The 57,671-nt window shown below is 46.6% G+C and carries 49 protein-coding genes and 5 tRNA genes (1 of these 54 running past the window's edge); 25 read left to right on the top strand and 29 right to left on the bottom strand.

The window, feature by feature from the left end; genetic code table 11:
- On the bottom strand, window positions 1-336 hold a 336-nt coding region (locus AAAT87_RS06790; protein WP_349226024.1), incomplete at its 3' end, for a transposase.
- Between the two features lie 196 nt (window positions 337-532).
- On the opposite strand from AAAT87_RS06790, the gene AAAT87_RS06795 reads away from it, so the two are divergent.
- From AAAT87_RS06795 to recD2, 3 genes are all read left to right on the top strand, one after another.
- Window positions 533-2,500: a KUP/HAK/KT family potassium transporter gene (locus tag AAAT87_RS06795; RefSeq protein ID WP_295025109.1), complete on the top strand. Its 1,968-nt coding sequence runs from the start codon at window positions 533-535 to the stop codon at window positions 2,498-2,500.
- A gap of 114 nt (window positions 2,501-2,614) precedes the next feature.
- Window positions 2,615-3,379 carry a tRNA threonylcarbamoyladenosine dehydratase gene (locus tag AAAT87_RS06800; RefSeq protein WP_295025108.1) on the top strand — a complete coding sequence of 255 codons (765 nt, stop codon included), beginning with the start codon at window positions 2,615-2,617 and terminating at the stop codon, window positions 3,377-3,379.
- A 15-nt stretch (window positions 3,380-3,394) separates the two neighbouring features.
- Window positions 3,395-5,629, top strand: coding sequence for an SF1B family DNA helicase RecD2 (recD2, locus tag AAAT87_RS06805; RefSeq protein ID WP_349226025.1), 2,235 nt, complete (start codon window positions 3,395-3,397; stop codon window positions 5,627-5,629).
- On the opposite strand, the gene AAAT87_RS06810 is transcribed toward recD2, so the two are convergent.
- Window positions 5,613-5,831, bottom strand: a complete 219-nt coding sequence (locus AAAT87_RS06810) for a heavy-metal-associated domain-containing protein (RefSeq protein WP_296973876.1) — start codon at window positions 5,829-5,831, stop codon at window positions 5,613-5,615. The two genes, recD2 and AAAT87_RS06810, sit on opposite strands and share 17 nt — an antisense overlap.
- Window positions 5,832-5,902: 71 nt before the next feature.
- Between AAAT87_RS06810 and AAAT87_RS06815 the strand changes: the two genes are divergently transcribed.
- Both AAAT87_RS06815 and AAAT87_RS06820 read left to right on the top strand, forming a co-directional pair.
- A complete protein-coding gene (locus AAAT87_RS06815) occupies window positions 5,903-7,069 on the top strand; it encodes a Gfo/Idh/MocA family protein (protein ID WP_349226026.1) in 1,167 nt (388 codons plus the stop codon).
- A gap of 47 nt (window positions 7,070-7,116) precedes the next feature.
- A complete protein-coding gene (locus AAAT87_RS06820; protein WP_349226027.1) occupies window positions 7,117-8,751 on the top strand; it encodes an ABC-F family ATP-binding cassette domain-containing protein in 1,635 nt (544 codons plus the stop codon).
- A gap of 122 nt (window positions 8,752-8,873) precedes the next feature.
- Here the strand turns inward: AAAT87_RS06820 and AAAT87_RS06825 are convergent, their stop codons facing one another.
- From AAAT87_RS06825 to ftsY, 4 genes are all read right to left on the bottom strand, one after another.
- Window positions 8,874-10,487, bottom strand: coding sequence for an HU family DNA-binding protein (locus AAAT87_RS06825; RefSeq protein WP_349226028.1), 1,614 nt, complete (start codon window positions 10,485-10,487; stop codon window positions 8,874-8,876).
- Window positions 10,480-10,773, bottom strand: a complete 294-nt coding sequence (locus AAAT87_RS06830; RefSeq protein ID WP_089542697.1) for an HU family DNA-binding protein — start codon at window positions 10,771-10,773, stop codon at window positions 10,480-10,482. The genes AAAT87_RS06825 and AAAT87_RS06830 overlap by 8 nt, the downstream gene beginning before the upstream one ends.
- Before the next feature lie 27 nt (window positions 10,774-10,800).
- Window positions 10,801-12,102 (bottom strand): 30S ribosomal protein S12 methylthiotransferase RimO, encoded by a 1,302-nt coding sequence (gene rimO, locus AAAT87_RS06835; RefSeq protein ID WP_349226029.1) that lies wholly within the window; start codon window positions 12,100-12,102, stop codon window positions 10,801-10,803.
- Window positions 12,103-12,207: 105 nt separating this feature from the next.
- Window positions 12,208-13,161, bottom strand: coding sequence for a signal recognition particle-docking protein FtsY (gene ftsY / locus AAAT87_RS06840; protein WP_089542699.1), 954 nt, complete (start codon window positions 13,159-13,161; stop codon window positions 12,208-12,210).
- A gap of 216 nt (window positions 13,162-13,377) precedes the next feature.
- Between ftsY and AAAT87_RS06845 the strand changes: the two genes are divergently transcribed.
- The 11 genes from AAAT87_RS06845 (at window position 13,378) to AAAT87_RS06895 (ending at window position 21,730) form a co-directional block, all read left to right on the top strand.
- Window positions 13,378-14,373 (top strand): DUF4468 domain-containing protein, encoded by a 996-nt coding sequence (locus AAAT87_RS06845; RefSeq protein WP_349226030.1) that lies wholly within the window; start codon window positions 13,378-13,380, stop codon window positions 14,371-14,373.
- A gap of 17 nt (window positions 14,374-14,390) precedes the next feature.
- A complete protein-coding gene (locus AAAT87_RS06850; protein ID WP_295025067.1) occupies window positions 14,391-14,729 on the top strand; it encodes a mechanosensitive ion channel protein MscS in 339 nt (112 codons plus the stop codon).
- Between the two features lie 60 nt (window positions 14,730-14,789).
- A complete protein-coding gene (locus AAAT87_RS06855; protein ID WP_349226031.1) occupies window positions 14,790-17,165 on the top strand; it encodes a putative porin in 2,376 nt (791 codons plus the stop codon).
- A 127-nt stretch (window positions 17,166-17,292) separates the two neighbouring features.
- Window positions 17,293-18,213: a 1,4-dihydroxy-2-naphthoate octaprenyltransferase gene (gene menA, locus AAAT87_RS06860; protein ID WP_349226045.1), complete on the top strand. Its 921-nt coding sequence runs from the start codon at window positions 17,293-17,295 to the stop codon at window positions 18,211-18,213.
- A gap of 122 nt (window positions 18,214-18,335) precedes the next feature.
- On the top strand, window positions 18,336-18,977 hold the full coding sequence (locus AAAT87_RS06865; RefSeq protein WP_298531129.1) for an HD domain-containing protein: 642 nt from the start codon (window positions 18,336-18,338) through the stop codon (window positions 18,975-18,977).
- A gap of 586 nt (window positions 18,978-19,563) precedes the next feature.
- A tRNA-Ser gene (locus AAAT87_RS06870) sits at window positions 19,564-19,651 on the top strand.
- A 26-nt stretch (window positions 19,652-19,677) separates the two neighbouring features.
- Window positions 19,678-19,749, top strand: a tRNA-Glu gene (locus AAAT87_RS06875).
- 58 nt (window positions 19,750-19,807) lie between these two features.
- Window positions 19,808-19,879: transfer RNA gene (locus AAAT87_RS06880), tRNA-Glu, on the top strand.
- 58 nt (window positions 19,880-19,937) lie between these two features.
- Window positions 19,938-20,009: transfer RNA gene (locus tag AAAT87_RS06885), tRNA-Glu, on the top strand.
- Window positions 20,010-20,244: 235 nt separating this feature from the next.
- Window positions 20,245-20,331: transfer RNA gene (locus tag AAAT87_RS06890), tRNA-Ser, on the top strand.
- A gap of 130 nt (window positions 20,332-20,461) precedes the next feature.
- Window positions 20,462-21,730: a type IX secretion system plug protein gene (locus AAAT87_RS06895; RefSeq protein ID WP_349226032.1), complete on the top strand. Its 1,269-nt coding sequence runs from the start codon at window positions 20,462-20,464 to the stop codon at window positions 21,728-21,730.
- Between the two features lie 85 nt (window positions 21,731-21,815).
- Here the strand turns inward: AAAT87_RS06895 and rsxA are convergent, their stop codons facing one another.
- From rsxA to AAAT87_RS06930, 7 genes are all read right to left on the bottom strand, one after another.
- Window positions 21,816-22,418, bottom strand: a complete 603-nt coding sequence (rsxA, locus tag AAAT87_RS06900; RefSeq protein ID WP_089542704.1) for an electron transport complex subunit RsxA — start codon at window positions 22,416-22,418, stop codon at window positions 21,816-21,818.
- 40 nt (window positions 22,419-22,458) lie between these two features.
- Window positions 22,459-23,043: an electron transport complex subunit RsxE gene (gene rsxE / locus AAAT87_RS06905; RefSeq protein WP_089542705.1), complete on the bottom strand. Its 585-nt coding sequence runs from the start codon at window positions 23,041-23,043 to the stop codon at window positions 22,459-22,461.
- Between the two features lie 6 nt (window positions 23,044-23,049).
- Complete coding sequence (locus AAAT87_RS06910; RefSeq protein ID WP_349226033.1) at window positions 23,050-23,694, bottom strand: RnfABCDGE type electron transport complex subunit G; 645 nt, start codon at window positions 23,692-23,694, stop codon at window positions 23,050-23,052.
- Window positions 23,695-23,707: 13 nt separating this feature from the next.
- Window positions 23,708-24,709, bottom strand: a complete 1,002-nt coding sequence (locus AAAT87_RS06915) for an RnfABCDGE type electron transport complex subunit D (protein WP_349226034.1) — start codon at window positions 24,707-24,709, stop codon at window positions 23,708-23,710.
- Between the two features lie 41 nt (window positions 24,710-24,750).
- A complete protein-coding gene (rsxC, locus tag AAAT87_RS06920; RefSeq protein WP_349226035.1) occupies window positions 24,751-26,103 on the bottom strand; it encodes an electron transport complex subunit RsxC in 1,353 nt (450 codons plus the stop codon).
- A gap of 2 nt (window positions 26,104-26,105) precedes the next feature.
- A complete protein-coding gene (locus AAAT87_RS06925; RefSeq protein ID WP_349226036.1) occupies window positions 26,106-26,948 on the bottom strand; it encodes a Fe-S cluster domain-containing protein in 843 nt (280 codons plus the stop codon).
- Window positions 26,949-27,037: 89 nt separating this feature from the next.
- Window positions 27,038-27,457 carry a SoxR reducing system RseC family protein gene (locus tag AAAT87_RS06930; RefSeq protein ID WP_349226037.1) on the bottom strand — a complete coding sequence of 140 codons (420 nt, stop codon included), beginning with the start codon at window positions 27,455-27,457 and terminating at the stop codon, window positions 27,038-27,040.
- Between the two features lie 352 nt (window positions 27,458-27,809).
- On the opposite strand from AAAT87_RS06930, the gene AAAT87_RS06935 reads away from it, so the two are divergent.
- Window positions 27,810-28,262 (top strand): hypothetical protein, encoded by a 453-nt coding sequence (locus AAAT87_RS06935; RefSeq protein WP_089542819.1) that lies wholly within the window; start codon window positions 27,810-27,812, stop codon window positions 28,260-28,262.
- A 447-nt stretch (window positions 28,263-28,709) separates the two neighbouring features.
- Window positions 28,710-28,796 (top strand): DUF4377 domain-containing protein, encoded by an 87-nt coding sequence (locus AAAT87_RS15550; RefSeq protein WP_412458963.1) that lies wholly within the window; start codon window positions 28,710-28,712, stop codon window positions 28,794-28,796.
- Window positions 28,797-28,973: 177 nt separating this feature from the next.
- Here the strand turns inward: AAAT87_RS15550 and AAAT87_RS06940 are convergent, their stop codons facing one another.
- The 3 genes from AAAT87_RS06940 to AAAT87_RS06950 form a co-directional block, all read right to left on the bottom strand.
- Complete coding sequence (locus AAAT87_RS06940; protein WP_349226038.1) at window positions 28,974-30,590, bottom strand: RagB/SusD family nutrient uptake outer membrane protein; 1,617 nt, start codon at window positions 30,588-30,590, stop codon at window positions 28,974-28,976.
- A 12-nt stretch (window positions 30,591-30,602) separates the two neighbouring features.
- Window positions 30,603-33,302, bottom strand: coding sequence for a SusC/RagA family TonB-linked outer membrane protein (locus AAAT87_RS06945; RefSeq protein WP_349226039.1), 2,700 nt, complete (start codon window positions 33,300-33,302; stop codon window positions 30,603-30,605).
- Window positions 33,303-34,201: 899 nt separating this feature from the next.
- On the bottom strand, window positions 34,202-34,555 hold the full coding sequence (locus AAAT87_RS06950; RefSeq protein WP_089542820.1) for a hypothetical protein: 354 nt from the start codon (window positions 34,553-34,555) through the stop codon (window positions 34,202-34,204).
- A gap of 467 nt (window positions 34,556-35,022) precedes the next feature.
- Here AAAT87_RS06950 and AAAT87_RS06955 point away from each other — a divergent pair, with 467 nt between their 5' ends.
- The 3 genes from AAAT87_RS06955 (at window position 35,023) to aroC (ending at window position 37,270) form a co-directional block, all read left to right on the top strand.
- Entirely contained in the window at window positions 35,023-35,307 is a 285-nt protein-coding gene (locus tag AAAT87_RS06955) for a hypothetical protein (RefSeq protein WP_089542711.1), read from the top strand.
- A gap of 146 nt (window positions 35,308-35,453) precedes the next feature.
- Window positions 35,454-36,050: an FKBP-type peptidyl-prolyl cis-trans isomerase gene (locus AAAT87_RS06960; protein ID WP_089542712.1), complete on the top strand. Its 597-nt coding sequence runs from the start codon at window positions 35,454-35,456 to the stop codon at window positions 36,048-36,050.
- Between the two features lie 77 nt (window positions 36,051-36,127).
- A complete protein-coding gene (aroC, locus tag AAAT87_RS06965) occupies window positions 36,128-37,270 on the top strand; it encodes a chorismate synthase (protein ID WP_295024750.1) in 1,143 nt (380 codons plus the stop codon).
- A 94-nt stretch (window positions 37,271-37,364) separates the two neighbouring features.
- Here aroC and nth read toward each other — a convergent pair whose 3' ends face one another.
- From nth to AAAT87_RS06980, 3 genes are read right to left on the bottom strand one after another with little or no spacing between them, the layout of a single operon-like run.
- A complete protein-coding gene (gene nth / locus AAAT87_RS06970) occupies window positions 37,365-38,012 on the bottom strand; it encodes an endonuclease III (protein ID WP_298529735.1) in 648 nt (215 codons plus the stop codon).
- A 29-nt stretch (window positions 38,013-38,041) separates the two neighbouring features.
- Window positions 38,042-38,656, bottom strand: a complete 615-nt coding sequence (locus AAAT87_RS06975; protein WP_117663843.1) for an OmpH/Skp family outer membrane protein — start codon at window positions 38,654-38,656, stop codon at window positions 38,042-38,044.
- 45 nt (window positions 38,657-38,701) lie between these two features.
- Window positions 38,702-38,896: a hypothetical protein gene (locus AAAT87_RS06980; protein ID WP_089542716.1), complete on the bottom strand. Its 195-nt coding sequence runs from the start codon at window positions 38,894-38,896 to the stop codon at window positions 38,702-38,704.
- A 149-nt stretch (window positions 38,897-39,045) separates the two neighbouring features.
- Between AAAT87_RS06980 and AAAT87_RS06985 the strand changes: the two genes are divergently transcribed.
- The gene (locus AAAT87_RS06985) at window positions 39,046-40,503 is read left to right on the top strand and encodes an aminoacyl-histidine dipeptidase (RefSeq protein WP_349226040.1); all 1,458 of its coding nucleotides are present in this window, start codon (window positions 39,046-39,048) and stop codon (window positions 40,501-40,503) included.
- A gap of 38 nt (window positions 40,504-40,541) precedes the next feature.
- Window positions 40,542-40,925 carry a hypothetical protein gene (locus AAAT87_RS06990; protein ID WP_349226041.1) on the top strand — a complete coding sequence of 128 codons (384 nt, stop codon included), beginning with the start codon at window positions 40,542-40,544 and terminating at the stop codon, window positions 40,923-40,925.
- Between the two features lie 184 nt (window positions 40,926-41,109).
- Here AAAT87_RS06990 and AAAT87_RS06995 read toward each other — a convergent pair whose 3' ends face one another.
- From AAAT87_RS06995 to AAAT87_RS07025, 7 genes are all read right to left on the bottom strand, one after another.
- Window positions 41,110-41,655: a sigma-70 family RNA polymerase sigma factor gene (locus AAAT87_RS06995; RefSeq protein ID WP_153129695.1), complete on the bottom strand. Its 546-nt coding sequence runs from the start codon at window positions 41,653-41,655 to the stop codon at window positions 41,110-41,112.
- Window positions 41,656-41,861: 206 nt separating this feature from the next.
- Window positions 41,862-43,919 carry a molecular chaperone HtpG gene (htpG, locus tag AAAT87_RS07000; protein WP_295024743.1) on the bottom strand — a complete coding sequence of 686 codons (2,058 nt, stop codon included), beginning with the start codon at window positions 43,917-43,919 and terminating at the stop codon, window positions 41,862-41,864.
- Window positions 43,920-44,193: 274 nt separating this feature from the next.
- Window positions 44,194-45,057: an N-acetylmuramoyl-L-alanine amidase-like domain-containing protein gene (locus tag AAAT87_RS07005; protein WP_228112810.1), complete on the bottom strand. Its 864-nt coding sequence runs from the start codon at window positions 45,055-45,057 to the stop codon at window positions 44,194-44,196.
- A complete protein-coding gene (locus AAAT87_RS07010) occupies window positions 45,054-46,274 on the bottom strand; it encodes a DUF4421 domain-containing protein (protein ID WP_295024594.1) in 1,221 nt (406 codons plus the stop codon). Before AAAT87_RS07010 ends, AAAT87_RS07005 begins: the two co-directional genes overlap by 4 nt.
- A gap of 19 nt (window positions 46,275-46,293) precedes the next feature.
- Window positions 46,294-47,277, bottom strand: a complete 984-nt coding sequence (locus tag AAAT87_RS07015; protein WP_089542721.1) for a Gfo/Idh/MocA family protein — start codon at window positions 47,275-47,277, stop codon at window positions 46,294-46,296.
- Between the two features lie 110 nt (window positions 47,278-47,387).
- Window positions 47,388-47,993, bottom strand: coding sequence for a ribosome biogenesis GTP-binding protein YihA/YsxC (gene yihA, locus AAAT87_RS07020; RefSeq protein ID WP_089542722.1), 606 nt, complete (start codon window positions 47,991-47,993; stop codon window positions 47,388-47,390).
- Window positions 47,994-48,080: 87 nt separating this feature from the next.
- On the bottom strand, window positions 48,081-49,913 hold the full coding sequence (locus tag AAAT87_RS07025) for an ABC-F family ATP-binding cassette domain-containing protein (protein ID WP_349226042.1): 1,833 nt from the start codon (window positions 49,911-49,913) through the stop codon (window positions 48,081-48,083).
- A gap of 152 nt (window positions 49,914-50,065) precedes the next feature.
- Between AAAT87_RS07025 and rho the strand changes: the two genes are divergently transcribed.
- The gene (gene rho / locus AAAT87_RS07030; protein ID WP_295024590.1) at window positions 50,066-52,138 is read left to right on the top strand and encodes a transcription termination factor Rho; all 2,073 of its coding nucleotides are present in this window, start codon (window positions 50,066-50,068) and stop codon (window positions 52,136-52,138) included.
- Window positions 52,139-52,460: 322 nt separating this feature from the next.
- Window positions 52,461-52,601, top strand: coding sequence for a hypothetical protein (locus tag AAAT87_RS07035; protein ID WP_295024588.1), 141 nt, complete (start codon window positions 52,461-52,463; stop codon window positions 52,599-52,601).
- A gap of 102 nt (window positions 52,602-52,703) precedes the next feature.
- Here the strand turns inward: AAAT87_RS07035 and AAAT87_RS07040 are convergent, their stop codons facing one another.
- The 3 genes from AAAT87_RS07040 to uxaC all read right to left on the bottom strand — a co-directional run.
- A complete protein-coding gene (locus AAAT87_RS07040; RefSeq protein ID WP_349226043.1) occupies window positions 52,704-54,881 on the bottom strand; it encodes a family 20 glycosylhydrolase in 2,178 nt (725 codons plus the stop codon).
- 46 nt (window positions 54,882-54,927) lie between these two features.
- Complete coding sequence (locus tag AAAT87_RS07045; protein WP_295024585.1) at window positions 54,928-56,247, bottom strand: YihY/virulence factor BrkB family protein; 1,320 nt, start codon at window positions 56,245-56,247, stop codon at window positions 54,928-54,930.
- A gap of 104 nt (window positions 56,248-56,351) precedes the next feature.
- Window positions 56,352-57,671, bottom strand: partial view of a glucuronate isomerase gene (gene uxaC, locus AAAT87_RS07050; RefSeq protein ID WP_349226044.1) — the 3' portion only. It continues 84 nt past the right edge of the window; the window shows 1,320 of its 1,404 coding nt (coding positions 85-1,404); its start codon lies off the right edge, out of view; its stop codon occupies window positions 56,352-56,354.

The raw sequence follows: 57,671 nt of genomic DNA on the forward strand, positions 1-57,671 counted from the left end.
ATCAGTCAGAAGTTCCATGCCGAGAGCCTTTCTGGTAAGAAGGTCAAACTCGCACTTCTCAAACAGATCCTCGTCGCTGCAACCGAATCCCTCCTTTAAGACAGACATAGCCACGAGTATGCGGATGGAAGCGTTTGGGCGGCCGCTCTTCTTGCCTTCAGGGAACAAAGGCTTGAATATCTCCTCATCAATCTTGGTTGTCACGAGACTATAGAATTGGTTATGCCATGCGTTGGGGTCTGAATACTTCTTTGAAGCACGACTTCCTAACTGCATTGAGGGAGCTGTGAATATATCTAACTGAGGATTCGGATCTGTCTTTTTAAACATAGTCATTCTGTTTGATTGATGGTGTAAAGATACGAAAAATACTCCAGATAATGGCATAAATCGAAGATTATTATCATGAAATATAAACATTTTAAACAGGCCTTACTTTTTAAAGTGGGCTCAATAAGGATAATACTTTAATTTAAAGGGATAATTCCTTAATTAAAAAAGGATAATATTTTAATTTAATAAGAGAAGTTATATGAGAGAAAATTCGGAAAGTTCAGTAGCCTGCCATCATCGAGTAGGCTTCCTGGGATTGCTCATCACTCTGGGCATTGTGTTTGGAGATATAGGTACATCCCCACTCTACGTGATGAAGGCCATCCTGCACACGGGTGAAGCCATCAACGAGAGCACCATCCTGGGCGCATTGTCGTGCATCATCTGGACACTCACCCTGCAGACCACCATCAAATACGTATGTGTGGCGCTGCGTGCCGATAACAATGGCGAAGGAGGCATTCTCGCCCTCTACGCCCTGTTGCGCAAGATGAAGAGAAAATGGATTTACTTACTGGCCATCATCGGTGCCAGCACCCTGCTGGCAGATGGAATCATCACCCCTGCCATCACGGTTACCACAGCCATCGAAGGACTCGAAAGCATCAGTCCCCACCTGCCAGTCATCCCCATCACACTGGGCATCATCACCATCATCTTCTTTGTGCAACGCTTTGGCACAGAGAGCATAGGCAAGTCGTTCGGAGTATTCATGCTGATATGGTTCCTGCTGCTGGGCGTAACGGGAGCTTTCAGCATCACCTCTTACCCATTGATTCTGAAGGCATTCAACCCCTACTATGCTGCCATGCTGCTGGCAAAATCTCCAGAGTGGTTCCTGATTCTGGGTGCCGTGTTCCTCTGTACCACCGGTGCTGAGGCACTTTACTCCGACCTGGGTCACTGCGGCAGAAAGAACATCACCATCAGCTGGCTTTTCGTAAAGGCCATGCTCATCCTCAACTATTTGGGTCAGGGAGCATGGGTGCTGAACCATATCCAGACTGCCTCCTCCGTGAATCCGTTCTTTTCCATCATGCCCCAGAACATGCTGATTTTTGCCATCATCATGGCCACGGGTGCGGCAATCGTTGCCAGTCAGGCACTTATCAGCGGCACCTTCTCCATATTGAGCGAAGCCATGAACCTGCACTTCTGGCCACGCATGCGAATCAAGCATCCTACCCATGTAAAGGGACAGCTCTATATCCCGGTAATCAACCTCGCCATGTACATCGGCGTGGTTCTCATCATCCTGCTCTTCCGCGACTCCTCGCACATGGAGGCAGCTTATGGTCTCGCCATCACCATCACCATGCTGATGACCACCCTGCTGCTCGGTTTCTACCTGCGCACCAAGGGTGTGGCGCGCATCTTCATCCTGCTCTTTATGGGCGCATATTGCGTTATCGAGGGCATTTTCCTTGCCGCCAACCTGTCAAAATTCCTCGCAGGAGGATGGTGTACGATGCTTATTGGCGGAATCCTGTTCCTGATGATGTATGTATGGGTCCACGCCATCAAGATCCGCCATCATTACATCAGCACCAAACCGCTGAATGAGTATTATCAGATTATCTCCGATATCAAGGCCGACGAGAGCATCCCCAAGTACGCATCCAATCTGGTTTATGTGAACCATGCCGACAAGGAAGGTGCGGTGGATGACAAGCTGCTCTATTCTATCATCAACAAGCAGCCCAAGCGTGCTGACCATTACTGGCTTATCAATCTGGAATTTGCAGATACTCCTGACACGCTGGAGTACAGTTGCGAGACCCTGGTTCCCGACACCCTCTACAGTGTAACCATGCGCATAGGTTTCCGCATTGAGCCTAGGGTGAGCCTCTATCTGCGACAAGTGGTAGAAGACCTGGTGGCAAGCAAGAAGGTAGATCTGAGAAGTACCTATCCTTCGCTCCGCAAAAACGGAATACCTGGCGACTTCCGCTTCATCATCATCCACCGCGTATATTACCCGGAGAGTTCCGACAACCGTCAACAGAACCTGCTGATGACCATCTATGCCCTTATCGGCAAGATAGGCATTGACGAGCCTAAGGCTTTGGGCCTCGACACATCCATGGTGGTGGTAGAACGTGTTCCGCTCATCATCAACCATTGCAACAGAAACATCAGGCGCATCATGCAGATTGTGGAAGAATAGGAAGATTTTTCTAAACAAAAAAACAGTCGGATGATTACTTTTCGAATTATTATTTGTATCTTTGCACCTGAATTGCGCAAAGCAAAGTTGAAAGATAATAAAAAAGATAATTGAATGGGAAATCAAATCACAACTATGGAGCGGGGAATGCAGCGACGCACAGAACTGCTCCTGGGAAAAGATAATCTTGAAAAAATTCAGCAAGCGCGAGTGCTCATCTTCGGAATCGGAGGCGTGGGTTCATGGTGCGCAGAGGGACTGGTGCGCAGCGGCGTGCGCAACATCACCATCGTGGATAGCGACCGCGTATGCGTGACCAACTGCAACCGCCAGCTGATGGCAACAAGCCGCACCATCGGACAGGTAAAGGTAGATGCGCTGCGCGACCGCCTGCTTGAAATCAACCCTGAAGCCAACATCACGGCTTATCAGAAAATCTATCAGGCAGAAACCGCAGAAGAGTTCCACATGGAGGAATACGACTACATCATCGACGCCATAGACTCGCTGAAAGACAAGGCCGACCTGATTCTGCGTGCCACTGCTCTTCCAAAGGAAATCACCTTCGTATCTTCGATGGGAGCAGCCCTCCGCCGCGACCCTTTCATGGTGAGGAAAGCTGAGTTCTGGAAGGTTGATGGCGATCCGCTGGCAAGAGCCCTGCGCAAGAAATTCAAGAAGAACAAGACCTTCCCCCGCCGCAAATTCCAGTGCGTGTTCAGCGAGGAAAAACCGATGCAGAACATGAGCGACCAGCGACTCGTAGAGGACGAATGGACATCTACGAAGCCACAGATCAACGGCTCACTCTGCCACATCACCGCTACATTCGGAATGGCAATAGCAGGAATCGTTATCAATCACATCATCGAAAGATAATATTTTGAAGAAGGTATGATCAAGATACGCTGCGTGGTAGAACGGATTACCTACCAGAATCAGGAAAACGGATATTCCGTGATGAAAGTCAAGGTGAAGGGATATTCCGACCTGGTTACCCTGGTGGGAAACCTGCTGGATGTTCCAGTGGGAGCGGTACTGCTGTGCAATGGCGACTGGAAGATGGACAAGCGATACGGACAGCAGTTTGCCTGCGAAACCTGGGAAGAGGTAATGCCTGCCACCGTATATGGAATCGAGAAATACCTGGGCAGCGGACTGGTGAAAGGCATCGGTCCGAAGTTTGCTCACCTGATAGTGGAGAGGTTCGGAACGGAAACCATCGAGGTAATAGAAGAAGACATCAAACGACTCTACGAGGTTGCCGGAATCGGCAAGAAACGCGTGGAGAAAATCCGCGACAGCTGGGAGAAGCAGAAGGACATCAAGAACGTGATGATCTTCCTGCAGCAGTATGGCGTGAGCACTGCTTACGCCGCCAAGATCTACCGACAGTATGGCAAGGAAAGCATCGACAACGTGAAGGAGAATCCCTACCGTCTTGCCGATGACATCTGGGGCATTGGATTCAAGACCGCCGACGGAATAGCCAGCAAGATGGGTTATGAGAAGAACGATCTGAGAAGATGCAAGAGCGGAATCAGCTACACCCTAAACGAACTCTCCAACGAAGGTCACGTTTATGCTGTAGAAGAACAGCTTATAGAAGCCGCCAAGAAACTGCTCGAAGCTGATGAAGAACCTATCAGACAAGCCATAGCGGAAATGATCATATCAGAAAATCTCATCCGTGAGAACGAAGCCATCTATCTGCCTCCCTTCTATCATTCTGAACGAGGAACGGCAAAGAAACTGCTGGAGTTAATGCACGGTCAGGGACCTACCCTCTTCAATATGCAGGCCGATATCCAGGCAATAGAAAAGGCTTCAGGCATCAGATACGACGAGGTGCAGATTGCCGCCATTGAGCAGGCAGTACGCTCTAAAGTGATGGTGCTGACGGGTGGCCCTGGAACAGGAAAGACCACGACGACGCAAGGTATCATTTCTGCTTACAAAACGGCAGGAATGAGAATTCTGCTGGCGGCTCCTACGGGCAGAGCTTCCAAGCGAATGAGTGAGGCTACGGCAATGGAAGCCAAAACCATCCATCGGCTGCTGGAGTTTAATCCGCAGGACGGATACAAGCGCAACGAGGAGAACCCGCTGGAGGGTGATGCGCTGATCGTGGATGAGTGTTCGATGATAGATATCATCCTGATGTATAATCTGATGAAGGCGATTCCGGAGCACATGCGCCTGGTGCTGGTGGGCGACATTGACCAGCTGCCGAGTGTGGGAGCCGGAAACGTTCTACGCGATATCATCGACTCAGAGAAAATTCCGGTCATCCGACTCACCCGCATCTTCCGACAGGCGCAGTCGAGCCGAATCATCATGAGTGCCCACGCCATCAACCAGGGATATTATCCGGACACGAGCAACGGCAAACAGACCGATTTTTTCTTTATCAAGAATGAAGATCCAGAGCAAGTGGCTACGGAAATCGTGAATCTTGTAAAATACCGTCTGACAAAAGCTTACAATCAGCCACAGAGTAACATCCAGGTGCTTACCCCGATGCAGAGAAGCGTGGTAGGTGCAGCCAATCTGAACATGATGCTGCAGCAGGCACTCAACACATCCAACATGGGAATCAGCCGTGGCGGAACCATCTACAAACTGGGCGACCGCGTAATGCAGATCAGAAATAATTACGACAAGAATGTATTCAATGGAGACATCGGAACCATAGAGAAGGTGAATATGGAAGACCGCACCATCTCCGTGAGTTTCGAGGATCATTCAGCTGAATACGAGGCAGCGGAGCTGGATGAGTTGACGTTGGCCTACGCCACCACCATACACAAGAGTCAGGGTTCGGAATATCCCATCGTGGTCATCCCTATCCTGATGACTCATTTCGTGATGCTTCAGCGCAACCTCATCTACACCGGAATCACGAGAGCCAAGAAAATCTGCGTGCTCATCGGTCAGCCCAAAGCCCTCGCCTATGCTGTAAGAAATCTGACTGTGAGCAGCAGAAACACGAAATTGAAAGAACGGTTGCGTGGCGAGATTGAGGCGGCAACAAATTCTTCTCCACTCCACTTCAGCAAGCCGTATGTTTTGCCTGAAGAGAATCAGCCAATGATGGCTGCTGAACCAGGAATCAAAAGAAAGGAATAGTGGTCTTGTCGGCATTGTACTTTACGGTAACCGTCTGGTTAGGAACTGAAGTCTCGATACTCTTGATTCCTTTCTCAAAACGGAGGTTGCTCTTGATTTTGTTCTCAGAAGCCTCACAGTGCATCTGAGGGGTAGTTGTGAAAACCACAGTCTTGATTTCTCGAAAAACAAGGCTAATTTCGCACAATTCGAGGGAAATCATTGAATTTTTTTATTATACTGGCTTATAATTCAGAAATTTAATCTAAATTTGCAGAAGCAAAGAAAAATCTGATGAAACATATAAAGACTGCATTGATAGGATTCGGATATCGGGGTAAACAATTGCTGCGGCTGTTACGCACGATTGAAAGCTATGAGATTGTCGGTATCGCCGACATCAACGGCTGCGGGGATTCGGAATCTCCGGGCGCTTCCTTCTATAAGGGCGAGGAAGCCTACAAGATGATGCTCGACGAGCAACAGCCCAATCTGGTTTTCATCACCACCCCCTGGCACCTCCACATCACTCACGCCACGGAATGCATACTGCGAAACTGCCATGTGGCTCTCGAAATCAAAGGCGGACTCTGCCAGGATGAATATGCCCCGCTACAGGAAATCGCCCAACAGAAAGGAGTAAAGGTTTTTCCGCTGGAGAACACCCTCTTCATGCGAGAAATCCTTGCTGTAAAAAGAATGGTGGATGAAGGAGCACTTGGAGAAATCATCTATATGAGAGGCGGTTACCGCCACGACCTACGCAAGCTGCTGCTCGATGACAATGGGGTGCTGGGTGGACGAAAAGGTACGGAAAGCGTGTGGAGAAGCCGTTTCTACTCGCACCACAACGCCGACATCTATCCCACCCATGGACTCGGTCCGCTCTGCATGATTCTGGGCATCGGGAAAACAGACCATCTCGCCTGGCTCACTTCCTTCGCCACCAAGGCGGTGGGACTTCGCCAGCACATGTCAGAAGATGATACTACTCCCATCACCCTGGGCGACATCATCTCTACGCAGATTGAAACCCAGGGCGGAACGCTCATCTCACTCACTCATGACACGACCCTGCCTCGCCCAAGAAGTCTCGACTTTGAGGTACAGGGTTCGCTGGGCATCTGGGACGGCGTGAACCGACGCATCTACCTGGAGGAGATGAACTCGGAAACCTGGCAAGACGACCACGCCATCCTGGCTCTATACGAAAGCCGCGAATGGCAGCTCTGGGGCGAGAAAGCCCTGAAGCACGACAGCCATCACCAGGGGATGGACTACATCATGTTGAGATGCGTTGCCGCAGAACTGACAAAAAACGCAAGTGCAGATTCGGCGGGAAGCATCCGCTATCCTGCCACGCTAAGCGATCTGGCCCTCTGGACATCGGTAACCCTCCTGTCTGAAATTTCCATCAGGGAGCATCGCCGTGTGGCATTTGGTTATTCAAGCGATTTGTAATATAAAAAGAACAAGAATTTATAAAACATATAGAATAAGAAACAGATATGATTACAGTTGATGGGTTGACCGTAGAATTCGGCGGCACCACCCTATTCAAAGACATTTCCTTCCAGATCAACGAGAAGGACCGTATAGCCCTGATGGGCAAGAATGGCGCAGGAAAAAGTACCCTGCTCAAGATCATCGCAGGCGTAAGAACAGCCACACGTGGCTCCGTTTCCGCTCCAAAAGACTGCGTCATCGCCTATCTGCCTCAACATCTGATGACCGAAGACGGAAGAACAGTATTCGAGGAAACCTGCCAGGCGTTCGCCCATCTCCACGGGATGCAGACGGAGATTGACCGCATCAACAACGAGCTCACTACCCGCACGGATTATGACAGCGACGACTATATGCAGCTCATCGAAAAGGTATCTTCATTGTCTGAGAAATTCTATGCAATCGACATGACCCACTTCGAGGAGGATGTAGAGAAGACTCTACTCGGTCTGGGCTTCGAACGCTCTGACTTCAACCGCCCTACCAGCGAGTTTTCGGGAGGTTGGCGCATGCGTATCGAGCTTGCCAAACTGCTGCTGAAATCGCCTGACGTGCTGCTCCTGGATGAGCCTACCAACCACCTCGACATAGAATCTATCGGATGGCTCGAAGACTTCATCATCAACAGTTCGAAAGCGGTGGTAGTGATCAGTCACGACCGAAAATTCGTAGACGACATTACAACAAGAACCATCGAGGTTACCATGGGCAGAATCTACGACTACAAGGCTACCTACAGCCAGTATCTGGAACTGCGCAAGGAACGCCGCGAACAGCAGATGAAGAAATATGAGGAACAGCAGAAGATGATTGCCGAGACCAAGGACTTCATCGAGCGATTCAAGGGTACGTATTCGAAGACTTTCCAGGTGCAGAGCCGCGTGAAGATGCTCGAAAAGCTGGAACTGATCGAGGTGGACGAGGAGGATACCAGCCGACTGAGACTGAAGTTTCCTCCGAGTCCAAGAAGCGGAGCCTATCCGGTTCAGATGAGTGACGTGGCGATGTCGTTTGATGACAAGCAGATATTCAGCGGCGTGAATCTTACCGTGGAGCGTGGCGACAAGATTGCCTTCGTGGGAAGAAACGGTGAGGGTAAATCTACGCTCGTAAAATGCATCATGGGGAAGCTTCAGAACGAGGGTAAGCTGGAATTAGGACACAATGTCCAGATTGGCTATTTTGCTCAGAATCAGGCTTCTCTGCTCGATGGCGAGCTTACGGTTTTCCAGACGATAGATGATGTTGCCAAGGGCGAAATCAGAAATAAGATTCGCGATTTGCTGGGTGCATTCATGTTTGGTGGCGAGGATTCTACCAAGAAGGTAAAGGTTTTGTCGGGTGGAGAAAGAACCCGTCTGGCTATCCTGAAGCTGCTGTTGGAGCCGGTGAATCTGCTGATTCTCGATGAGCCTACCAACCATCTGGATCTCAAGACGAAGGATGTACTGAAGCAGGCGCTGCTGGATTTCGACGGCACGCTGATTGTAGTGAGTCACGACCGTGACTTCCTGGATGGTCTGGTCAGCAAGGTGTACGAATTCGGGCATGGTCGCGTCCGCGAGCATCTCTGCGGAATCTACGAGTTCCTGGAAACAAAGAAAATGGAAAGCCTTCAGGAATTGGAGAAGAAATAAAATCTCAAAAGGTATTTTACGAAAGAGGATGCTTCATTATTCATCGAATGAAGAAACGAAAAAGAGGGTGTGTCAGAGACTTATGACACACCTTCTTGTATTTTCAAATAATTTCTTTAAAATTATTTCTTTTTCTTCAATTCCAACTTCGGAATCTTGACTTTCTGACCTGGTTTCAACAGGGAAGTACCATTCAGAGCTTCTACGTAACATTCCATTCCTGGACCTAAGTACTTTTGGCTGAGCGACTTGATAGTTTGTCCTTCTCTTGCCGTAACTACCGCGGAAACACCAATAATACGATAGGCTCCGGTTCGAACACGAGCATCCTGGTCGTATTTGCTGCTTGCCTGGGCAGCATGCTTTTCTGCCTGTTTTCTGGCTTCTTCTTTCTTCTTAGCTTCTGCAAGCTTTTTTGTCTCCTGCTGTTTCTTTGCATCTGCAAGTTTCTTTGCCTCAACCTGTCTTTTCGCATCAGCCAAATTCTTTGCATCAGCGAGTTTCATGGCTTCCAAATTCTTCTTTGCCTCAGCCGATTTTACATCAATTGATTGCTTATCAACCGTCGCATTCATATTCTGCTCGGCATTTTCGACTTTCTTGACAGCTTCACTTGCCTGTGCCATTCTTACACTATCCTCGATAGCCTTTTTGCGAAGAATTTCTTCCTGCGTTGAAGCAGACTTGGTTGGCGTCTTCTTCTCTGTCGCAATCTGCTGGTAATTATCCAACTGTAGAGCGAGATGATCACGCTGGGCAGCCATCTTGCCATAATTAAAAGCAAACCAACCAAAGCCTCCTATCATTGCCAGGAATACTACGCTCGCTGCAATAACCAGATAACGAGGCAAAACAACATGTCGCTTATCGGTTTCCTCATCTGAAGAAGGAGTTTCCTCATCTGAAGAAGCTTCCTCTACAATAGGAATTTCAGTAATAGAATTTTCTCCATCTGAAGGAACTTTCTCTGCAATAGGAGTTTTCTCTGTTAATGTTGATTCATTTTCTTCATCAGAAACAACAGACTCAACTTCATTCTGAGCTGGAACTTCAGATTCCTTTGTTTCCAATTCAGAAGTTGCAGATTCAGATTCTTCCGGTTCAGATACTGCAGGTTTAAATACAGCAGGTTCTGTCGCTGCATGTTCTGATCCTTCCGGTTTCTTTTCTTCCGGTTCAGCAACATTTTCCTGAGACAATCTCTTCTCTCCTATCACAATCATTTCATCGCTAACAGGAGCATCGTTTTCTTCATCCAAAAAATCTATCACACCACTTGTTACAGGAGAATCCTGTTCAACGAAAGATTCTAAGGAAGAATTATCTGAATTAGGAACACACTCTAACGTAGAATCGAATACAGAACCGTCCTCTTCAGCATTTTCAAATTTTCTGTCGATTTCATCGAAATCAACACCATCATTCACCACAACGGTCTCAAACTGGGCGAAAGGCTTGTTCACAATCTCCTTCAGAATATTATCGGGCGTGAAGGAAATCTTGTCACGGCCCTCGATGATGATACGCTCGCCCGTGTTCACATCCACGCTTTCACGATCCTTCACCGCCATTACCTTAAAAGTACCAAGCCACTTCATCTTCACGAGCTTATCAGACTGAAGCCCCTCGTTGGCAACATCAAACATCTTTCTGATAAACAGTTCGGCATCCTGCAGACTGATTCCCGACTTCTCTGCCAGGCGCTGCGCCAAGTCGCTTAAACTAATCTTACTCATAGTCTTCACCTCCATTCTTCAGTTTTTCCTTGACACTGGCCACAGGGCGGAAGCCGAGTACGAGCTTAGGCGGAACAAGCTGGCGCTTCTTGGTAGTAGGATTAACAACCACACGCTCCAAGCGCTTCTTTACCTCAAACGTACCAAAGTTGGGGATAGAGACAGCCTCACCATCCTCAAATTCAGCAATCATGGCATCTATCACCTTGCGCACCATCTTCTGGGTGTCGTCCTGTGAATAGCCAGTCTGCTGAGCAAGTTCTGCAATATACTCCTTGTTATTCATTCTGATGTCAAAATATTACCTCCCATATTACTTTACCACTTCTCCGTAGAGATCAAACTCCTCGCTCTGGGTAATCTTCACATTGTAGAAGCAACCCATGCGCAGACGCTTCTCTCCTGCCTTGATCAGCACCTCAGGATCCACCTCTGGCGAGCAGAATTCGGTTCTTCCGATATAGTAATCGCCCTCCTTGCGGTCGATAATCACCTTCAGTATCTTGCCCACTTTCTCAGCCTCTACCTCTGCGCTGATTTCCTGCTGCAGAATCATCAGTTCGTCAAGACGGCGCTGCTTCACCTCGGCAGGAACATCATCCTCGTAGTTATTGGCACTGTAGGTACCCTCCTCCTCAGAATAAGCAAAGGCACCCATACGCTCAAAGCGCTGAGTACGAACGAATTCGAGCAATTCATGGAAGTCTTCCTGAGTCTCACCAGGGAAACCAACCATCAAAGTGGTGCGGATATGAATGCCCGGCACACGCTCACGGATGGTCTTGAGCAGATCAATGGTTTCCTGCTTGCTCACGTGGCGATGCATTCTGTTGAGCATATTGTCGCTGATATGCTGCAGGGCGATGTCAAGATACTTACATACGTTTGGCTTCTCGCGCATCACATCGAGCAAATCGAGCGGGAACTGGTTAGGATAAGCATAGTGCAGACGGATCCACTTCACACCCGGAATATCCGCCATGCGGCTGATGAGTTCGGTGATGTGATGCTTGCCGTCCAGGTCCACGCCGTAGTAGGTGAGCTCTTGGGCGATAATCTGGAATTCCTTCACACCATCGGCTACCAGTTGGCGCACCTCATCGAGTATTTCATCTATCGGACGGGAAACGTGCTTGCCAGTGATGATAGGTATGGCACAATACGCACAGCGGCGGTTGCAACCTTCAGAAATCTTGATATAGGCATAATGATGAGGAGTAGTGAGATGACGGGTTCCACTGCAAGCAGGCACATCAGCCTTGCCCAGTTCCTTGAGCAACTCCTTATAATTAAACTTACCATAAAACTTATCCACCTCGGGCATCTCTGCCTCCAGTTCCTTCTGGTAGCGCTGTGAGAGACAACCCATCACATAGAGCTTGCGGAGTCGTCCCTCTTCCTTAGCCTGGATGAACTCCAGAATGGTATCGATACTCTCCTGCTTGGCATCCTCGATAAAGCCGCATGTATTGATGACGGCTATTTCACCCTGTGGGCGTTTCGGGTCATGAACGCAGTGGTAGCCATTGTCCTCGAAAAGCTTCATCAAGGTCTCGCTGTCCACCAGATTCTTGGAGCAACCCATGGTTACTATATCTATCTGATTTTTCTTCATTCTTATCCTACTTATCCTATAATAATCTTAATCTAATTCTTTTCTCCACTATTTTACATCGAGCTTCATCTAATTCTTTTCTCAAATTCTATAAGCACCTGTATTCTAGTGTTTAAAGAGGGAGTCAACAAATTCAGATTTATTGAAGAGCTGGAGATCCTCCATGCCCTCACCCAGTCCAATATACTTCACTGGCACCTTGAGCTGGTCGGAGATACCGATTACCACGCCACCCTTAGCCGTACCATCGAGCTTTGTAATGGCGAGCGAAGAGATATTGGTAACGGCAGCAAACTGCTTAGCCTGCTCAAAAGCGTTCTGTCCGGTACTTCCATCCAGAACGAGCATCACCTCATCCGGAGCCTCAGGCATCACCTTCTTCATCACCTCCTTGATCTTCTTCAACTCATTCATCAGGTTCACCTTATTATGAAGGCGTCCGGCAGTATCAATTAGCACCACGTCGGCACCGTTCGCCTTGGCGCTCTGCAGGGTATCGAAGGCCACGCTGGCAGGGTCAGAACCCATCTGCTGCTTCACCACTGGCACCCCTACTCGCTCGCCCCAAATGCAGATCTGTTCCACAGCAGCGGCACGGAAGGTATCGGCAGCACCGAGATACACCTTCTTGCCTGCCTTCTTAAACTGATAGGCGAGTTTTCCTATGGTGGTAGTCTTGCCCACACCATTCACCCCCACTACCAGAATCACGTATGGTTTATGGTCGGAAGGCAAATCCCAGTTTTCATTGTCATCGGTATGATTTTCCTCTAGGAGGCTTGCAATCTCTTCTCTCAGGATTCTGTTGAGTTCTGAGGTAGAAACATACTTATCTCTTGCCACGCGCTCTTCGATACGACGGATGATCTTCACGGTAGTCTCCACACCTACATCGGATGTGATGAGCACCTCCTCCAAATCATCGAGCACGTCATCATCTACGGTTGACTTACCAGCCACCGCACGCGCCAATTTTCCAAACACGCTCTCCTTGGTCTTTTCGAGGCCTTTATCGAGAGTTTCCTTTTTTTTGTTGCTAAATAATCCGAATAATCCCATATTTATAGCTATATTTTTTTGCAAAGATACGAAAATATTTGAAACTAGGAGCGTTTTTCTTAAAAAATATTGTTAACTTAGCAAAAGAATGTATAAATAATCGCTTCCTTATGGAAATATATCAAGTTATTTTTATACCTTTGTATGTTAGAAACACCTCCGAGCTCCTATACTCGGACGAGGAGGACAAGACATTAAACATTTAAACAACAGATCATGAAAAAGATATTTATCTCAATACTCGTGCTGATTTCTGCTCTCACCATGCAGGCACAGAATGTGCTTACCCCTGAGCAGCAGTTAGAAAAGGCGCAAAAAGAGTTAGAAGAAGCCCAAAAGGCACTGGAAGCAGCCAAGGCTCAGGCAGAAGCAGCTAAGGTGAAGGCGGAAGCTGAAAAAATAAAGGCGGAAGCTGAGAAAACGAAAGCGGAAGCTGCGAGATTAAAGGCGGAAGCTGAAAGAATGAAGCAGGAGACAGAAAAGCTGAAGAAGAATGCAGAGAATTCGGTGCCTGCTACCAAGACTTCTGTACCAGCTACAGAAATGGTGCCTTCGATGAAGATCCAGGATAATGCCACCAAGAAGCAGAATACTACCGGAACTTCTGAAGGTGCGGGTTGGATCGTACCAACCGTGACAGAGGAGATAGAAGAGAAAAAGGTGGAAAAGACTGCCGAGGGCGTGGTGCTCAAGGAAGATCCGAAATACCTGGCGGGAGCCATCCAGCTTAATGCCGAGGGAAAAGTGGAATTTGTTCTCGACACCCAGGCAAACGGAAAGAGCGCAGACGAAATCTACAACATCGTTTTCCAGTATATGAGCAAGCTCATCAAGAATGAGCAGAACATCAACAGCCGCATCCCCCTGGTGAACAGAAACAACAAGAACGAGCAGATCATCGCCTGTATCATGGACGAATGGTTTGTCTTCAATCAGTCGTTCATCTCTCTCGACCGCTCTGAGACTAAGTACCAGCTGGTAGCAACCATCAGCGACAACCATCTCCACCTCTCCATGACCCGAATCGTATTCAACTACGAGGAAGGCAGAAGCACCGGTTTCAAGGAGCCTGCAGAGAATGTGATTACCGACAAATATGCCCTGACCAAGAAGAAAAACGACTTGGCCAAGATCTACGGCAAGTTCCGCCGCGGAACCATTGACCGCAAGGACCAGATCTTCAATGATCTGACCAAACTTGTTCGAAAATAAAAATCATCTTATAAAATATGGATCAGACAAAAGATAACAACATAACAAACATCCCACAGAGCGAGGAAACCGCAAAGGCGCAGCCACAGAGCCAGAGCCATGAGGCGTCTCAGACGCAGCCACAGACCAGCTATGCCGTGCGCCCAACCCGTCGCCAACACAGAAGATTGGAGTATGCAGACAAGAGCAACATGCTCGTAGCCAGAAACTGGCTCAACATCGGATTTATGCTCTTCGCCATCGTAGGTGTCATACTCTGGACCCAAATGGATGACCGCACGATTGCCAATGTAATGCTGATCATCGGCGTAGTCTTGAAAATTGCCGAGGTTTGCATCCGACTATTCAAAAAATAAGAAAGGTTTGCATCCGACCATTCAAAATAGGCTTGCATCCGCTTATTCAATAAATAAGAAATGAAGAAAATATTATTCTCTACAATCCTAGCTTGTGCTGCAGCTCTACCAGTTGCGGCACAACGCGATTTTACGGATTTCAACAATAACGAAGACTCACAGTTCCGCCCACAGACCGGCAACCGCATCAACACCGACTCGCTGGGCACTGACAAGGAGATTCCGAAGGGCATCAGGGTATGGACTGTGGATGAGAGATTTGGAGATACCCGGGCTGCCGTGGTGGACACCATGCAGGCAATGTACCAGAACACTACCTTCACCGAAGGACTGCGCGGAGAGTACAACACCCTGGGCAATATGGGTACCGCCCGCATCAACCGCATCTTCATCGACCGACGCAACACGCAGGGCAACTTCATCTTCACCGAGCCATACGACAACATCGTTACCCCGGTGAGTGACTTTCACTTCACCAACACCTACTCGCCTATCACCAACATCACGCTGAATAGCTGCGGTGACAGAACCAACGGTGAGGATGACTTCAAGGCAATCTTTGCGGTAAATGCCAACAAGCAGCTAGGTGGCGGATTCCGATTCGACTACAAATACGGTCGCGGCTACTACGATGCACAGAGCACGGCGCACTTCAAATATACGATGTGGACTTCTTATCTGGGCGACCGCTACCAGGCGCACTTCCTCTTCAGCACCAATCACCAGAAGGTGACGGAGAACGGAGGTATCTCCAATGATGACTACATCAAGCATCCGGAGCTCTTCACCGAGAGTTTCGCCACCAACGAAATTCCTACCGTGCTGCAGCAGAACTGGAATCGCAACGACAACCAACACATCTTCTTCACCCATCGCTACAACGTGGGCTTCAGCCGCAAGGTGAAGATGACAGAGGAAGAAATCAAGGCTAAGAAATTCGCAATGGAGTCTGCTAAGGACAATGCAGCCGAGGAAGCCAAGGAGGAGGCAAGAAAGAAGGCAAAAGAACAAGGCAGGGAGTTTGACGAAAAGGCTTTCGATAAAAATCAGAAGAAGCTGTTCTCAGGTCGTCCTACAGATGCAAAGATTGCCGGCGATGAACCAGCCAAGAACAACAAGGCGATAGCTGCGAACAAGGCTGCCCAGGACTTCAAGGGCGACAGCACTCGAATTGCCGTAAACAGCAAGACAATGGCAGACAGTCTGCTCACCGTAGAGAAGAAGAAAGCGCAGGACTCACTCTTCTTCAAGACTGAATATGTTCCAGTTACAAGCTTCATCCACACCGTGCAGTTTGATAACTACAAGCGTATCTACCAGGCTTACCAGACTCCACAGGACTACTATCTCAAGGAGTACTACAATGCCGGCAAGTTTACAGGCGATTCTATCTACGATCAGACCCGTCACTGGCGCATCAAGAACACCGTGGCAATGGGAACGCTCGAGGGATTTAGCAAGTGGGCAAAGGCTGGTCTGAAAGCTTTCGCCAGCTATGACCTCCGCCACTACGAACTGCCGAATACCGAAGGCGGATTAGAGAAGTTCAACGAGCATGTTCTGAGCGTAGGCGGTCAGCTGAGTAAGACTCAGGGCAAGACCCTTCACTATAATGTCGTGGGCGAGGTAGGACTCACCGGAGTGGATGCCGGCACCTTTGCAATCGACGGAAGCGCAGACATCAACCTGCCATTCCTGGGTGACACCGTACAGGTAAGAGGCGATGCATTCATACATCACGAAACGCCATCGTTCTACTATCGCAAGTATCACGCCCGACATCTCTGGTGGGATGATGATCTGAGCAAGATTATCCATACCCGCATTATGGGAACTCTGAGATTCGGCAAGACTAACACCACGCTGCGTGTGGCTGTGGATGAAATCAAGAACTATACTTATTTCTCACAGCAATATACGATTACAGAAAATGGTCTGCGCACAGGCGTAATAGTGACACCAATGCAGAGCGGCGACGCCATCAATCTGATTACAGCGCAGCTGCAACAGGACTTCAAGTTCGGTATTTTCAACTGGCAGAATATGATCACCTACCAGCATACCAGCAGCAAGAGTACCCTGCCAGTGCCAGACCTCAACGTATATACCAACCTCTTCATCAAGTTCAAGGTGGTAAAAGTACTGAATATCGAGCTGGGTGCCGACGCCAGATACTTCACCAGCTACGAGGCTCCGGATTATTCTCCTTACATCGGTCAATATACCGTACAGGGCAACGGCGAGAAGAACGTGAAGGTGGGCAACTACCCTATCGTCAATGCCTACGCCAATGTTCACATCAAGCACACCCGCTTCTTCGTGATGATGAGCCATTTGAATGCAGGTCAGGGCGACAAGAACTACTTCTTCACCCCTCACTATCCGATGAACCAGCGAGTTTTCAGAATGGGTGTAAGCTGGAACTTCTTCAACTAGGAAGCGAATCTTTTCCACAAGAGATTCTTCTGAAACAAAATAGAAGCGAATCTTTTCTTAATGAATAACAACAAGGAGCGAGGTTCCCCAAAAACCTCGCTCCTTATAATTTAAAAGCAACAATATGATGGTAAAGACAAATTCTATCAAGGCATGGTTTCTCGCCGCCCGCCCCGTCACCCTTTCGGCAGCGGCAGTACCGGTGATGCTGGGAGTAGCCCTGGCATACAAGGATTCAAGTGCCAACTGCCAATGGGTTCCTGCCCTGCTCTGTCTGCTCTTTGCTTGGATAATGCAGATAGACTCCAACTTCGTGAACGACTTCTTCGATTTCAAGCATGGCAACGACGATGAAACCAGATTAGGTCCAAAGAGAGCCTGCGCCGAAGGCTGGATCACCATGAAAGCCATGAAATGGGGCATCATCATCACTACACTTCTGGGCTGTATCATCGGTTTGCCCCTCGCCTTTTACGGCGGAAAGGAGATGATCATCGTGGGTATCTGCTGCGTCCTCTTCTGTTTCCTCTACACCACCAAACTGAGCTATCTGGGATTGGGCGACCTGCTGGTACTTCTCTTTTTCGGCATCGTGCCGGTCTGCTGCACCTACTACCTGGTCATGCCTGAAGGAATGCAGACTGTATCAGCAGAAGCCATACTGACTTCCATCGCCTGCGGACTGGTAGTAGATACGCTGCTCATTCTGAACAACTATCGCGACTACGACAACGACATCAAGGCGGGCAAGAAGACACTGATCGTTCACATCGGCAAGAAAAACGGCGAGCGCCTCTACTGCGCAATGGGCAACATCGGTATCCTCATCATGATTGGAATCAACATCTATGGTGCACTTGCCTACGATGCAGATACTAGGTTTTTGCCTTTCGCCGCCACATATCTCGTGGTGCACAACCGAACATTCGCCAAGATGAGGAAGATAGGAGAAGGCAGAATGCTGAACAAGGTACTGGGCTACACGGCTCTCAACATCTTTACCTTTGGTATGATCTCTACCTTCATCATCCTTGGAATGATGTGGTAATCCCAAAGATACCCGCCCCCTCTGGAATGGCATGAGAAGATTCTAGAATGAGAAGATAACATTCAGAAATAATAATTATATAATGTACGCGCGTACATTATTTATATAAAAGAAGAAAAAGTATGAAGCAACAAGTAAATCTCGAAATCATGCAGTTTGTGGAAACACAGATTCTGCCCAAATATACAGAATTTGGCGAGAGCCACGGATTGCGCCACGTAACCCGTGTCATCAAAAACGCCCTGAAACTCGTACCTGTAACAGGTGCCGACATCGACATGGTTTATATCGTTGCCGCCTATCACGACCTGGGAATGAGCGGTCCGCGCGCCATCCACCACCTCACCAGTGGCAAAATCCTCCAGGCTGATGCCAGACTGAAGCGCTGGTTCACTCCCGAGCAGATTAAAATCATGAAAGAAGCCGTGGAGGATCACCGCGCCTCCTCCAGTCGCCAGCCACGAAGCATCTATGGCAAGATTGTAGCCGAAGCCGACCGCGACATCGATATTCACGAAATTTTTCTTCGTGCCATCGAATATGGAAAGGAGAACTATCCCGGAAAAGGAAAGGAAGAGCAATGGCAGCGGTTCGCCGACCACATGGACGAGAAATATTCCCGCAACGGCTACATCAAGCTCTGGATTCCCAACTCACCCAATGAGAAGGCTCTGAAAGAGCTGCGGAATATCATTGAGGACAAGACAGAACTCAGGAAATATTTCGAAGAAATATACGAAGAGCTCAGGAAAAAGAAGTCTTGACCCTTGAGAGAAACAAGGAAAAGGGAGTTCTGGCTTTTGATAAAGAAGATTTTTCGAAAAAATCAGCAGAAAGATTTGGTAGTTTCAAAAGATTGCATTATCTTTGCAGTATAGAAAACCCAAAGACTTCTATCAATGGATGATAGCCTATGCTATGTCTATTCGACAAAGATATAAGGGTCGTGTCGGTTCGATCGGGATACTCATCAAATTACACTTATGAAACCGAGAAGACTTCTCTTGCCTATGGCGGGCCACATAAACTGACATGTCAACTAAGCTGCAAAGCCGGTGGATTACAAAAGCGGAGAGCTCTCAAATGTTTATGACATTCGGAGTTTCATCACATCATCGAGCGACCCTTTCCTACAGGAGGCAGATTTCCAATAATTGGTAAATCTGCCTCCTTTTTTGTTGACAAAGTCAGCTTATCCCCTATAATTCCTCCCAAAAACAAGAAAAATCAAGAAAATATGCATATTTCTTGAAAAAAGTTGCAGAAAAATTTGGTGGAACAAAAAAAATGTAGTATCTTTGCACCCGCATTTGAGAACGATGCTTGTTGATTTGGCAACAATATCCAATTGGAAGGTTGGGTGAGTGGCTGAAACCACCAGTTTGCTAAACTGACGTGCGGGATTACCGTACCGGGGGTTCGAATCCCCCACCTTCCGCAAGCGGAGTTCAAGATTGCATTGTTGGTCGATTCATCTAATGGTTAGGATACAAGATTCTCAATCTTGGCATAGGGGTTCGATTCCCCTATCGACTACTTAAATTTGTTGTTCAAGTCTGCACAAGTTGTGAAACCAATGCAGGCTAATTAAAATGGTCGATTCATCTAATGGTTAGGATACAAGATTCTCAATCTTGGCATAGGGGTTCGATTCCCCTATCGACTACTTAAATTTGTTGTTCAAGTCTGCACAAGTTGTGAAACCAATGCAGGCTAATTAAAATGGTCGATTCATCTAATGGTTAGGATACAAGATTCTCAATCTTGGCATAGGGGTTCGATTCCCCTATCGACTACTAAGTGTTTTTCATGTATTGGTTATTGTTAGTAAGCTTGCAATTAGTCGAAGAGACTACTGCAAGTTATTTTTTTATCCCTACGCAGGTAACGCTATCGCCGTTGTGGATAAATGACAATTACCCATCATAAAAGCAAAAAAGTAAAGGAAAAATTTGGTGGAACCAAAAAAAAGTTGTACCTTTGCAATCGCATTTGAGAACGATGCTTGATGATTCAGTAATGAATCCAACAGGAAGGTTGGGTGAGTGGCTGAAACCACCAGTTTGCTAAACTGACGTGCGGGTTACCGTACCGGGGGTTCGAATCCCCCACCTTCCGCAAGCATTATTCAAAATTGCACCGTTGGTCGATTCATCTAATGGTTAGGATACAAGATTCTCTATCTTGGCATAAGGGTTCGATTCTCCTATCGACTACATTCCCCCCTTTTTACCGTATCTTTGCAAGTATGAAAAAGATATTGACTCTCCATATACTTCTCGCCCTCGCTGCCCTGCCCTCACGGGCGCAGAGACACGAGATATACAGTCAGCGCATCGCTACCCTACAGGTAGTGGCGGGCACCGACTGGCAAGCCCTTCCCATCACTTTGCTGAACGGGCAACCCATCCACATCGACTTCGATGACATGACCCACGATTATCATCGATACACCTACAGGATAGAACATTGCGATGCCGACTGGAAGGTTTCTCAGGGACTCTTCGAGACCGACTATCTGAAGGGATGGAACCACGAGCAAGCCATCGACAACATCGAACAATCGCTCAACACCAACCATCTCTACACCCACTATCGCCTCACAATCCCCAACGAGAACTTCCACATCACCATGAGCGGAAACTACAAGCTCACCATCTACGATGACACCGCAGAGACGAACAACCAAGAGGATGAAACTACCGATAAGGATGGCAGAAAGATACTCACCGCCTGCTTTATGGTAGTAGAGCCACAGGTGCAGATTGCCATCGGATATTCTTCGAATACGGACATCGACATCAATAAGCAGCATCAGCAGGTAAGCATGAATGTGAACTACGGAAGCCTAAGAGTAACCAATCCCTCACAACAGATTAAAACCGTGGTGCTGCAGAACGGACGTTGGACTCAGGCAGTATGGAATGCCAAACCTGATTATATCAGCGCAGATGGACTGCAATGGCAACACAACCGCCATCTGATATTCGATGCAGGAAATGAATACCGAAAATTCGAACTGCTCGACATGGATCATCCTACGATGGGAATAGACGAGACAGAATGGGATGGAGAAGAATACCAAATCTATGTAATGCCCGATACCCCTCGCCCCAACTACGTACATGATGAGAGCGCCAAAGGCTCCTTCTACGTGCGCAACAGCGATAACGAGGACAATAATTTCACCTGCGAGTATGCGCCGGTACATTTCCGGCTACAGACCAATCGCCAGCCAGGCGACGTATATCTGAATGCAGACTGGACCTACGACCGCTTTTTGCCTACCTATCGGATGGAATACAACGAAGCCGACCACAGCTATCATGCCACCGTGCTGCTCAAGCAAGGTTATTACAGCTACCAGTATCTGGTGCTCAAAAGCGACGGCAGTACGCAACCCGTGAGTACGGAGGGTAACTTCTTCCAGACGACCAACCGCTATGATGCCCTCATCTATTATCGAGGCACGGGAGATAGAACCGACAGACTGGTAGGCTGGAAAAGCAGCCAATAAAAAAAACGTCCTGAAAGCGCAAAAGCATCATCATACATAATGCTTTTGCCCTCTCAGGGCGTTTTAACTAACTAATACTATCTTTTTACTCCAATCCGAACAAAGCCTTCAAGCCTCCATCTACACCAGAGAAGCCCATGAAGGCAAGACTGAGGAGAGCGGCTGTAACCATCACGATGGCTACGCCCTGCATACCCTTAGGAATGCGAACCAAAGCCTGCTGCTCACGAATACCAGCAAAGACGATGAGAGCCAGGGCAAAGCCGAGGGCTGTAGAGAAGGCATAAACCACACTCTCCAAGAGATTGTAGTCCTTCTGGATAACCAGGATGGCTACACCCAGCACAGCACAGTTGGTAGTAATCAAAGGCAGGAAGATACCGAGTGCCTGATAAAGCGCAGGAGAAACCTTCTTGAGAATAATCTCTACCATCTGAACTAAGGCGGCAATCACGAGGATGAACGCCAGGGTCTGGAGATATTGCAATCCGAACGGATCGAGTACATACTTCTGAACACACCAGGTAATGATGGTTGCCAAGGTCAAGACAAAGGCGATGGCACCACCCATACCGATGGCTGTATCAACTTTCTTCGATACGCCCAGGAAAGGACAGATACCGAGAAACTGCGACAAGACGATGTTGTTGACGAATATCGCAGAGATAAATATCAATAAATATTCCATAATTTCTATTCTATTTCATTGACAGAAGCGATGGCTACGTTTACTTCTTTACCTTATTAAATATCGCAATGATGTATCCCAATGTGAGGAATGCTCCTGGCGGCAGGATGAACATCAGAATATTGGTAGTCTCTGGCAACAGAGTGATACCGAATACGCTTCCTGCACCAAGAATCTCACGGGCACTACCCAAGATAGTCAAACCGAGGGTGAAACCCAAACCGCAGCCGAGACCATCAAAGAGACTGGCAATCGGTGAGTTCTTGGCAGCAAAGCTCTCTGCTCTACCCAAAATGATACAGTTAACTACAATCAATGGGATGTAGATACCCAGAGCCTGGTTGATGCTGTCAGGAGCATAGGCACTCATCAGCATCTGAAGGATGGTTACGAAGGCTGCAATCACGACGATGAAAACAGGGATGCGAACCATATCCGGGGTAATCTTCTTGATACATGAAATCACAAAGTTGGTACAAACCAATACTGCCATGGTTGCCAATCCCATGGAAAGACCGTTGATGGCACTGGTTGTTGTAGCCAAGGTAGGACACATACCGAGGAGCAACACGAAGGTTGGGTTCTCCTTGATGAGTCCGTTCATCAAAATTTTCATATTACTCATATCGGCTTATCCTTTCTTTTCGTTATGTTCAACTTTAGATGCACCGCTCTCGCCATCTACACTCTTACCTGCATAGGCAGCGTAAGCCTGATTGATAGCCTTGAGGAAGGCACGGCTGGTAATGGTTGATGCGGTGATGGCATCTACGGCATTGCCACCCTTATCGTCCTTGCTCACGTGGAGGTCGCCATCCTTTGGAGTCATACCAATGATGCTACCCTTTCCGTCTTTCTGGAACCAGCTGGTTGCCTTGGCACCCAGACCTGGAGTCTCTGAAGCCTGAAGTATGGTGTAACCCATAATCTTGCCTTCGGTATCGAAACCTACGAGCACCTTCAAGTCGCCACCGAAACCGCCGGTAGTACTCTCTACGGCTGCACCCAACTCCTTACCGCTCTTGTCAGAGCACTTGTGGAGGATAAAGGTAAGCTCCTTGCCGCCGAACTCCTGCTTCACCTCTTCAGGTTCAGCCACCTGGAGATCTTCAGTGCCCATCACGCTCTTGATACCGGCAGCCAGACTCTGGGCAGCCTTCTCGGCGATAGGACCTGAAGTAAGGTTGTTGATACAAGCCAGCACGGCACCCACAACGAGTGCTACACCTACGAGCACCAAAACCATGTTCTTTAATGATGATTCTAATTTCTGCATGTCTCAGTCCTCCTTATTTCTTAGCAGGCTTCTCACCGAAGCGCTTTGGTTTAACGTATGTATTAATAAGAGGTGTGAACGCATTCATGATAAGAATGGCGAACGACATACCTTCCGGATAACTACCCCAGTTACGGATGATAACGGTGAGAAGACCGATGCAGACACCGTAGATGAGCATACCCTTGTGAGTCATCGGTGATGTTACATAATCGGTTGCCATGAAGATGGCACCGAGCATCAGACCACCACTGAAGATGACTGCCAGAGGATTGGCATAAACAGGATTAGCCAAATGCATCAAACCGCTGAAAACGAATACGGTAGCGATGATGCTGACTGGAATATGCCAGGTGATGACCTTCTTCCAGAGCATGTAAGCCAAACCGAGCAAGAGGGCGAATGCACAAACCTCACCGGTAGTTCCGGCACCGAAGGTATCTCCAGTAGCACCGAAGAGCAGGCTCATGGAATCAGGCAACTGATTCAGGAGAGAAGAATCGCCAGTCTTGATGGCTGTCTTCATGATAGCCAGCGGTGTAGCACCAGTTGTAGCATCGGTATAGCTGAGCATCTGTCCAGCCACAGGCCATGATGTCATCTGTGCAGGGAAACTGACGAGCAGGAAGCAACGGCCTACCAAAGCAGGATTGAAAGGATTGTTACCCAGACCGCCGAAACTCATCTTACCCACACCGATGGCAAACAGGGCACCGATGATGATGATCCAGAGAAGAAGGTTACTTGGCAAGTTCATGCCGAGCAGAAGACCGGTGATGATGGCAGAACCATCGAGCAAGCTGGTCTCCTCCTTCAGGAGATATTTTGTAATTGCCCACTCAAAGAAGACGCAGGCTGCCACAGAGGTGAGCAGTACGACTGCTGAACCCAGACCGAAGAAATAGAAAGATGCGAGGATGGCAGGCACGAGAGCGATGATCACTCCGTACATGTTCTTCTCCACGCTCTCATTTCCATGGGCATGTGGCGATAATGAAACGATTAATTTTCCCATTTTACTTAATCAAGTATTTGGTTTGTTTTTACTTTTATTCTTTACTTCTTGGCACTTCGTGCTCTGATGATGCCCATCACCGCTGCCTTACCTTTGATGATGTTATCGAGGATAGGACGATGAGATGGACAGGTGAACTGGCATGAACCGCAGGCTATGCAGGATGTTACCTCCTCAGCCTCCAGACGTTCATAATCCTTCACTACGCTCAGGGTAGCAAGCAAGTATGGCTCCAGGCCCATTGGGCAGGCATCCACACACTTGGCACAGCGGATACATGGCTGAGCCTTCTTGCGATGAGCATCCGCATCGGTCAATACGGTGATGGAGTTGGTACCCTTGGTTACAGGAACATCGAGACTGATTACAGCCTTACCCATCATCGGACCACCAGCCAACACCTTGTTGTCGCCCTCAGGCAAACCGCCACAATTCTCAATCATCTGAGAAAATGGAGTTCCCATACGCACGAGGAAGTTGCCAGGATTCTTCACCTGCTTTCCGGTAACAGTGGTATAGCGCTCGAAGAGAGGCTTGTTCTTCATAACTGCCTGATAAACAGCGAAGGCAGTACCTACATTCTGAACAATTGCTCCAACGTTAACAGGGATAGCTGGAGGAGCTGGAACCTGACGGCGGATGACGGCATCCACCAGCTGCTTCTCACCACCCTGCGGATACTTCTTAGCCAGAGGAACAATCTCGATACGAGAATCATTGGCAGTCTTTTCCTCGAAGAGCTTGATGGCAGCAGGCTTGTTGTCCTCGATACCAATGTAGCCCTTCTCTACCTTTGCCGCCTTCATCAGAAGGTTCAAGCCAACGAGAATCTCATCGGCATGCTCCATCATCAGGCGATAATCGGCTGTGATATAAGGCTCGCACTCTACACCATTGATGATGACGCACTCAGCCTTGGCACCAGGAGGAGGACAAAGCTTGATGAAGGTTGGGAAACCGGCACCACCCATACCAGTGACACCAGCCACCTTGATACGGTTGACAATCTCTTCTGGAGTCAGCTCAGCATGAGCCTCCAGAGTCTCGAGTTTATCAGAGCGGTCGATACTCTCCTCCCATTCATCGCCTTCTACATTAATGATAATGCAAGGCTTGCGATAACCGGTAGCATCAATAGATGTATCTACCTTGAACACGGTTCCTGATACGGAACTGTAAATAGGAGCACTCACAAAGCCACCAGCCTCAGCGATGAGTGTACCCACCTTCACCTTGTCGCCCTTGGCAACCACAGGCTTGGCAGGAGCACCGATATGCTGACCAAGTGGAAAAATAGCCTGCTTAGGGAGAGGAGCTACCTGAGTAGCCATCTCGGCAGTAATCTTATTCTCTTCTGGGTGAACTCCACCAATTCTAAAAGTTCTCAAATTCATGATTATTCCTCCTTTTTCTTAACTGGGAAATTAACTTTTACGAGAGCACCGGTTGGGCATTCGTCAACACACTTGGTACACATGCGGCACTTGTTGAAATCGATATAAGCCACATTGTTCTCGACGTTGATAGCATCAAACTTGCAGACCTTCTGACACTTACCGCATCCGATGCAAGCAACGCTACAAGCCTTCTTAGCCACAGCACCCTTGTCGTGGTTCACGCACTGCACGTAAACACGGCGACCCTTAGGACCCTTCTTTCGAAGCTCGATGATATGACGTGGACAAGCCTTGGCGCAAGCACCACAACCCGTACACTTCTCCTCATCAACCTCAGGAAGCCCCGTCTCAGGATTGATAGAGATGGCACCAAACTGGCAGGCAGCCACGCAATCGCCACAACCCAGACAGCCGAAACCGCAGCCGGTTTCAACGGCACCACAGGAGTTCATGGCAGCACAAGTGTGCAAACCATCATACTCGGCAATGCGAGGACGATGCTCGCAAGAGCCATTACAACGAACCACTGCCACCTTAGCCTCTGTGTTAGCCACAGCCAAACCAAGGAGATCAGCCACCTTGCCCATCACGTCGGCACCACCCACAGGACACATCTGTCCGTCGATGCTACCGGCATCAGCACCCTTAACCAGCGCAGCAGCCATACCGGAACATCCGGCAAAACCGCAACCACCGCAGTTGGCACCAGGAAGGAGTTCTCCTACCTGTCCCAACCGAGGGTCTTCTTCAACGGCAAACTTCTTGGATACCCCGAAGAGCACCAGCGCTGCTACCAGCGCAATGGCACCGAGTACCAAGACAGCACTCAAAATTAAATCCATAATAGTTTGTATTTGTTTTGTTAATATTTCTAATTATTTCTATATCAGCCAACATCCTGTAATCGAGCCTGAAAAGCTGGATAATCATTCTAGCAGCAGGGTTCAAGACTAAAGCTTAATTTATTTCGTAGTTTGTTTCTCAAGAGATAAAGCCCTATATAATAAGGTATCAATATTCCCAAGGCAGACACAGCGGCATATCCCTCTGATTGCGTGATTTTCAGTACAGTAACCAAAGCCACAACCATCAGGAGCAGAGGCAGCAAATAGCCATACATGCTGGCGCGGAAGCCAACAGCCGTATCTGCCACCACAACAACAGAGTCACCCAGCTGATACTTGACAGCATCAGCAACCTGCACCTCGATAATCTTTTCTTTCGTTTCAGAAGCATTGCAATGCGCAGCCACCTTACAGGCACTGCATGCAGATGACTGAAGGATGCGCACGCGCACACAGCCCTCTTCTACTCCATCCACTACTCCATTATGCTTAATTTTATTACTCATTTCCTAATCTTGTTCATAAGGTTAGCCTTTCCTCTCCTACACAAGAGCACCTATTTTAAGGTGTCTTATTGCAAAGTCGAGTTAGCAATTCCAATTTGTTTGCAAAGATAATATATTATTTATAAATGACAAACAAAATCACCAGATTATTTAATTAAAAGAAACGTAAACGTTTTCTATTTTACATTTTAGACCATAAAAACTGAGAAAAACACAGAAATAAACGGATAAAAATAGTTTTTTTATAATTTTCTCGCCATCTTCTTTGTTTATATCATTTTTTTGTGTACCTTTGCAAAAAACAAGAAAGCCAACAACACCTAGCGTGTCGAGGCACGAAAACACTAAGATTATGGAAATAACAGAGCAGATGACAATTCAGCAAGTTGAGCGCTTTATCAAAAAGATAGCTCAAAAGTTTCCAGCACAACCTTCAAATGAAGAAAACGCCGTGCTGACCGACATCCATGTAAGAGTTTCCCAAGACAGTGGTGAACTCCTTGCCTTTGACGATGACGACACAGAGATTACTCGCTGCGTAGTTGAGCAATGGATAGACAACAAGGATGAGAACTTCTATGATGAGGTGGCAAAGATTTTGCGAGACACCTTGCGCAAGAATTCTGAGATCGTTGATAATCTCGGAATCCTTAAGCCATATAGCTTCGTGCTGGAAGATGACGACAAGGAAAACCTCGGCGAACTCTATCTTGCCGATGATGATACCATTATTCTGGGTGGTGACCTGATGGAAAACCTGGATCACGACCTCGATGAATTCCTTGACGACTTGTTAAAAGAATAAACTATAAAAGTGATGCTATTTTGGTGCTCTCAAGTATCAACAACGTAAGCCATCAGAAAACCCCGTCTTGCATATTCTTTGAAAAACTTGTAGAACCTTTCAAAATTTCCACAAGTTTTTCAGAGATTTTCTGAGATACCTGCGGACAGGCGCGCGGTCACCTTCAACTGCTCGGATATCTCCGTGTCACTAGAGGTATGACTTACATCTGTCCAACACTCCCCATCTTGATATTCTCACTATTTCCCTCACTACGCCAACTGTAATTTACAATCGCCATATAGTTAAGAAACAGAAAAATGTGCCCACTAGTGGGTCCAACTATGCCCGTCGCATGGGCATCCACAGCCCACCAAGCGGGCATCCACAGAACAAGCGCTGGGCAACAAGTGCCCGTAGGGCGGGCAACGAGTGCCCAAATATTGAAACTAATCTTGGGCAACACTGATATATGCTAATCCACCAGCAGATGAATCAAGCTATGACTATACTCTTATAAAAGTGGTGTCAAAAATGGCAAAGGGATATGAGTAGTAGAGAGTTTGGATAGCATCAAATCAAACAATGAAAAATATAGCCAAGACTGCACAAAGGCTTACGCAGTGCTGAAACATCAAAAGTTCCAATTTGCTGTGCAATGATGTGCGCTCACCTTGGCAGTCTTGGCAGGGAAAATGATTTCATGTGAATGAAAAGCTTATGGCAACTATATCAATAACTTGGATTCTGTTTTAATTTCTTGTTTAAATCCAGACATCTTTGTGGTATTGGGAAAACCGTTGTAAAACCGGTAGACTCCTTTTCTAATGGAGTTCTTTGATCATATGCCTTGGTATATTTGCCAAAACGGATGAGATCTTGACGTCTCCAACCTTCCCAAACCAATTCCAGCAGACGCTCCTTTAGAATGTTGTCCAAATTGGCTTCCACATGAGGCATTCCTACTCGGTCTCTTATAGCGTTCAGCTCTATTGAACCATCCTCGCCATTGCGAACTTTCGCCTCGGCTTCCATCAACAGCGCGTCACCATATCTAAAAAGGACGATATCGTTGTCAACCTGCCGTCCGTCCGAATAGGCGGTTCGATCAACCTCGTATTTGCCTACACGAGCGCCTGCCGTCTGTTTATATGGGCTGTCGCTGAGGTTCAGTTTCAGATCAAGCGGCATGTACACCAACGGCTTCCCGTTGTCCAAATATATCTTCTTTCCGTCAACAAGCACGGTATCTGCATAGAAGTTTATCTTGAATCTATTGTCAACATTGTCCGTTCCGTAACCGAAAGCCTTGACGGTTGAAACAGTTGCACATGTGCCGTTTTCAGAAGAACCACCATAAGCTCCGCCATGTTTGTAGTGGCGTGAGCGGAAAAGATAGTGGTATTCGTTCAAATATAAGTTCTTGTCCAATGGGATTGTGAAGATGTTCTCCTTGGAATTTTCATTATGAACCGCAAAGTTCGATGCGTAGTCGCTCTCCAACTCATAGCCTTCTTGCCGCAGTTGCTCGCAATACCAGATGCAGGTTTCCCAAGCGTTCTTTTTCTCGCCATTCACATTGAAGTAAATGCTTTTCCCGTCCTGACGCTTGCCATCGGTCCAGTTATCATCCGTATATATTTCCGCATTCAAGGCAAGCTTTGCAAGCAGGAAGTTTGCGACCGGGCGTGTCACACGTCCGTAATAGTCCCCCTCCTTGTTGGAATGCTCATCGGCGAGCTGTGGGGCAACATCCTGCAACTCGTCAACAATAAACTTGAATACCTCACTTCTTTCGCTTTGCGTTACCTGCTCCAATTTCACATCGTATGATGTTACGATAGGAACACGCCCGAACATATCCATCGCATAATAGTAGAACAAGGCTCGTACAGCTCTTACCTCTGCCGTGAAATCTCTTGTCTGTTCTGCAGAAAGCAGACTCTGATGGCTGTCAATGATAGAAAGCGACTGGTTAGATAAAACAATTACCTTGAAGAGGTATTTCCATACATTATATAAATTAATATCATTGGCATTCCATTTGTGCTGATACATGTTCTCCCACAAACCGCCATCATACCAGTCTCCACCACGGATTGGATTCATTGCCTCGTCAGTGGTCAAGGTATTGTAGTCGTAAATACCCCGGCAAGTTCCTTGAAGCCCTTCCGACTCCTGATTGCTCCCTATGTAGTTGTACAGGGAAGCTACTGCGTTTTTGTATATATTATCAGCATTGTTGTAGATTGCCTCCTGGTCCAGCTGGTCTTTGGGATGCTCATCCAGACAGCTGCTGAAACAAAGCATTAACGGTGCTGCTAATATGTATTTAATAATAGTCTTCATACTCTTTTCGTTTTAAAATTGTACACTCAGTCCCAATGAGTAAGTACGGTATAATGGATAGTTGCGCTTGTCGTCAATACCCATCGTACTGTTGACAACATAGCTATTTATCATTGGTGTCAAACCTTTATATCCGGTGATTGTTCCAATGTTGCTAATGTTGCATGATACACGCAAGGAACGAATAAGCTTGCTCCTCAAAGGCACATTGTAGCCTATTGTCAGATGCTCGAAGTTCAGGTAGTCACCTTTTTCAAGCCAGTAGTCAGAGACTCTCTGGTCTATGATGTTCTTCTTTGGAGCATCCTTCAAGACATTGTAGTCTGGGAAGCAAGCCATGCTTGTGTAAGCCAGTCCTGTTCCGTTGAAAATCTTGTGCCCGAATGCTCCATTCATCTGTATGGAGATATAGTAATTCTTGTATCTGAAACTGATGTTTGAGCCAAGGATCACCTTTGGTGTGGCTTGTCCTGCAATGTATCGGTCGCCTCCATCGCTTAAGTCCACATTGCCATTATGGTCAAGGTCCTCTATGTCGTAAAAATAGCTGCCGTTCTCGTTCTTGACAAGTCCCTTGCAATGGGGTAGGTAGAAAACGCCAAGTGGCTGTCCAACTATCTGATAGACCACGTTGTTGTCGCCGCCGTTTTGACCAGCACCATCCAATGATCCAATAGCGGTGATGTTTGCTGCCGACATGCTCATTCCCTTGTAATCTCCACTTAGCGAGATGAGTTTGTTGCTTTGAAACGACAGATTCATATTGATGTTAAGATCCAGGTCCTTCTTGCTTATTGGCTGCACGGACAACCCCAGTTCAAATCCGCGGTTTGACATAGAGCCAATGTTTGCCAGCAATGTATTGTATGCGAATGGTGGAACCGGAACCTCATAGGCGTAGAGCATGTCGGTGGTCTTGGAATAGTAATACTCTGCTGTAAGCATAAGCCTGTTGGCAAAGAGACCAATGTCCGCACCGAGGTTAAACGTTGTCTTCGTTTCCCACTTCAAATCAGGATTGTTGTTTTTTACCATACCAAGGGTTACTGTTGGAGAACTCTTGACCGGAACAATGCCTGTCTGCCTTACAGTGTTCATGGTTGTGTAGGCTGTGATACCGCCAAGATTGCCGGCCTGTCCCAGACCCGTGCGGAGTTTGAGCATTGACAGCGGTTTTATGTTGGCAAGGAAGCTTTCCTTCTTCATGTCCCAAGTGAATGATACAGATGGGAAGAATCCCCATGTGTTGTTGTCACCTACCATTGACGATCCGTCACCGCGTGCATTTACCGCTAAGGTATATCTGTCAAGCAGATTATAAGTGATGCTTCCCATTACAGAAGCCAGAGACTGGTCTTCGTAAGTGCTTTCTGTTCCACCGTATGGACGGGCTGCCGTAGCACCGAGATTGTCGTAATGAAAATCGTTTGTAGGTATTCCCTTGGCATACACCCAGAAAGCAGTTTTTCTCAGTTTTCTGTATTCACTGCTTACTCCGGCAGAGACCTTATGTATGCCGAACTCTTTGTTGAAATCAAGAGATACATTGCCAAGCCATTCCTCTTTCTTGAACTCTCCACGGTACACGTTGCCTTGTGCCCATACCCATGTCGGACAGAATTGTCCGTTTTCGGTAGAGCCATACAGGTAAGAGCCGAAGGTGGATACACGCCAGTTCTTATTGAAATCGTAGCTCAGCTTTATGTGTGCGTCAAAGTTCAAATCCTTGGAGTCGTTTTTCTCTTCAAGCAATATGCCGGGTGGGTTGACATGCGTTGCCGATTCGTTTTTCAGCCAGTTTCCATGCTCGTCAGTACCTGCAGGGAAAGTTGGATTCTGGCATGCTGCGGAATAGAACAGCATCTGCGTATCAAAGATGTCATGGTTCTTGAATGAAGAGCCGAAAACTCCGAATTCTCCGGTTAGTCTGTCATTGAAGGCTTTCTGGGTTACATCAACTTTGGCAACAAAAACGTTATAGTCCATCTTCTTGATGATGGTGTTGTGGTCCATTACTCCGAAAGATGCACGATAGTTTGACTGTGGCGTACCTCCGCTGAATGCAAGGTAATGATTGTTCACCATACCCGTGCGTGTTATCACCTTGTAGTTATCGGTATTGAAACCTCCGTTGTTGCAATAGATACCCAATGCCTTTGCCGTTGCAACATATTCAGCAGCATTGAGCATCTCCAGGTGTTTGTACATCTGCTCGAACCCCACATTACCCTCATACGAGATCTGGAATCCTCGTCCTGTGCCTTTCTTGGTTTTCACCTCTATAACACCAGACGCTCCACGTGAACCATACATGGCGGTCTCCGCAGCATTCTTTAATATACGAAAACTCTCAATGTCTGCAGGATAGATGGTTGATAGGGTAAGTACATCAGAAGTGACACCATCAATCAGCACTAAAGGGTCATTGCCTCCGATGATGGAGGTTGTACCACGTACTCGCACACTATTGAGCATAGCCATACGATCCAGACCGTTGGATGTCACGTTGACACCAGCAGCCTGACCACTCAACACGTCAAGGGCGTTATTTACCGCCCCCTTGTTGGAATGATTTCCAACTATCTTTATAATATTACTTCCATTGTCAATGGAATCTTTCCGTTCTGTAGGAACTTGCTTTTGTGCATGAGCCAAAGAACTACAAAAGAGCGCAACGAGAAGTAATGTAAAGTCTTTTTTGCTCTTTGCCATTTTCTATTTCTATTACTTTGGTTATGGATGATTTCCGATAAGCAAAGATAAGGTGCAATACATTAAAAATCGTATACAAACCCCAATATTTATGCATTATTAACGATAAAGAAGTAAGTGCGTAGAGTATTACTCCATAACAGTTGCACCTGCCAATGAATGTAACGGTTTACGGAGTTTTTGAGAACGTAAAATATTTGTGATTTTTCATTGTTACATCACAGGCTACTAAAATATTTGGCGTTATCAAATAAATACAATATCTTTGCAACCGTAAGAGTTGTTTGAACCATTATGCAAAGTAAAGCAGGCAGAAGTAGTCTGACTTTCGCTAAATCGTTACCATAAATAAAACAGTCGAAACAACTATGCTGATTATTAGACTGATACAACTTTTTTGATTATCCTCTGCAAAAAGAAGCACTTTTCACTTCATAAAGGAAGGTACGGATGAACCAGTAGCAAACGATACCTGCCAGATAACCTACGAAAGCAATTATACTAACAAGAGCAAAGCCCATCCTCCCGGATGGGCTTTAGCATTTAATACAAAAACATTATGAATTATTTCTATTAGCGAACAAGATTCGTTTTATTAATATATTCTATCTAAAAGTTATATTTCAAACAAACTGATAGTTTCAAACAATTACCGTACTCCTACGATTAATCTATTCTCGTTTACGGGTGCAAAGATACGGCTTTTTTCTTATTCTTGCAATACCTAATAATGGGGGTTTTAGACAATACCTAAAACTGATGAGCCAGACACTTTAGGCTATTGCCATTTTCCCCTCTCCTATAGACACAAAAAAACTGCAAGCCAGACTTATCGTCCAACCTGCAGTCCATTCATATCTCTCTCTTATAATTTCTTTTCTGAATTCAATCGAATTGAATTACTTCAAACCACGATTCATAAGTGTTGCATTCAGAAGCATCACATACTTGCGATACTGAGAATCATTGAGGATGCTGTGCATGTACTTGAGATCCTTAATGACAGCCTTGTCAATCATAGCTGCACGCTCATCCTTTGCTGCAGTTGCAGCATTCATCATATCAGCAGTGAAGTTCTTGTGAACATCAGCTACAGCCTCTGCCTGATCAATATTGAGTGACAATGCATTAGCCAAGCTACCCATCTTTACATTCATGTTGTAAGCTGCTGTTGCGTTTGTTGCCTCGTCTGCTGCGAAAGTAGTTGTTGCCATTGCGAACATTGCTACTGCCAAAATCATAATCTTTTTCATAATCTTTTTACCTTTCTTTACTTTACGAGCCATCTTCTGAACCTACACTATCTCTCTTATAACCTAGGAGGCTCTAGAAGGACTCTTGTTAAACATTATCCTGATGTCTTTTCTTTAAGACACTGCAAAGATACAAACTTTCTGTTGTGTACGCAAACAATTTGCAAGAAAAATGCTCTAAAGGGCCTCTTTTTTGATATATATCAACATCAAAAGGCTTCTTTCTTCTACTTTTCGTTATCTAACACTTGTTTTTGCATTCAAAAGGTAAGCAGTTTTACAATATCAGTAACATTTGCGTTTCAAAAGAGAACTACTATGAGAAAAAGCCTGGCAAGTTGCTATTTTCCAGCCATAGAAAAAGAGCACTCTGAATATTTTTTCCCGAAAACCCCAATATTTCTACTATTTCTTTTCCATATCCCAATTATTTATTGTATCTTTGCAGAAGATTTACAATAGAAACAATGGAAGAACAAAATCATATAGACAAGGCACTCGCCTTCCTCGAAAGCCTCGAAAAGTTGGGAAACCAGCTCAAAGTAGCAGAAGAGAATCAGAAACAGTTCCTCGCCAGAATGCTTGAACTCAAGAAATCCGGCGAAACTGACAGTGAGGAATACGCTGACCTTTCACGCAAGAGCAAAGGATTACAGGACATCATCGACAAATGGCGCCCTATCTATCTGGAGCGAATGGAAATGGTGAAAAGCGTACAGATGAAGAAGCGCAAGCGCACTGGAAAGAAGTAACTACAATAGTGGCTATCAGGCTGGGACAAAGAACCTGCAAGCAAGGTATAAAGAAGCAATATATATAATGTACGCGCGTACATTATATATATCAAATAACCTACAGATAGCACTATCAATAGAAAACAATAAAAAAACAAAATAAAATGGAATCAAACAACAAAAACAAGTTTATTAGAGTATCATACGCATTGTATGACGTAACAAAGGGTGATAACGGCGAAGAAATGCTGATTGAGCGCACAACAGATGAGCGTCCTTTCTTCTTCATCAGCGGTATGGGTGTAACCTTGCCTGCTTTCGAGGAGAAGGTAGTTGATTTGGCTGAGGGCGAAGAGTTCGACTTCGAGTTGGATCCTGAGCAGGCTTATGGTTTGCACTATGACGAGCGCGTAATCGACCTCGACAAGCAGATCTTCACTATCAATGGACAGTTTGACGCTCAGCACGTACAGGTAGGTGCTATCATCCCATTGCAGAACGAGGATGGTAACCGCTTCAATGCTGTAGTCAAGAATATCACAGACGAGAAGGTAACTTGCGACCTCAACCACCCATTGGCAGGTTTGAAGCTTAACTTCTGCGGTCAGGTTCTTGAGAGCCGTGAGGCAACAGCAGAGGAAATCGCCAAGATGGCTCAGATCATCAGCGGTGAGGCTGGTGGTTGCGGCGGCGGTTGCGACAACTGCGGCGGTGACTGCAAGGATGGCAACTGCGAGGGCGGCTGCGATTGCAACAAGTAAAATTTGAGAATAAACGATAGCGGCTATCTCAATACCATTGGGATAGCCGTTTTTCATATCAACTAAAGAATTTGGCAATGAGGAATACATTTGGCAATCTTTTCACTCTCACAACATTTGGCGAGAGTCATGGCATAGCTGTAGGAGGCGTCATCGACGGTTTCCCTGCAGGCATAGACATCGATATGGACTTTATCCAGAGCGAGCTCAACCGTCGTCGCCCTGGACAAAGTCACATCACCACAGCACGAAAGGAAGCAGACCAGGTAGAATTTCTAAGTGGTGTTTTCGAGGGAAAATCTACGGGAACCCCTATCGGCTTTGAGGTACGCAACCAAAACCAGCATTCTCAGGATTATGAGAATATGCGCTGTCTGTTCCGACCATCCCATGCCGACTTCACTTACAATGAGAAGTATGGCATCCGTGATCATCGCGGTGGCGGCCGTTCATCTGCACGCATCACCATCGCCCGCTGCGTAGGTGGCGCCCTGGCCAAGTTGGCACTCCGCCAGCTCGGCGTCAGCATTACGGCATATACATCGCAGGTTGGCAGTATCGCTCTGGAGAAGGATTACCATCTATATGATTTCAACACCATAGAGGGCAATCCTGTTCGTTGTCCAGACCAGGCAAAGGCAAAGGAGATGGAAGAACTCATCGCCCAGGTCAAGGCTGATGGTGATACCATCGGAGGCATCATCACCTGTGTCATCCAGGGATGTCCTGTAGGATTGGGGGAACCGGAATTCGATAAACTCCATTCCCAACTTGGTGCAGCCATGCTCGGCATCAATGCCGTCAAAGGATTTGAATATGGAGAAGGATTCGCCGGAGTTACTGCTCGTGGAAGTGAACAGAATGACGTCTTCGTTCCTAAAGCTAAGAATATGGATGCTACTGATGATGCGGCAAACCATCAGGAAACTACAATCAATCAGGATGTTGCAGCTCGCATCACGACCAAGAGCAACCACAGCGGCGGCATCCAGGGAGGATTGAGCAATGGTCAGGATATCTACTTCCGGGTAGCCTTTAAACCAGTAGCTACCCTCCTGATGGAACAGGATACTGTAGATTTGGAAGGAAATCCTACCAAACTCACAGCTCGCGGACGCCACGATCCATGCGTATTGCCAAGAGCCGTACCTGTAGTAGAGGCAATGGCAGCCATGGTTATCCTGGATAATTATCTTTTGAATAAAACGGTGAGATTATAAAAATAGTTAGGAGTTAAGATTGAGGAGTTGACTACCAACCACAACAACTTCCAATTCTTAACTCCTATCTTTTTAACAAATATCTCCTCACAGGTCAAAGTTTACTGTCCTTCAAGAGTTTTGGACAATATTCATTGAAGAAGCATTTATCACAAAGCGGCTTGGCACTTTTGCAGATATACCTGCCGTGCAACAGAATCCAGTGATGCGCATTCGGAATATCTTCTGCCGGAATGTGCTTCATCAGATAATCCTCCACCTTGCGAGGCGTATCAGCCGTACGAGGCACCAAGCCCATGCGATGGCTCACACGATAAACATGCGTATCCACCGCCATCGTGGCATGCCCAAACCAAACGGCACGGATCACATTCGCTGTCTTTCGCCCCACTCCAGCCAGTTTCACCAGATCATCAGCAGTCTCCGGCACCTCACCTCCAAAGAGTTCAACCAGTTGCCGTGACATCTGTGCCAGATGTTTCGCCTTGGCATTGGGATAGCTTACCGAACTGATCAGCTCATAGATATCCTCCTCACTCGCCTCCGCCATGTGCCGTGCATCTGGATAGCGGGCAAAAAGAGCCGGCGTAACCATATTGATACGCTTGTCGGTACACTGAGCCGAAAGCAAGGTCGCAACCAGAAGCTGAAATGCGCTACCGAATTGCAACTCGGTAGTCACATTCGGCAGCGCATTTCTGAAGTGATTCAATATGAAATCGTATCTTTCGTTACGAAGCATATTTCAATACGTTTATATTTTCCGGAATATTACTTCTTCTTGGCAGGAGTTTCCTCTGCACCCTTCAACTTGCCCTTGTAAGCCTTGTTCAAGCCAGTGATAACCTCACTGGTAATATCGTATGCCTTATCAGCATAAAGCAGATTGTCACCACTCTTAGAGAAGATGATGCTATACTTCTTGTCCTTGTTATATTGAGCCAAATAGTTAGCAATGCTGTCGTGGAGAGCCTTGTTGTACTTGTTCTGCTCAGCAGCAAACTCATTGCTCAAACGCTGCTGCAATCCCTGAAGATCATTGTTCTGCTTCTGCAAACCAGCCTGGATAGCCTCAGCCTGCTCACGGGTGTAAGCATTCTGCTGAATCTTCTGCTGGAAGTTAGCAGCAGCAGCCTGCAACTGCTGACCCTTCTGAGCGATAGTAGCCTGAATATTCTGACCCTTTTTCTCCAGCAAGGCAGCATACTCCTTAGCGAATGTGTATTGAGTCATGATAGAGTCAACCTCTACATAAGCAATCTTCAACTCTGCTGGAGCCTTGCTCTCAGACTTAGCCTCAACCTGAGGCTGTGACTTATTGCATGATGCCAACGACAAGGCAGCTACAGCAGCAATAGCCACTGAACTCAAAATGTTCTTTTTCATTTCTTCTGTATTTTTATTATTATTTATTCCTAAAACTAAAATGATTTAATACGCCTTGTTTGCTTCGCGCGCTTCGCGGTCTTGGTCAACCACACAGTGGATACCCATCTTGCGCAAACCAGGATTGTCGTGAACATGCTGAGAAGAGAACTTACCATTCTTCTTAAAAATCAGCTTCACACTAAATAATGCCATTGCGATAGCAATTATTAACAGACTTAATAACATTAATTTTATCATTTTTATTACCTTTGCAGTGCCTTAGTGCACTTCACGTTGCAAAGGTACGATTTTTCGGGCAAAAAGCAAAAGAAATCTCATAAATAAATGACTTTCTTGATGCAAAAATAACAAAATAAGAGAATAATACATACAAAATAACATTATCAATGGAAAAAAATGAATTAAAACCTGCTCTTGTGTTCGAGCAGTTCGCTAAAATCAACGAGATACCTCGTCCTTCCAAGCACGAGGAGAACATGATTGAGTACTTGAAGGAATTTGGCAAGAGCCATAACCTTGAGACTGTAGTTGATGAGACTGGCAACGTATTGATTCGAAAGGCTGCTACCCCTGGATATGAGAATGCTGATACCATCATCCTTCAGAGTCACATGGATATGGTATGCGACAAACTGGTGGACGTAGAGTTCGACTTCCACAAGGATGCCATCCAGACCTACGTAGATGGTGAATGGTTGAAGGCAAAAGGTACTACCCTAGGTGCTGACGATGGTATCGGATGTGCCATCGAGCTTGCCATCCTCGCAGCCAACGACATCGAGCATGGTCCTATCGAGTGCGTCTTCACCCGTGACGAGGAGACCGGCTTGACAGGTGCAGTAGGTATGAAGGCTGGTTTCATGACCGGCAAGATGCTCATCAACCTTGACTCAGAGGATGAGGGTCAGATTTTCGTATCCTGCGCAGGCGGCCAGACTACCAAGGCTACCTTCCACTTCACCCGCGAAGAGGCTCCAGCAGGCTACTTCTTCATGGAGGCATCCCTGAAAGGTCTCAACGGCGGTCACTCTGGTGATGACATCAACAAGAAGCGCGCCAATGCCATCAAGGTACTAGCCCGCTTCCTCTTCCTGGAGAACGAGAAACTCAATGGTGCCCTTCGTCTGGTAAGCTTCAACAGCGGCAAGATGCATAACGCCATCCCTCGTGATGGCAAGATTGTCTTTGCTGTCAAGAATGAGGCAAAGGAGCTGGTACGTGCAGACTGGAATATCTTCGCATCTGAGGTAGAAGATGAGTTCCACGTAACTGAGCAGTCTATGCTTTTCAACATGGGTTCTGCCGATGCAGCTCCTGTTATCGAGAAGGCTGTAGCCGATAAGTTCATCATGGCTTTACAGGCTGTAGATAATGGTCCACTCACCACCTGTCAGGACGAGGCACTTGCCGAGATGGTAGAGACATCCAGCAATGTTGCCAGCGTGATGACCGACGAGAATAGCATCAACATCGTGGCTTCTCAGCGCAGCAATGTGATGAGCAATCTGGACAACATGACCAACACCGTGAAGGCAGCCTTCCTTCTGGCAGGTGCCGAAGTAAACGTGGGAGGCAAGTATCCTGCATGGAAGATGCGTGCCAACAGCAAGCTGACCGATATTACCGTGAAGAGTTACGAGAAACTCTTCGGCAAGGAGCCTTTGGTAAAGGGTATCCACGCCGGTCTGGAGTGCGGTCTCTTCTCAGAGCGTTATCCAAATCTTGATATGGTAAGCTTCGGTCCTACCCTTCGCAATGTTCACACACCAGAGGAAGCACTTCTGATTCCTACCGTTCAGATGGTATGGGATCACCTGCTGGATATCCTCCGCAGCGTGAAGTAAGAAGAACAGAGTGAATTTATAACAAAGGATATGAAATCATGAAGAAGATACTATTCGTATTGACATTAGGCTTGGTGCTGGTTCTCACTTCCTGTGGCGACCAGCACAAGGCTCAATCACTCGTCAAGGATTTCCTCAATGAAAACCTGGAAAACGAAGATTGTAGCTTTAAACGCTTCAGCCAACTCACTCCTACAGCCATGATCGATTTTAACAGAGTAAAATCTATGCGTCAGGAGATGAACCAGTTGCCATATATGAAAAAGAACATCGACTATAACGATGGCACCTTCCCAGACACCTTAATGTATCTGAGAGCCACCTACCAGTTGACTACTCATGATGGCAAGAAAGAAGAACTCACCCAGACTTTCTATCTTGACAAAGCTTTGACACGAATCATTGCTTTCAAAGAGAACTGATTCTATTTCAAAAAAACTAAAATCAAGAATTTAAGTTTAGATTGTAAAATTAGACAAACATAAAAACAAGGCTGCACTCCTGTCAAAGGGAATGCAGCCTTATTTTCGTGATAAAACCACCACTTATCAGAAACGCTCATACAGAAGATCTGATTCTTATATCAGGCCTCATCTAAACAAGATCTCATCCTGCCAAAGCCTTCTCAACAAAACCACGAACCTTCTTGCGGGCAACACCCAGTTTCTTTTCTGCTTGTTTATATTTCAGATTGAGTACTACCGCAATCTGACGAACCGGCATATCTTCGTAGAGATTCAGACGATATACGGAACGCTGACTCTCTGTAAGCTGAGCAATCCCTCGCTCCAGAATCTCATTCACTTCACGAGCCGAAAAGATAGACTCCACCCCTTCAGAAGAACTGTTTATCCAACAGCCTTTCCTAATAAAATGCTCATACTTCTCATGTTGCTGTCTGCAACGCCAATAATCAATGACCTTGTTCCTTGCCATCGTATAGACCAGACAAGGCAGAGTTACCGGTGATATCATCTGATCCGACTGCAGAAGTCGAACAAAGATATCCTGCACAATATCCTCAGCCTCATCCACAACTTGCAGACGAGAAATCACGAATTCTTTAAGTTCGTCATAATGATTTGCATAATAATCAGCAATGATGCATTTTTTTGATGCAACATCCTGTTCTGATTCAACTTTTTGTTTCATATCAGGTGGTTTTTATCTGTTTATAGTTTATTTGTTTCTTCTATCAAGTAGTGCAAAGGTACAAAAAACAGATAATATCACCAAAGAAAAGAAACAAAAAAAATGTGCTAAATGCCTACATTGAAACATTTAGCACATATCTAGATACGATTTGTAACATTTGATGTTACACTACGTAAAGTAATATACTTTTTATAAAGCAGCAATTACTTGATCATATCCACACTTCTCTTCAGGAAAGCATCGAGAGAAGCCCCCTTCAGCATACCATTCTGCAACAAAGCGAGGTCGATGAGCTGATGAACGATGTTGTTGTTCTTGGCATAACCAGAGATGATATCGTTGCGCTTAGCCTTCTCATCGCTAATAGCCTTCTCTGTGTTGTGAACATCATCCTTCTCCTCCTGGGTAATCTCTTCTGGCTTCTTCTTGCCCTGCTCCTGATGAAGCACAGCGAGACGAGCTTCCTGACCCTTGATTTCTGCAAGGATTGGCTTCAGGCTTTCGGCGGTATTAGCCTCAGCATCCTCCAATACCTTCTTCACCAATGCATGGTCTGAGTTTAATACGATGTTGTAGCTGTCTGGCATCTGACCATAGAAGTTCATACCTGCCTGGAACTGACTCATTGCCTTCATACGGCGCATATACTCGTTCTGAGTAATGAGCACAGGTTGGTTCTGCTCACCCAAAGCCTGAATCTCCACGAAGAACTCTGCCTTGTCGAGCTTAGGCATCTGAGAACGGAACACCTCTGTCAAATTGTCAGACTGATCCTTTGTCAAATCTGTCTTCTTGGCATCTTCCTTCACGATGAGTCGGTCGATGATATCCGCATCCACACGGGTGAAGCGGCTTTTCTCCAACTTTTGCTCCAACATATTTACCATAGGTGTATCGAGCTGACCTTCCATCAGGAGCACAGAGTAACCCTTCTGCTTGGCAGCCTCGATGTAAGAGTACTGCTCCTCCTTATTGTTAGCATAGAGATATACCAGATTGCCATCCTTATCAGTCTGGTTGTCCTTGATCAGAGTCTTGTACTCCTCGTAAGTGAAGTACTTGCCCTCCACATCCTTCAGAAGCGCGAAATCCTTGGCGCGCTCGTAGAAGTCTTCCTGTGAAAGCATACCATAGTTGATGAAGAGCTTGAGGTCATCCCACTTCTCCTCGAATTCCTTGCGGTTTTCCTTGAAGATAGAGTTCAAGCGGTCTGCCACCTTCTTGGTGATGTAGGTAGAAATCTTCTTCACGTTGCTGTCGCTCTGCAAGTAGCTGCGGCTCACGTTCAATGGGATATCCGGTGAGTCGATAACACCATGCAACAAGGTCAGGAACTCAGGAACGATGCCCTCTACCTGGTCTGTTACGAATACCTGGTTGCAATACAGCTGAATCTTGTTGCGCTGCATGTCGATGCTGTTCTTGATGCGTGGGAAGTAGAGAATACCCGTCAGGTTGAATGGGAAATCTACGTTCAGGTGAATCCAGAACAATGGGTCGTCCTGCATTGGATAGAGGGTGTGATAGAACTTCTTGTAGTCCTCATCCTTTAAGGTGCTAGGAGTCTTGGTCCAGAGAGGCTCCACATTATTAATAATGTTATCCTCGTCAGTCTCCACGTTCTTACCATCCTTCCACTCCGTCTTCTTGCCGAAGGCTACAGGCACTGCCATAAACTTGCAGTACTTATTCAGGAGTTCCTCTATCTTGTTCTTCTGGAGGAATTCCTTGCAGTCGTCTGCAATATGGAGAATGATGTCAGAACCACGCTCTGCCTTGTCTGCATCCTCGATTTCAAAAGCCGGTGAACCATCGCAGCTCCACTTTACAGCCTTGCTACCCTCTTTATAGCTCTTGGTGATGATTTCCACCTTGCTGGCTACCATGAAAGAAGAATAGAAACCGAGTCCGAAGTGACCGATAATGGCATTGGCATTCTCCTTATACTTATCAAGGAAGTCGGTTACACCTGAGAATGCAATCTGGTTGATATATTTATCGATTTCCTCCTCAGTCATACCGATACCACGGTCGCTGATGGTCAGGGTACCAGCCTTCTCATCTAGAGAGACACGCACTGTTGTGTCACCAATCTCACCCTTGAAGTCGCCCTGGGCAGCAAGGGTCTTCAACTTCTGTGTAGCATCCACAGCGTTGGAAACCATCTCACGGAGGAAGATGTCATGATCTGAATATAAGAATTTCTTGATGACAGGGAAAATGTTCTCTGTCGTTACACCGATATTACCTTTCTGTGCCATAATTATAATGTTTATTTATATGTTTTACTTTATTTGTTTTTGCTATAGGTTTTACAAATAACGTGCCAAAAAGGGAGAAAAGAACAAAATGGCAGAATAAATCTGACAATATCATCAGAACAAGCAATAAGTCTTAAGGAAAAAAATAAAAAGCCTTAAGGAAAAAAATATTTTCCCTTAAGGGAAAAAACAACTATCCTTAAGGGAAAATATTAAATGTGCAAGACGCCCTATTTACAGGCTTTTCCAACATCAGCATTCATATTCCGAAATTTTATAACACCCTACAAGCTCGGACACCTATCTGAGATGGATGCTTCTGCATATAGGTATAAAGTGTCATCGGTTCATCAATCACTTTTTTGTGGATGCTGCTGGCATTGAGCAGATGTAATCCATCCTTATGCCAGGAAGCAATGCCAATATGCGTGGTGTCCAATCCCTTCTTTCGGGTTATCATCAGAAGGATGTCACCATCCTTGATGGTATTTCTGAAAAGCTGATTGTTACGAATCTCCCCTTTCGGGATATAGCGATAGCGCTTGCCGTTGATGCTCTGCTCCAAAGCACGGATACCCGACTTCCACTGCGGATGAGCCGAAAGCATCTTGTAACTGGATGGATGGGTGGACATCCAGTTTACGTTGATGGTCTGGACTGCAGTGAAGGGAGGATTATTCTGAATATCCTTCACGATACCTTCCTTTACATTATCATCCACCCAGAGGGTGAAATAATGCTGGCGTTTTACATACGCTACCTCTCCGCCGATATAGCGCACATGCTTCAGATGATTACAGAAAGCTGCAAAACTGGTTTCCTGATGCTTGGCACACATTGTCAGTGCGGTCACGATTTCCACGTAGGTAGTACAATCCAGCTCCCTTGTATTCACCACGAGCAGCTCTTCCCGGGTTCTGTCCAAGGTGCCACCCACATAAGGAATACCCACAAACTGCTTTCCAAACCACATCATCCAGTTGGCAGGCTTTTTCTTCATCGCCTTCGCCTGCTGCAGCAAGGATACAATTCGCAAACTATCCTGGCGCTGATAAACCACGCCCGTCTTGGCAAAAGCAGGCATTACCATCAGGAATGCCGCTGCAAAAACTAAAAAACTATGCTTTACTTTCATCATTTTACGTTTTTATATTCTCGTTTCTTTCCAAAGTTCACACCCACATAAATATTGAGCGAACCGAAGGAACTGTTGGTTGAGAAATGATCCTTGTGATAATTATAGGAATGGATGACAGTACTGGCACCTGCATACCAGCGGTCGTTGTTCCATACCACTCCAAAACGGCCGACACCATCAAAGTTGAAATTCTTGAAGTTGAAGTTCTTCAGATCAAACTTATCCTTTTCCGGATCTCCTGATTTAGAGTGATTGTAGGCTAGACCAACAGAAAGGGAGGCATTGAAGAGCCAGTTTTTGGCAAACACCCAGTTATAGCCATATCCCACCGTAGCGGAATAATCGCTATACTTCACCTTCGAGAACATCAGACTGCTATCTATTTTAGCCTCCAACTGTTGCTTGGTTTTCTGATTGAGCCGCTCATCCACTATGGCAGAAAGCTTATCCCAATCCACTTCCAGCTGATGCTGGGTATATCCCAGTCCTACCATCCACGAGCCGGCACTTTTCTTCTGCCTTGTACTTTGAGAGTAAGCTGCTGGATATGAGAACTTACGATGATTAAATATGTAGTAAAGATTCAAGCCTTTAATACTACTCTTAAAACCATCGAAAGATACTTTTCTCAGAGCATCCGTATTGATATGATCACCCAGATTCATTCGCTGAATATGATAATCATTACCCGTCTGGCGCCAGAACAGATCAACACCCAGCAAACTGCTGTACAGACTCAGGTTGAACTCCTTCTTGCTGCTATGATTATCCTTGGTATTGATATGCTTCAGGTCGAGAGTATAACCCAGGAATACCCATCGCCATCCCAGATAAGGTCCCAGGCGCCAGGAAGGATCAGGCGCAAAGGAGATTCGCTGCCCCTCCTTGCCATAGAGGGTATATTCCTCGTAGGTATTGGTATTCTGCAGCATCACCGTATAATTGAAGTGCTGCGGTTCTATATACCTTTCATCTATATTGGAGAACTCTCTAAAGAAGGTGGTGAAGGTCTTACCCAGACGATGAAAGAATGTGCGCTCATGACGGGCACGAATCAAGCTGTCCTGAGTATTACCCTTGAACATCGAAGAATTGAAAAGGGTCTTGATGAGAGATGAATCCTGTCTTACAGGGCATTCCAACGTATCTCGCTCCGCCGCCATCAGTGGCAGCAGAACGAGAAACAGCAGTCCTACTATAATACCAATTTTTCTCATCCCATTTAGGGTATTCTTTCTAATTCTTCCAAAGCACACGATCAAGCACCCAGTTTACCGGGGTAGCAGAAACGCTAGTGCAGGTACAGGTATTGATGCCCTGCAGATGCTCTATCACATTTCTGATGATAGGCAACTGAACATACGGTGGATTGGCAACGGTGATGCTCGATCTGCCCTCGCTAGTTATCAACTCGATAGGCTGATAGGTAAAGACAGAGAAAGAGAGCGAACCCTTGTCGCCAATCACCTCAATACAGTCTTCCTTGGCACTCTCATGGCCCACGAAGCACCAACTGCCGCTCGCCGGAATACCACTTTCGAAGAAGAAACAGGCAGATACCGTATCTTCTGCATCATAAAGATGCGCACGGTTGGCAGGATAACCATGGGCACGGGTGATGACTCCAAAGAGATCCTGCAATAGGTCTATCTGATGAGGAGCCAGGTCGTAAAAATATCCTCCACCGGCAATATCCGGCTGCAATCTCCAAGGCATCTCCTTGCCACTCTTGGTGTCCAGATCACGTGGAGGCACAGAAAAACGAACCTGTACATTGATGACATCACCTATAGCACCACTTTTGATAATCTCCTTTACTTTTTGAAAATAAGGAAGATAACGACGGTAATAGGCAACAAAACATGGCACCCCCGTCTGCTCGCTGATACGGTTGATACGAATACAATCGCTATAGCTTGCCGCCAATGGTTTCTCGATATATACCGGTTTGCCGGCACGCATTGCCATAATGGCGAAGGTGGCATGCGATGATGGTGGCGTAGCGATATATATTGCATTCACATCTGGATCATCGATGAGTTCCTGTGCATCGGTGTACCATTTTCGTATATGATGACGCTCGGCATAACCACGAGCCTTTTTCTCGCTACGGCTCATCACCGCAACGACCTGCGACCCCTCTACCTCATTGAAGGCAGGTCCGCTCTTCTTCTCGGTTACTTCTCCGCAGCCGATAAATCCCCAGTTTATCTGTTTCATCCTATTACTTTTATATTCTGATTTTACCTGAATATTGTTTATCCGGACACGATTATATACCAGAATCCGGCTGAGTATATCTTGACCCAATAGATCCAGACGGCAGGCTTTTACTCTCCTGCCAGTGATTTATTGATTTCGTCAATATAGTCGAGTACTTCATCACGACCCGTCTTCTTCTCACTACTGGTGATGAAGTAAGGAGGAAGTGCCTCCCAACGGTCCTCCAGAGCGTGCATCCATTTCTCGGCATTCATACGAGCCTTTACCGGTCCCAACTTATCCGCCTTGGTAAAGACGATACAGAAAGGCACATTGCTTTCGCCCAGCCAATCCACAAACTCACGGTCAATCTTTTGCTGCTCATGACGCACATCGATCAGAACGAAGACATTTGCCAACTGTGGGCGCTGCAGGATATAACTGCTGATCATCTGCTCCAACTGTTTCTGTACTGTCTTCGAACGCTTGGCGAAACCATAGCCAGGAAGGTCAACCAGATACCATTCATTATTGATGATAAAATGATTGATAAGCAATGTCTTACCCGGTGTAGCAGAAGTTTTAGCCAAACCCTTATGATTGCAAAGCATATTGATGAGGCTCGATTTGCCTACATTACTACGGCCGATAAAAGCATACTCAGCCTTATTATCTTTTGGACACATGCTCACGCGTGGAGCAGATATCGTAAATTCTGATTTCTTGATTTCCATTTTTTCTATTTTCTTTTATAATTATTATTATAGGCAACACACGAACTAATCATAAAGTTCAATATTCAACCGCTCAAAGTTCAATGTCTATAGCATCTCTGACAGTTCCAGCCACCTCATTTCCTTCTCGTCAAGCTCATCCTTGATTTCCGGCAGGCGCTTGCTCTTTTCGGTCAATTCCTCTACCGACAGGGTACCACTGCAAAGGGCTTCTTCCAACTTTTTCTGCTCATCGGTAAGCTTCTCTATTTCCTGGGTCAGCTGTTCATATTCACGCTTCTCCTTATAGCTCATCTTACGCTTGTTCTCAAAGTTGGCATCACGCTTGGCTGTGCCGGCACCATCATTGACAGCCGTATTGTTATTGCCTGCATTTTTAGCCGTAGCTGCAGCTTTTTCTGCTTCATCCTTCTCCTGCAACCTGCTCCAGTCTCTATACTGGGTATAGTTGCCAGGGAAATCCTGAATTTCGCCTTCCCCCTTGAATACCAGGAGATGATCTACCACCTTATCCATGAAGTAACGGTCGTGACTCACCACGATTACGCAACCGGCGAAATCCTGCAGATACTCTTCCAACACCTGCAAGGTCTGGATATCGAGGTCATTGGTAGGCTCATCGAGTACCAGGAAGTTAGGATTTCTCATCAGCACTGTACAGAGATAGAGCTTGCGCTTCTCGCCACCGCTCAACTTATACACATAGTTGTGCTGTTCCTCAGGAGTAAAGAGGAAGAACTGCAGGAACTGCGAAGCCGTCATGTGCTTGCCGTTGCCCAGGTCGATATAGTCGGCTATCTCCGTGATGACATCTATCACCTTCTGGTCTTCCCTGAACTTGAGTCCCTCCTGCGAGAAATAGCCGAAGCGAACGGTCTCGCCAATATCAAACTTACCGCTATCCGGCTGCACCTCGCCCAGGAGCATCTTGATGAAAGTAGATTTTCCCGTACCATTATTACCTACGATACCCATCTTCTCAAATCGGGCAAAGTTGTAGTAGAAGTTATCGAGAATCACCTTCTTCTTTCCTCTGTCATCGAAAGCCTTGCTCACATACTGGCATTCGAAGATTTTCGAACCAATATATACGGTAGAAGCCTTCAATCTTACCTGACGGTCTTCTATGCGCTGCTTGGCTACCTTCTCCAACTCATAGAAAGCATCCTCACGATATTTCGCCTTATGACCACGAGCCTGAGGCTGACGACGCATCCAGTCCAGCTCTCTGCGATATAGATTCTTGGAATGCTGGATTTCTGCACGCAGATTATCCATGCGTTCCTGGCGCTTTTCCAGATAGTAAGCATAGTTTCCACGATAGGTGTAGATGGTCTTATCGTCGAGTTCCAGGATGGTATTACATACCTTATCGAGGAAGAAACGATCGTGCGTAACCATGAAGATGGTCTTGTTGCCACGATTCAGATAACCCTCCAGCCACTCTATCATCTCCAGGTCGAGGTGGTTGGTAGGCTCATCGAGCATCAGGAAGTCAGGCTCATCTATCAGCACATTGGCGAGTGCCACACGCTTCTGCTGTCCTCCACTCAACTGTCCCATCGGCTGGTCCATATTGGTGATATGCAACTGGGTGAGGATCTGCTTCGCCTTGAGCACCTTTTCTGGATCATCCTCATGATTGAAACAAGCTTCCAGCACGCTTTCCTCTGGATCAAACTTAGGAGATTGTTCCAGATAGCCCACCTTCAAATCGCGTCGGTAGATGATATCACCACTCTCATGTCCCTCCTTATCCATAAGGACCGACATCAATGTAGATTTACCCGTACCATTGCGTGCCACGAGTCCCACTTTCTGTCCTTCAGCTATAGAGAAGGATATTTTATCAAAAAGAACCTCAGCTCCAAAGCGTTTGGTGAGGTTTTGAACGTCTAAATACGGTATTTGACTTGCCATTTTCGTTATTTTTGTGCAAAGTTACAGAAAAAATTTGGCAGAAACAAATTTTTTGCTTATCTTTGCACTCGAAAAGTTCAAATACATCTAGTGTTTCCATTGTAGAAACGCTTCATTTCATAGAAAAATCATATAATATACAATATATAATAATGTATAGCAAAGACGAATTATCAGCAAAAAGTGTCGTTCAACTGAAGGACCTTGCAAAAGAAATTGGCGTCAAGATTAAATCTGGCGACAATAAGGAGACGATTATCTATACGATTCTTGATGCTTTGGCAGAGGCATCAGCAGATGGTGCTGCACAAAAGCGTAAACGCACACGCATCGCCAGCAAAAAAGAAGATCGAGTATATTCTGTTCATGGAATCGAGGGAGAAAACTTCGATGTTATGAAAAACCAGGTTAACGGCCCTGCCGCTACTGATACAACCACTGAAGGAGACACTCCACAAGCTATCCCTGCTACCGTTGACCCACTGGCAGCTTTCCCTAAGCACAGAGGGCGCAAGAGCAAGGCAGAACTGGAAGCCATTGCGGCTGCTAAAGCGGCTGCCATCAAAATGCAGCAGGAAGGAATGAAGGCAGCAGATAATACTGCTGAGCTACCAACCGAAAATACAGATCATACAGACAATGCTGAAAGCCCAACAGAGCAGGCTGCTGTTTCTGAGGAAGAAGCTATGGCTACAGCTCTGGCAAGCAATGAGCAGCCAACCGAAGAAGCTCCTGTATCTGACAACCAGGAGACAGAGATTCCTGAGGCGCAGTTTACCGCCGACGGTTCGGGCAATGACAACAGTGAGTTGATTGCCATGCTCCAGGCTAAGATGAATGCTCACAACGAGAACAGTACTCCTGCAGAACCAAAAGAAAACAATACTCCAGAGTCAGCTGTAGCCGAGACTACACCAGATGGTATCTGGTCAGGCGACCCGGGCGATGGCACCGATTTCATTACAGTGGTAGATTTACCTATCGAGGATCAGGCAGCCATGCCTACATACGATATTTTCGACCGTCCAATGACTCTGGCAGCAACTGCAGCACCAGCTTCTGCACAGGCCCCTAAGGAGGTAAGTCAGGAACCGGAATATGATTTTACTGATATCATCTCTGCCAATGGTGTACTCGAAGTACTCTCTGATGGATATGGTTTCCTTCGCAGCAGCGATTTCAACTATCTCTCATCTCCAGATGATATCTACGTAGCTACCAATTTTGTGAAGCGCTACGGATTGAAGACTGGTGATGTCATCCAGTGCCACGTTCGTCCACCACATGAGGGTGAAAAGTACTTTCCACTCACCAGCATCGACAAAATCAACGGTCGTGACCCATCGGATGTAAGAGACCGTGTTCCATTCGAGCACCTCACCCCACTCTTCCCTAACGAAAAGTTTGAGCTCTGCGGTGACCGCCGTACCACCAACCTGAGTACCCGCATAGTAGATCTCTTCTCACCTATCGGTAAGGGACAGCGTGCACTCATCGTGGCTCAGCCTAAGACCGGTAAGACCATCCTGATGAAGGATATTGCCAATGCCATTGCAGCCAACCATCCAGAGGCATACCTGATGATGCTGCTCATCGACGAACGTCCTGAGGAGGTTACCGATATGGCTCGCACCGTGAATGCCGAGGTAATCGCTTCTACCTTTGATGAGCCAGCCGAGCGCCACGTGAAGATTGCCGGTATCGTTCTGGAGAAGGCAAAGCGTATGGTAGAATGCGGTCATGATGTAGTCATCTTCCTCGACTCTATCACACGTCTGGCACGTGCCTATAATACTGTAGCCCCAGCATCAGGTAAGGTGTTGACGGGTGGTGTGGATGCCAATGCATTGCAGAAGCCTAAGCGTTTCTTCGGTGCAGCCCGTAATATCGAGAACGGCGGTTCACTCACCATCATCGCTACAGCCCTTATTGATACAGGTAGTAAGATGGATGAGGTCATCTTCGAGGAGTTCAAGGGTACAGGTAACATGGAGTTGCAGCTCGACCGCTCACTCAGCAACAAGCGTATCTTCCCTGCAGTCAACCTCGTGGCTTCTTCTACCCGTCGCGACGACCTCTTGCAGGATAAGACAACCCTCGACCGTATGTGGATTCTCCGCAAGTTCATTTCCGACATGAACCCGATTGAGGCGATGAACACCATCCACAAGAGTATGCAGCAAACCCGCAACAACGAAGAGTTCCTCATTTCCATGAACTCATAACGATAAATGTCACACAAAAAAGAGTCCAGTAAGTCCATTCATACTTACTGGACTTTTTCTTTCTATTTGATAGGTAAAACAGAGCATCTCTGTACATAAAAAGCCAGATTGCAGATTCGGCATATAAGCATGACAGCAATACCGGGAATATACTATAAAAATGTCATTTTCATCACATATCTGAAATAGTTGATACAGGTCAAAAAATACTTGTTGCATTTATATTTCTTAGCATAAAATGCCGTTATTTGATAAAAAAGTGTTAACTTTGCACTCGTATTAAGGAATAACAGTAACAAAAATTTAAAAAGATTTAAAGATTATGATGACTATTTTTACAATGGCAGTAGCCGCAGTTATGTTTTCAGGTATGGTACTTTGCATGGGTATGTTCTTGAGAGACGTAATCAACTCAATCCCGGAAATGACTAATATGAGCCACTCTGTTTGTTTGAGCAAGTAAAAATAGAAATCTCTATTATATTTTTACAGTGAGAGAGATTTAAATATGAGAAAGGGCAAGCTCCATTTTTGGAGCTTGCCCTTCTTGCTTTCCAGTTCATCATTAATATTCCATAGAGAAGGTGATGCCTCTTCTCATCATATCCTTCACGGTTGGCTTCAAGCGGGTCAGGAATCCCTCCCATGAACGGTTCTTCTGGAAACTCCAGCCTGCCTCAGCCAAAGCCAGCGAACGAGGATAAGCCTGATAGTAGATACGCTCTGGCGAATTGATGCACTCGCTCCAAAGGGTTCCGGCTACACCGAAGAGATTGTTCTTCTCAAACTCCTCGCCCATACCCCAGGCAGGATCCAGGCTATAGGCTGCCTTCAGAGATGTTACAGGCATACCCCAGTTTACCTCAGGCATATCGCCCTTTGCCATCGGATAATCAAAATAGCAATGCTCTCCAGGACAAAGCAGGATACGGGCATTGTTCTCTACAGCCGCTACCAATGCTTCCTTTGTCAAACCGGCACGCCAGGCAAAGGTAATACAACCTGGCTGAATCTTCTTGAAATCGGTCTCATACCAGAACATTGGAGTCTTGTGATACTGGGTACGAAGCAGATCTATCACCTTGTCAAAGAGATAGCCCTGCAACTTCCAGTTCTCAGAACGGTCGGTTGTGGTAATACCCAACTTTTTCTTCAATGCCTGGCACTTAGGGCAATAGGTCCAGCAATCGAGCGCAGGATTTCCTGCCTCATCACCACCCAGATGGATATATTCAGAAGGGAAGATATCTGCCAACTCCTTGAATACATTACCCAGGAACTCATAAGTGAAGTCATTACCCGGACAAAGCAGCTCATCCGATACACCGCAGGTGGTACGGATAGGTTTCTGAACACCCTGACAGGTCAACTCTGGATAAACACTGATGGCAGCTACCTCGTGACCAGGCATCTCAATCTCAGGAACCACCTGGATATGATACTTGGCACAATATGCCACGAAGTCGCGCATCTGCTCCTGGGTATAATAGCCCTTGATAGGCATCAGCATATCGTCCATTCCCCATCGGCTACTTGCCTCGGCGGTGAGTCTAGGATATTTCTTGATTTCGATGGTCCAAGCCTGGTCATCTACGAGATGGAGATGAAGCATATTCAGTTTATAGCGGGCCATCTCCGGAACAAAAGCCTTCAGATCCTCGTATGGAACGAAGATACGGCAAGGATCCACCATCAACTCTCTCACATGGGTACGAGGCTGGTCTTTCAATGTTAGCTGCGGGATAGCATCACAACCTACCTTAGAGGCGTCGCCACGGAGCAACTGGTCGAAAGTCATCAAACCATAGAAGACACCAGCAGCAGTCTTACCCTTGATTACTACTCCCTTCTGCTGCACATTCAGGGTATAAGCCTCATTGTCTGCCAGTGTCTCGTCCAGGGCAAGCGTCATAGTGAGCTGTTCGCCTTTTTTCAAATCCTTATGCTGCTCTACCCGCTCCTTCAGGATTCTCTCGGCATGTTCCTGCTCATTGCCAAGCCCATCGGCAGCAACGATTTTCCAGTTTCCTGCCACCTGCAAAGGTGCCGCCTTGGCATTTACATTCAGATCCATCGGAGTAGGAATCAGACAAGCCTCAGGATTGCAGACTGCTCTCGCCTGTTTCACCTCACCGAAGAAGTGGTTCCATCCCGGAGCCTTGCGATAGAGTTTTTCGCTACCTCTTGGCATCACCAGTTTCACGCCTCGCATATTCATGCCCGAAAAAGCAGTAGAAGCTGCCTTTGGCGGAATCTTGGAATTCACCTTGATGACCTTTACGCCTTCCAGATTGGCAAAGGCAAACTCTCCCAACTCCGGCGTTCCGTCTATCGTGATGTTTTTCAATGCCTTGCAACCAGAAAAGGCTGCAGCTCCCACTTTCGTCACGCTCTTAGGAATCACTACATCCTGCAGATTGTCGCAGGCAAAGAAAGCCTGACTACCAATCTCCTGCAACTGGTTTGGCAGGATGATACTCTGCAGATGATGACGGGAATGAAAGGCATTCTTTGGAAGAACGGGACAGGTAGCCTCGCTCAAGTCAAGAGTTCTCAATTGCCAGCACAAGTCACGAAGCTGTCGGAAATCCGAATTTCTCGTGGTTGTTAATGTTCCTGTCAATTTCAGGTTAATAGCAGCCGATTTTTTCTCAGCATTGAGGTCCTTCATATTGGCGACGTTCTGCGCCGACAACGAGGTTGCCAACAATGCAAAAACTGCAAAAGAAATCATTTTACTCATACTCTAATGGCTTTTAAAGGTTTATATACTATTATTCAAATTAATATTAAACAAAATTAATATTCTTGCCCTTTTCTACAAATTCAGCATTCAGGACATCTATGTCTTTCCATTTTTCCCCGTCAAGGTTCTGCTCAGCAAGTCCCACAACATCAGCCCCATAGGTAAAGAGTCGCTCTATCATCGCTCCATAGGTAAGATGATCGATCTTCTCGATTGGATGCAGGATGATCGATTCCTCGAAACTACCCTTCTTCCCGCTTCGGATTTCCACCAGTAGCCTTGCCTGCAGCAGATCCTTCACGGCGTGATTGATGATCTGCTGCGGAATCTTCGTCACCTCATGGATATCTTTCGGCGTAAATGCCTGCTCACCATCATTGAAGCGATGACATACCTGATGCATCACCACAGCACAGACCTTAATACGCTGTTCCAACTTCACATGGTCGTACTTCAAGTCCAGATCATAATGATGCAGGTTCTGGTTGGTATAGCAGAGCAAGGCACCGAACACTACGATTGCCCACGAAATCTGGAGCCACAGAAGAAACAACGGAATGGCGGCGAGCGAACCATAGATTACGTTATAGCTCGAAAGGAATACCTGCAGGTAAATATATCCATACTGCAATGCCGTCATACTGATGCCCGCCAGAAGCGAAGGCACCAGCGTACTGCGAAACCGGATATAGGTATTAGGTATCACGCAATAGCAGAACACGAAGAATAGGAACATCGGCACAAATGCAGCTACATGCAGGATGAAAGCCGGGATAGTCTCTCCCATATCAGCAATCCTATCCACATCATCTATCACATTCACTGTCCATACATTAAAGAAAGAGGCGAAGAGAATCATCATACCCAGTCCGAAAAGAATGGTAGGATATTCTGTCACGATCTGCTTCCACGAACGCTCACCCGTATGCCAGATATCATCAAAGGTGAGCTCTATCTTCTGCATCAGTGAGATGATGGTATAGAGAAACATCACAATACCCGTACCGATGATATAATTGCTCTGCGTGTTCTCGATATAATTGTGAACGAAATTTACGATAGTCTGAGCCACAACGGGTTGCGCCTCGAAAGTGGTAGATAGCCACGACTCCAGCATAGCCGTATAACCGAAACCGCGGGCTATGACAAACATCATCGCCATGAATGGAATCAATGCCATAAACGAGGCAAAGGTCAATGCCGCCACATCCCTGGCCCACATATCCTTGATATAGAAGATACGACCGGCGAGCATACCCATCTTGAGCCAAGATTTCATCTTGCCTCGAAAATCCTGGATATTCGAAGAATTCAACTCCCTGATATCCTCGTAGAAACCTACTATTTTATCTATTAATCCCATAAACTCTGGTTTTTTGTTATCAAGCAACAAATCCCCTCACAACACCCAGAAGATGCCGTGAAGGGATTTGTCTTAGAATTTTGCTAATCAGATTCTACTACTCTTTAGTAGAACTTGAAGTAGTTGCGAGCGTTGTTGTAAGAGATGTCCTCTACCATGCGAGAGAGGCTCTCCATATCGTTAGGAAGCAAGCCCTTCTCTACATCATTGCCGAGGAGGTTGCAGAGCAAACGACGGAAGTACTCGTGACGTGGATAACTGAGGAATGAACGTGAGTCGGTCAACATACCTACGAAACGGCTCAGAAGACCCAATACAGAAAGTGCGTTCATCTGACGGGTCATACCATCGAGCTGATCATTGAACCACCAGCCAGAACCGAACTGAATCTTGCCTGGGCAAGAACCATCCTGGAAGTTACCGAGCATAGTAGCAATAACCTCGTTGGCGCATGGGTTCAAAGTATAAAGGATAGTACGTGTCAACTTGCCTTCCATATTCAATTCATTGAGGAAGCTGCTCATAGCCTTAGCGGTAGTAAACTCACCGATAGAGTCGAAACCGGTATCAGCACCGAGCTTGTTGTACATCAATGTATTGTTGTCACGGATAGCTCCATAGTGGAACTGCTGTGTCCAATCTGCAGCGTGATCCATCTCAGCGCAGACTTTCAGGAATGCATGCTTGTACTGACGAATCTCGAGAGCAGAAAGCTGCTGTCCACGCATAGCCTTAGCGAAGATAGTCTCAATCTGAGAATCTGTGTATGGCTCATCGTAGAACTCCTCGATACCGTGGTCGCTCAACTTACAGCCATTCTCGGTAAAGAAGTCGTGACGCTTCTGGAGAGCATCAACCATATCCTTGAATGTAGTGAGGGTAACACCAGCTACCTCACCGAGCTTATTCATATATTCAGCAAACTCAGGCTTCTCGATGTTCATAGCCTTGTCTGGACGCCAAGCTGGAATCATCTTGATCTCGAAACCGCTCTCGCGTGTCTGCTTGTGGTAACTGAGATCATCGATAGGATCATCTGTTGTACAGACGCACTCTACATTATAGTGACGCATCAAGCCGCGAGCGCTGAACTCAGACTGCTGCAACTTCTCATTACACTCATCGTAGATCTCACGTGCAGTCTTAGGGCTCAACTGCTTGTCAATACCGAAAGCTGTCTTGAGCTCCAGGTGTGTCCAGTGATAAAGAGGGTTACGGAAAGTATATGGTACAGTCTCTGCCCATTTCTCGAACTTCTCCCAGTCGCTGGTGTCAGTACCTGTGCAGAAACGCTCATCTACACCATTGGTACGCATAGCACGCCACTTGTAGTGGTCACCACCGAGCCAGAGTTCTGTAAAGCTCTTGAACTTGTGATCATTCGCAACCATCTCAGGGATGAGGTGGCAGTGATAATCGATGAT

The organism is Segatella sinensis, assembly GCF_040095255.1.
In the GTDB taxonomy this organism is placed as follows: Bacteria; Bacteroidota; Bacteroidia; order Bacteroidales; family Bacteroidaceae; genus Prevotella; species Prevotella sinensis.

Bases quoted from the DNA above. Each gene is read 5' to 3' on its own strand.
- recD2 (WP_349226025.1), top strand. From the start codon at position 3,395: ATGATCAAGATACGCTGCGTGGTAGAACGGATTACCTACCAGAATCAG.
- AAAT87_RS06800 (WP_295025108.1), top strand. From the start codon at position 2,615: ATGGGAAATCAAATCACAACTATGGAGCGGGGAATGCAGCGACGCACA.
- AAAT87_RS06895 (WP_349226032.1), top strand. From the start codon at position 20,462: ATGAAAAAGATATTGACTCTCCATATACTTCTCGCCCTCGCTGCCCTG.
- AAAT87_RS06985 (WP_349226040.1), top strand. From the start codon at position 39,046: ATGGAAAAAAATGAATTAAAACCTGCTCTTGTGTTCGAGCAGTTCGCT.
- ftsY (WP_089542699.1), bottom strand. From the start codon at position 13,161: ATGGGATTATTCGGATTATTTAGCAACAAAAAAAAGGAAACTCTCGAT.
- rimO (WP_349226029.1), bottom strand. From the start codon at position 12,102: ATGAAGAAAAATCAGATAGATATAGTAACCATGGGTTGCTCCAAGAAT.
- AAAT87_RS06825 (WP_349226028.1), bottom strand. From the start codon at position 10,487: ATGAGTAAGATTAGTTTAAGCGACTTGGCGCAGCGCCTGGCAGAGAAG.
- AAAT87_RS06990 (WP_349226041.1), top strand. From the start codon at position 40,542: ATGAAGAAGATACTATTCGTATTGACATTAGGCTTGGTGCTGGTTCTC.
- AAAT87_RS07005 (WP_228112810.1), bottom strand. From the start codon at position 45,057: ATGATGAAAGTAAAGCATAGTTTTTTAGTTTTTGCAGCGGCATTCCTG.
- rsxC (WP_349226035.1), bottom strand. From the start codon at position 26,103: ATGAATTTGAGAACTTTTAGAATTGGTGGAGTTCACCCAGAAGAGAAT.
- AAAT87_RS07015 (WP_089542721.1), bottom strand. From the start codon at position 47,277: ATGAAACAGATAAACTGGGGATTTATCGGCTGCGGAGAAGTAACCGAG.
- nth (WP_298529735.1), bottom strand. From the start codon at position 38,012: ATGCTTCGTAACGAAAGATACGATTTCATATTGAATCACTTCAGAAAT.
- AAAT87_RS06845 (WP_349226030.1), top strand. From the start codon at position 13,378: ATGAAAAAGATATTTATCTCAATACTCGTGCTGATTTCTGCTCTCACC.
- AAAT87_RS07010 (WP_295024594.1), bottom strand. From the start codon at position 46,274: ATGAGAAAAATTGGTATTATAGTAGGACTGCTGTTTCTCGTTCTGCTG.
- AAAT87_RS06955 (WP_089542711.1), top strand. From the start codon at position 35,023: ATGGAAGAACAAAATCATATAGACAAGGCACTCGCCTTCCTCGAAAGC.
- AAAT87_RS06945 (WP_349226039.1), bottom strand. From the start codon at position 33,302: ATGGCAAAGAGCAAAAAAGACTTTACATTACTTCTCGTTGCGCTCTTT.
- AAAT87_RS07045 (WP_295024585.1), bottom strand. From the start codon at position 56,247: ATGGGATTAATAGATAAAATAGTAGGTTTCTACGAGGATATCAGGGAG.
- AAAT87_RS06975 (WP_117663843.1), bottom strand. From the start codon at position 38,656: ATGAAAAAGAACATTTTGAGTTCAGTGGCTATTGCTGCTGTAGCTGCC.
- AAAT87_RS06855 (WP_349226031.1), top strand. From the start codon at position 14,790: ATGAAGAAAATATTATTCTCTACAATCCTAGCTTGTGCTGCAGCTCTA.
- AAAT87_RS06925 (WP_349226036.1), bottom strand. From the start codon at position 26,948: ATGGATTTAATTTTGAGTGCTGTCTTGGTACTCGGTGCCATTGCGCTG.
- AAAT87_RS06930 (WP_349226037.1), bottom strand. From the start codon at position 27,457: ATGAGTAATAAAATTAAGCATAATGGAGTAGTGGATGGAGTAGAAGAG.
- AAAT87_RS06795 (WP_295025109.1), top strand. From the start codon at position 533: ATGAGAGAAAATTCGGAAAGTTCAGTAGCCTGCCATCATCGAGTAGGC.
- htpG (WP_295024743.1), bottom strand. From the start codon at position 43,919: ATGGCACAGAAAGGTAATATCGGTGTAACGACAGAGAACATTTTCCCT.
- AAAT87_RS06980 (WP_089542716.1), bottom strand. From the start codon at position 38,896: ATGATAAAATTAATGTTATTAAGTCTGTTAATAATTGCTATCGCAATG.
- AAAT87_RS07040 (WP_349226043.1), bottom strand. From the start codon at position 54,881: ATGAGTAAAATGATTTCTTTTGCAGTTTTTGCATTGTTGGCAACCTCG.
- rsxA (WP_089542704.1), bottom strand. From the start codon at position 22,418: ATGGAATATTTATTGATATTTATCTCTGCGATATTCGTCAACAACATC.
- AAAT87_RS06830 (WP_089542697.1), bottom strand. From the start codon at position 10,773: ATGAATAACAAGGAGTATATTGCAGAACTTGCTCAGCAGACTGGCTAT.
- aroC (WP_295024750.1), top strand. From the start codon at position 36,128: ATGAGGAATACATTTGGCAATCTTTTCACTCTCACAACATTTGGCGAG.
- AAAT87_RS06850 (WP_295025067.1), top strand. From the start codon at position 14,391: ATGGATCAGACAAAAGATAACAACATAACAAACATCCCACAGAGCGAG.
- yihA (WP_089542722.1), bottom strand. From the start codon at position 47,993: ATGGAAATCAAGAAATCAGAATTTACGATATCTGCTCCACGCGTGAGC.
- AAAT87_RS06950 (WP_089542820.1), bottom strand. From the start codon at position 34,555: ATGAAAAAGATTATGATTTTGGCAGTAGCAATGTTCGCAATGGCAACA.
- AAAT87_RS07035 (WP_295024588.1), top strand. From the start codon at position 52,461: ATGATGACTATTTTTACAATGGCAGTAGCCGCAGTTATGTTTTCAGGT.
- AAAT87_RS06940 (WP_349226038.1), bottom strand. From the start codon at position 30,590: ATGAAGACTATTATTAAATACATATTAGCAGCACCGTTAATGCTTTGT.
- AAAT87_RS06960 (WP_089542712.1), top strand. From the start codon at position 35,454: ATGGAATCAAACAACAAAAACAAGTTTATTAGAGTATCATACGCATTG.
- AAAT87_RS07025 (WP_349226042.1), bottom strand. From the start codon at position 49,913: ATGGCAAGTCAAATACCGTATTTAGACGTTCAAAACCTCACCAAACGC.
- rho (WP_295024590.1), top strand. From the start codon at position 50,066: ATGTATAGCAAAGACGAATTATCAGCAAAAAGTGTCGTTCAACTGAAG.
- AAAT87_RS06810 (WP_296973876.1), bottom strand. From the start codon at position 5,831: ATGATTTCCCTCGAATTGTGCGAAATTAGCCTTGTTTTTCGAGAAATC.
- AAAT87_RS06820 (WP_349226027.1), top strand. From the start codon at position 7,117: ATGATTACAGTTGATGGGTTGACCGTAGAATTCGGCGGCACCACCCTA.
- AAAT87_RS06935 (WP_089542819.1), top strand. From the start codon at position 27,810: ATGGAAATAACAGAGCAGATGACAATTCAGCAAGTTGAGCGCTTTATC.
- AAAT87_RS06995 (WP_153129695.1), bottom strand. From the start codon at position 41,655: ATGAAACAAAAAGTTGAATCAGAACAGGATGTTGCATCAAAAAAATGC.
- menA (WP_349226045.1), top strand. From the start codon at position 17,293: ATGGTAAAGACAAATTCTATCAAGGCATGGTTTCTCGCCGCCCGCCCC.
- AAAT87_RS06910 (WP_349226033.1), bottom strand. From the start codon at position 23,694: ATGCAGAAATTAGAATCATCATTAAAGAACATGGTTTTGGTGCTCGTA.
- AAAT87_RS06865 (WP_298531129.1), top strand. From the start codon at position 18,336: ATGAAGCAACAAGTAAATCTCGAAATCATGCAGTTTGTGGAAACACAG.
- AAAT87_RS06915 (WP_349226034.1), bottom strand. From the start codon at position 24,709: ATGGGAAAATTAATCGTTTCATTATCGCCACATGCCCATGGAAATGAG.
- AAAT87_RS06815 (WP_349226026.1), top strand. From the start codon at position 5,903: ATGAAACATATAAAGACTGCATTGATAGGATTCGGATATCGGGGTAAA.
- rsxE (WP_089542705.1), bottom strand. From the start codon at position 23,043: ATGAGTAATATGAAAATTTTGATGAACGGACTCATCAAGGAGAACCCA.